This is a genomic window from Kitasatospora sp. NPDC001132 (assembly GCF_053598415.1).
This window is the reverse complement of record NZ_JBSFKF010000034.1, coordinates 1-54981: the sequence shown is the minus strand read 5'-3', so window position 1 is coordinate 54981 and position 54981 is coordinate 1. Positions and strand designations below refer to the sequence as shown.

General features: G+C 69.8%; 63 protein-coding genes (1 of these 63 only partly in view). 56 read left to right on the top strand and 7 right to left on the bottom strand.

The window, feature by feature from the left end; translation table 11 throughout:
• Both ACWDBE_RS32235 and ACWDBE_RS32230 read right to left on the bottom strand, forming a co-directional pair.
• Positions 1-63: the beginning of a transporter gene (locus ACWDBE_RS32235; RefSeq protein ID WP_449809700.1), read on the bottom strand. The gene continues 1560 nt to the left of window position 1, outside the view; only the first 63 of its 1623 coding nucleotides appear in the window; its start codon is at positions 61-63; its stop codon lies beyond the left edge, outside the window.
• Positions 64-83: 20 nt separating this feature from the next.
• Positions 84-905, bottom strand: coding sequence for an ABC transporter ATP-binding protein (locus ACWDBE_RS32230; protein WP_449788165.1), 822 nt, complete (start codon positions 903-905; stop codon positions 84-86).
• Between the two features lie 245 nt (positions 906-1150).
• Here ACWDBE_RS32230 and ACWDBE_RS32225 point away from each other — a divergent pair, with 245 nt between their 5' ends.
• The 9 genes from ACWDBE_RS32225 (at position 1151) to ACWDBE_RS32185 (ending at position 12596) form a co-directional block, all read left to right on the top strand.
• Positions 1151-1696, top strand: a complete 546-nt coding sequence (locus ACWDBE_RS32225; protein WP_449809699.1) for a DUF1707 and DUF4190 domain-containing protein — start codon at positions 1151-1153, stop codon at positions 1694-1696.
• 223 nt (positions 1697-1919) lie between these two features.
• Positions 1920-3536: a DUF2142 domain-containing protein gene (locus ACWDBE_RS32220; RefSeq protein WP_449809698.1), complete on the top strand. Its 1617-nt coding sequence runs from the start codon at positions 1920-1922 to the stop codon at positions 3534-3536.
• A 376-nt stretch (positions 3537-3912) separates the two neighbouring features.
• Positions 3913-4284, top strand: a complete 372-nt coding sequence (gene rpsL, locus ACWDBE_RS32215) for a 30S ribosomal protein S12 (protein WP_014144289.1) — start codon at positions 3913-3915, stop codon at positions 4282-4284.
• Positions 4285-4286: 2 nt separating this feature from the next.
• The gene (gene rpsG / locus ACWDBE_RS32210; RefSeq protein WP_030055803.1) at positions 4287-4757 is read left to right on the top strand and encodes a 30S ribosomal protein S7; all 471 of its coding nucleotides are present in this window, start codon (positions 4287-4289) and stop codon (positions 4755-4757) included.
• 39 nt (positions 4758-4796) lie between these two features.
• Positions 4797-6902: an elongation factor G gene (gene fusA / locus ACWDBE_RS32205; protein ID WP_449788168.1), complete on the top strand. Its 2106-nt coding sequence runs from the start codon at positions 4797-4799 to the stop codon at positions 6900-6902.
• Between the two features lie 198 nt (positions 6903-7100).
• A complete protein-coding gene (gene tuf / locus ACWDBE_RS32200; protein ID WP_355253441.1) occupies positions 7101-8294 on the top strand; it encodes an elongation factor Tu in 1194 nt (397 codons plus the stop codon).
• Positions 8295-8649: 355 nt separating this feature from the next.
• On the top strand, positions 8650-9600 hold the full coding sequence (locus ACWDBE_RS32195; protein ID WP_392867389.1) for a glycosyltransferase family 2 protein: 951 nt from the start codon (positions 8650-8652) through the stop codon (positions 9598-9600).
• A 95-nt stretch (positions 9601-9695) separates the two neighbouring features.
• Positions 9696-12116: a hypothetical protein gene (locus ACWDBE_RS32190; protein WP_449809697.1), complete on the top strand. Its 2421-nt coding sequence runs from the start codon at positions 9696-9698 to the stop codon at positions 12114-12116.
• A 27-nt stretch (positions 12117-12143) separates the two neighbouring features.
• Positions 12144-12596: a GtrA family protein gene (locus tag ACWDBE_RS32185; protein ID WP_449788170.1), complete on the top strand. Its 453-nt coding sequence runs from the start codon at positions 12144-12146 to the stop codon at positions 12594-12596.
• A gap of 43 nt (positions 12597-12639) precedes the next feature.
• On the opposite strand, the gene ACWDBE_RS32180 is transcribed toward ACWDBE_RS32185, so the two are convergent.
• From ACWDBE_RS32180 to rfbA, 3 genes are all read right to left on the bottom strand, one after another.
• A complete protein-coding gene (locus ACWDBE_RS32180) occupies positions 12640-13818 on the bottom strand; it encodes an acyltransferase family protein (RefSeq protein ID WP_449788171.1) in 1179 nt (392 codons plus the stop codon).
• A 212-nt stretch (positions 13819-14030) separates the two neighbouring features.
• Positions 14031-14630 (bottom strand): dTDP-4-dehydrorhamnose 3,5-epimerase, encoded by a 600-nt coding sequence (rfbC, locus tag ACWDBE_RS32175; protein WP_402406044.1) that lies wholly within the window; start codon positions 14628-14630, stop codon positions 14031-14033.
• Entirely contained in the window at positions 14627-15502 is an 876-nt protein-coding gene (gene rfbA, locus ACWDBE_RS32170) for a glucose-1-phosphate thymidylyltransferase RfbA (RefSeq protein ID WP_392867373.1), read from the bottom strand. Before rfbA ends, rfbC begins: the two co-directional genes overlap by 4 nt.
• A gap of 81 nt (positions 15503-15583) precedes the next feature.
• Here rfbA and rfbB point away from each other — a divergent pair, with 81 nt between their 5' ends.
• The 6 genes from rfbB (at position 15584) to ACWDBE_RS32140 (ending at position 20890) form a co-directional block, all read left to right on the top strand.
• Positions 15584-16561, top strand: coding sequence for a dTDP-glucose 4,6-dehydratase (gene rfbB, locus ACWDBE_RS32165; protein ID WP_392867370.1), 978 nt, complete (start codon positions 15584-15586; stop codon positions 16559-16561).
• Positions 16558-17493: a dTDP-4-dehydrorhamnose reductase gene (gene rfbD, locus ACWDBE_RS32160; protein WP_449788172.1), complete on the top strand. Its 936-nt coding sequence runs from the start codon at positions 16558-16560 to the stop codon at positions 17491-17493. Before rfbB ends, rfbD begins: the two co-directional genes overlap by 4 nt.
• Entirely contained in the window at positions 17490-18827 is a 1338-nt protein-coding gene (locus ACWDBE_RS32155; RefSeq protein ID WP_449788173.1) for a lipopolysaccharide biosynthesis protein, read from the top strand. The genes rfbD and ACWDBE_RS32155 overlap by 4 nt, the downstream gene beginning before the upstream one ends.
• Before the next feature lie 68 nt (positions 18828-18895).
• A complete protein-coding gene (locus ACWDBE_RS32150) occupies positions 18896-19585 on the top strand; it encodes a glycosyltransferase family 2 protein (protein WP_402406050.1) in 690 nt (229 codons plus the stop codon).
• Positions 19582-19980, top strand: coding sequence for a DUF2304 domain-containing protein (locus tag ACWDBE_RS32145; RefSeq protein WP_402406052.1), 399 nt, complete (start codon positions 19582-19584; stop codon positions 19978-19980). The genes ACWDBE_RS32150 and ACWDBE_RS32145 overlap by 4 nt, the downstream gene beginning before the upstream one ends.
• Positions 19981-19984: 4 nt before the next feature.
• Complete coding sequence (locus ACWDBE_RS32140; RefSeq protein ID WP_449788174.1) at positions 19985-20890, top strand: glycosyltransferase family 2 protein; 906 nt, start codon at positions 19985-19987, stop codon at positions 20888-20890.
• A gap of 83 nt (positions 20891-20973) precedes the next feature.
• Here ACWDBE_RS32140 and ACWDBE_RS32135 read toward each other — a convergent pair whose 3' ends face one another.
• Positions 20974-22725, bottom strand: a complete 1752-nt coding sequence (locus tag ACWDBE_RS32135) for a hypothetical protein (protein WP_449809696.1) — start codon at positions 22723-22725, stop codon at positions 20974-20976.
• A 325-nt stretch (positions 22726-23050) separates the two neighbouring features.
• Between ACWDBE_RS32135 and ACWDBE_RS32130 the strand changes: the two genes are divergently transcribed.
• From ACWDBE_RS32130 to glmM, 37 genes are all read left to right on the top strand, one after another.
• A complete protein-coding gene (locus ACWDBE_RS32130) occupies positions 23051-24856 on the top strand; it encodes a hypothetical protein (protein WP_449788176.1) in 1806 nt (601 codons plus the stop codon).
• 391 nt (positions 24857-25247) lie between these two features.
• Complete coding sequence (gene rpsJ / locus ACWDBE_RS32125; protein WP_012785157.1) at positions 25248-25556, top strand: 30S ribosomal protein S10; 309 nt, start codon at positions 25248-25250, stop codon at positions 25554-25556.
• A 14-nt stretch (positions 25557-25570) separates the two neighbouring features.
• Entirely contained in the window at positions 25571-26218 is a 648-nt protein-coding gene (gene rplC / locus ACWDBE_RS32120; RefSeq protein ID WP_153460994.1) for a 50S ribosomal protein L3, read from the top strand.
• Positions 26219-26223: 5 nt separating this feature from the next.
• Positions 26224-26901, top strand: a complete 678-nt coding sequence (gene rplD / locus ACWDBE_RS32115; RefSeq protein ID WP_031063053.1) for a 50S ribosomal protein L4 — start codon at positions 26224-26226, stop codon at positions 26899-26901.
• Positions 26901-27218: a 50S ribosomal protein L23 gene (gene rplW / locus ACWDBE_RS32110; protein WP_030280768.1), complete on the top strand. Its 318-nt coding sequence runs from the start codon at positions 26901-26903 to the stop codon at positions 27216-27218. The genes rplD and rplW overlap by 1 nt, the downstream gene beginning before the upstream one ends.
• 46 nt (positions 27219-27264) lie before the next feature.
• The gene (rplB, locus tag ACWDBE_RS32105) at positions 27265-28101 is read left to right on the top strand and encodes a 50S ribosomal protein L2 (RefSeq protein WP_030232466.1); all 837 of its coding nucleotides are present in this window, start codon (positions 27265-27267) and stop codon (positions 28099-28101) included.
• Positions 28102-28112: 11 nt separating this feature from the next.
• The gene (gene rpsS, locus ACWDBE_RS32100; protein WP_035848164.1) at positions 28113-28394 is read left to right on the top strand and encodes a 30S ribosomal protein S19; all 282 of its coding nucleotides are present in this window, start codon (positions 28113-28115) and stop codon (positions 28392-28394) included.
• 82 nt (positions 28395-28476) lie between these two features.
• A complete protein-coding gene (rplV, locus tag ACWDBE_RS32095; RefSeq protein ID WP_030280773.1) occupies positions 28477-28824 on the top strand; it encodes a 50S ribosomal protein L22 in 348 nt (115 codons plus the stop codon).
• Positions 28824-29648, top strand: a complete 825-nt coding sequence (gene rpsC, locus ACWDBE_RS32090; RefSeq protein ID WP_355253411.1) for a 30S ribosomal protein S3 — start codon at positions 28824-28826, stop codon at positions 29646-29648. Before rplV ends, rpsC begins: the two co-directional genes overlap by 1 nt.
• A 5-nt stretch (positions 29649-29653) precedes the next feature.
• Positions 29654-30073 (top strand): 50S ribosomal protein L16, encoded by a 420-nt coding sequence (rplP, locus tag ACWDBE_RS32085; RefSeq protein WP_030232476.1) that lies wholly within the window; start codon positions 29654-29656, stop codon positions 30071-30073.
• A complete protein-coding gene (gene rpmC, locus ACWDBE_RS32080) occupies positions 30073-30297 on the top strand; it encodes a 50S ribosomal protein L29 (RefSeq protein WP_030232478.1) in 225 nt (74 codons plus the stop codon). Before rplP ends, rpmC begins: the two co-directional genes overlap by 1 nt.
• On the top strand, positions 30297-30569 hold the full coding sequence (gene rpsQ, locus ACWDBE_RS32075; protein ID WP_030055826.1) for a 30S ribosomal protein S17: 273 nt from the start codon (positions 30297-30299) through the stop codon (positions 30567-30569). The genes rpmC and rpsQ overlap by 1 nt, the downstream gene beginning before the upstream one ends.
• A 102-nt stretch (positions 30570-30671) precedes the next feature.
• Complete coding sequence (rplN, locus tag ACWDBE_RS32070; protein WP_030232481.1) at positions 30672-31043, top strand: 50S ribosomal protein L14; 372 nt, start codon at positions 30672-30674, stop codon at positions 31041-31043.
• Positions 31044-31058: 15 nt separating this feature from the next.
• Positions 31059-31370, top strand: a complete 312-nt coding sequence (rplX, locus tag ACWDBE_RS32065) for a 50S ribosomal protein L24 (protein ID WP_030263484.1) — start codon at positions 31059-31061, stop codon at positions 31368-31370.
• Positions 31370-31939: a 50S ribosomal protein L5 gene (gene rplE / locus ACWDBE_RS32060; RefSeq protein WP_359820418.1), complete on the top strand. Its 570-nt coding sequence runs from the start codon at positions 31370-31372 to the stop codon at positions 31937-31939. The genes rplX and rplE overlap by 1 nt, the downstream gene beginning before the upstream one ends.
• A 4-nt stretch (positions 31940-31943) precedes the next feature.
• Positions 31944-32129, top strand: a complete 186-nt coding sequence (locus ACWDBE_RS32055) for a type Z 30S ribosomal protein S14 (RefSeq protein WP_030393303.1) — start codon at positions 31944-31946, stop codon at positions 32127-32129.
• Positions 32130-32397: 268 nt separating this feature from the next.
• On the top strand, positions 32398-32805 hold the full coding sequence (gene rpsH / locus ACWDBE_RS32050; RefSeq protein ID WP_350503566.1) for a 30S ribosomal protein S8: 408 nt from the start codon (positions 32398-32400) through the stop codon (positions 32803-32805).
• 22 nt (positions 32806-32827) lie between these two features.
• A complete protein-coding gene (gene rplF, locus ACWDBE_RS32045) occupies positions 32828-33367 on the top strand; it encodes a 50S ribosomal protein L6 (protein WP_392867340.1) in 540 nt (179 codons plus the stop codon).
• 3 nt (positions 33368-33370) lie between these two features.
• Positions 33371-33754: a 50S ribosomal protein L18 gene (rplR, locus tag ACWDBE_RS32040; RefSeq protein WP_030280785.1), complete on the top strand. Its 384-nt coding sequence runs from the start codon at positions 33371-33373 to the stop codon at positions 33752-33754.
• Between the two features lie 49 nt (positions 33755-33803).
• Positions 33804-34424 (top strand): 30S ribosomal protein S5, encoded by a 621-nt coding sequence (gene rpsE / locus ACWDBE_RS32035; protein WP_350573992.1) that lies wholly within the window; start codon positions 33804-33806, stop codon positions 34422-34424.
• Entirely contained in the window at positions 34424-34606 is a 183-nt protein-coding gene (gene rpmD / locus ACWDBE_RS32030; RefSeq protein ID WP_030055835.1) for a 50S ribosomal protein L30, read from the top strand. The genes rpsE and rpmD overlap by 1 nt, the downstream gene beginning before the upstream one ends.
• Positions 34607-34608: 2 nt before the next feature.
• On the top strand, positions 34609-35061 hold the full coding sequence (rplO, locus tag ACWDBE_RS32025) for a 50S ribosomal protein L15 (protein WP_392867334.1): 453 nt from the start codon (positions 34609-34611) through the stop codon (positions 35059-35061).
• Between the two features lie 310 nt (positions 35062-35371).
• Complete coding sequence (gene secY, locus ACWDBE_RS32020; RefSeq protein WP_392867331.1) at positions 35372-36682, top strand: preprotein translocase subunit SecY; 1311 nt, start codon at positions 35372-35374, stop codon at positions 36680-36682.
• A complete protein-coding gene (locus ACWDBE_RS32015) occupies positions 36682-37335 on the top strand; it encodes an adenylate kinase (protein WP_402406061.1) in 654 nt (217 codons plus the stop codon). The genes secY and ACWDBE_RS32015 overlap by 1 nt, the downstream gene beginning before the upstream one ends.
• Before the next feature lie 115 nt (positions 37336-37450).
• Entirely contained in the window at positions 37451-38290 is an 840-nt protein-coding gene (gene map / locus ACWDBE_RS32010; protein ID WP_355261350.1) for a type I methionyl aminopeptidase, read from the top strand.
• Positions 38291-38432: 142 nt separating this feature from the next.
• Entirely contained in the window at positions 38433-38858 is a 426-nt protein-coding gene (mscL, locus tag ACWDBE_RS32005) for a large conductance mechanosensitive channel protein MscL (protein ID WP_449788177.1), read from the top strand.
• Positions 38859-39052: 194 nt separating this feature from the next.
• Positions 39053-39274 carry a translation initiation factor IF-1 gene (infA, locus tag ACWDBE_RS32000; RefSeq protein ID WP_003956442.1) on the top strand — a complete coding sequence of 74 codons (222 nt, stop codon included), beginning with the start codon at positions 39053-39055 and terminating at the stop codon, positions 39272-39274.
• Between the two features lie 33 nt (positions 39275-39307).
• Positions 39308-39421, top strand: coding sequence for a 50S ribosomal protein L36 (gene rpmJ / locus ACWDBE_RS31995; RefSeq protein ID WP_003956441.1), 114 nt, complete (start codon positions 39308-39310; stop codon positions 39419-39421).
• Between the two features lie 176 nt (positions 39422-39597).
• Positions 39598-39978: a 30S ribosomal protein S13 gene (rpsM, locus tag ACWDBE_RS31990; RefSeq protein WP_188306769.1), complete on the top strand. Its 381-nt coding sequence runs from the start codon at positions 39598-39600 to the stop codon at positions 39976-39978.
• A gap of 72 nt (positions 39979-40050) precedes the next feature.
• Positions 40051-40458, top strand: coding sequence for a 30S ribosomal protein S11 (gene rpsK, locus ACWDBE_RS31985; protein ID WP_030232513.1), 408 nt, complete (start codon positions 40051-40053; stop codon positions 40456-40458).
• 130 nt (positions 40459-40588) lie between these two features.
• On the top strand, positions 40589-41611 hold the full coding sequence (locus tag ACWDBE_RS31980) for a DNA-directed RNA polymerase subunit alpha (protein ID WP_049649049.1): 1023 nt from the start codon (positions 40589-40591) through the stop codon (positions 41609-41611).
• A gap of 127 nt (positions 41612-41738) precedes the next feature.
• On the top strand, positions 41739-42206 hold the full coding sequence (rplQ, locus tag ACWDBE_RS31975) for a 50S ribosomal protein L17 (protein WP_396300203.1): 468 nt from the start codon (positions 41739-41741) through the stop codon (positions 42204-42206).
• 81 nt (positions 42207-42287) lie between these two features.
• Positions 42288-43193: a tRNA pseudouridine(38-40) synthase TruA gene (gene truA, locus ACWDBE_RS31970; RefSeq protein ID WP_449809695.1), complete on the top strand. Its 906-nt coding sequence runs from the start codon at positions 42288-42290 to the stop codon at positions 43191-43193.
• Positions 43194-43242: 49 nt separating this feature from the next.
• On the top strand, positions 43243-44901 hold the full coding sequence (locus ACWDBE_RS31965) for an ABC-F family ATP-binding cassette domain-containing protein (protein WP_449788179.1): 1659 nt from the start codon (positions 43243-43245) through the stop codon (positions 44899-44901).
• A 232-nt stretch (positions 44902-45133) separates the two neighbouring features.
• Positions 45134-45577, top strand: coding sequence for a 50S ribosomal protein L13 (rplM, locus tag ACWDBE_RS31960; protein WP_030055846.1), 444 nt, complete (start codon positions 45134-45136; stop codon positions 45575-45577).
• A gap of 45 nt (positions 45578-45622) precedes the next feature.
• On the top strand, positions 45623-46126 hold the full coding sequence (rpsI, locus tag ACWDBE_RS31955; RefSeq protein WP_224273932.1) for a 30S ribosomal protein S9: 504 nt from the start codon (positions 45623-45625) through the stop codon (positions 46124-46126).
• Positions 46127-46291: 165 nt separating this feature from the next.
• On the top strand, positions 46292-47656 hold the full coding sequence (glmM, locus tag ACWDBE_RS31950; protein WP_449788180.1) for a phosphoglucosamine mutase: 1365 nt from the start codon (positions 46292-46294) through the stop codon (positions 47654-47656).
• A gap of 66 nt (positions 47657-47722) precedes the next feature.
• On the opposite strand, the gene coaA is transcribed toward glmM, so the two are convergent.
• Positions 47723-48718, bottom strand: a complete 996-nt coding sequence (gene coaA / locus ACWDBE_RS31945; protein WP_392867308.1) for a type I pantothenate kinase — start codon at positions 48716-48718, stop codon at positions 47723-47725.
• Positions 48719-48817: 99 nt separating this feature from the next.
• Between coaA and glmS the strand changes: the two genes are divergently transcribed.
• The 4 genes from glmS to ACWDBE_RS31925 all read left to right on the top strand — a co-directional run.
• The gene (glmS, locus tag ACWDBE_RS31940) at positions 48818-50674 is read left to right on the top strand and encodes a glutamine--fructose-6-phosphate transaminase (isomerizing) (protein ID WP_449788181.1); all 1857 of its coding nucleotides are present in this window, start codon (positions 48818-48820) and stop codon (positions 50672-50674) included.
• Positions 50675-50924: 250 nt separating this feature from the next.
• The gene (locus ACWDBE_RS31935) at positions 50925-52436 is read left to right on the top strand and encodes an NAD(P)H-hydrate dehydratase (protein ID WP_449788182.1); all 1512 of its coding nucleotides are present in this window, start codon (positions 50925-50927) and stop codon (positions 52434-52436) included.
• Between the two features lie 105 nt (positions 52437-52541).
• Positions 52542-53741 carry an alanine racemase gene (gene alr / locus ACWDBE_RS31930; RefSeq protein ID WP_449809694.1) on the top strand — a complete coding sequence of 400 codons (1200 nt, stop codon included), beginning with the start codon at positions 52542-52544 and terminating at the stop codon, positions 53739-53741.
• A partial coding sequence (locus ACWDBE_RS31925) for an alpha/beta fold hydrolase (protein WP_449809693.1) occupies positions 53738-54981 on the top strand: 1244 nt, incomplete at its 3' end. The genes alr and ACWDBE_RS31925, both read left to right, overlap by 4 nt.

The window sequence follows — 54981 nt, the reverse complement described above, 5'->3', positions numbered from 1 at the left end:
CGCCACCAGGGCACGGACCACCGTCCGCCCGTCCGGCACCGGAGCCGTGACTCCGCCCGTCACCGGAGCCGTGACCCCGCCCCTCACCGGTCGACTCCGGCCTGGCCGCCGCCGAGCCAGCCGAGCACCTGCCCGTCGTCCTCGCGCACGCCGATCAGCTCCAGGAAGGCCTCGTGCAGGCTGCGCCCGCCCCGGACGGAGTCCAGCGGGCCCTGGGCGATCACCCGGCCGGCGTTGACCACCGCGACCCAGTCGCAGAGCTGTTCGACCAGCTCCATCACGTGGCTGGAGAACACCACCGTGGAACCGGCCGCCGCGTACCGCTTGAGCACGCCGCGGATGGTCTGGGCGGAAACCGGGTCGACGCCCTCGAAGGGTTCGTCCAGGAACAGCACGTCCGGGTTGTGCAGCAGGGCGGCGGCGAGGCCGATCTTCTTGCGCATGCCGGTGGAGTAGTCGGCGACCAGCTTGTCGGCGTCCCGGCCGAGGTCCAGGACGGCCAGCAGCTCCTCGGCCCGCCGGTCCACCTCGGCGCCGGGCAGGCCGCGCAGCCGCCCGGTGTACTGGAGCAGCTCGCGCCCGCTGAGCCGCTCGAACATCCGCAGGCCCTCGGGCAGGATGCCTATTCGGGCCTTGACCGTGACCGGGTCCGCCCACACGTCGGTGCCGTGGACCAGGACGGTGCCCTGGTCGGGCCGGAGCAGCCCGGTGACCATCGACAGCGTGGTGGTCTTGCCGGCGCCGTTCGGCCCGACCAGGCCGACGAACGCCCCGGCCGGAAGCTCCAGGCTCAGCCCGGCCACGGCTGCCTGGGTGCCGAAGTGCTTCCAGAGCCCCTGGATGCTGACGGCGGACTGGGTTCCCGGTCCGGGGAGGTCGGAGGACGGCGGCGCTGACGCCTGCATGGCGGCCTTCTCTGCTCGTGGTGGGACATCGTCGTGGCTGGGGACCAGCCTGGCATTGCTCGAACGGGCTGTCGCCCGAGTTGAGCATCCCTTGAGACCGTCCGCCGAACGGCCCAGGCGCGCCGCCCCGACGTCCTCTTCCCTGTCACTGGTCCGATTCGGCAACTACCCGGTCCCGTCGTTCGTCCTGCACTATGAGTGAGCAGTGACGTGCGCGGGGGTGCCGCGCTACCGGGAGGTGGCGGATGTCCGTACAACGATGGGGCGAGCCCGGTTCCGGCTATCCGCCCGGCAGGCAGCCGGCGGCGGGCTGGCAGCCGGCGCCCCCGGTGTCCCCGCAGGCCGTGATGCGGGCGGGCCACGCCGACCGGGACCGCACGCTGGACGTCCTCAAGGCCGCGTTCGCCGAGGGACGGCTCACCATCCAGGAGTACGAGCAGCGCCACGAGGCGGCGGCCGGGGCGCAGACCTACGGCCAGCTGGCCGCCCTGGTGGCCGACCTGCCTTCCGGGCCGATGACGGCGCCGCCGATGACCGCGCCGCAGCCGGTCCCGGCGACCTTCCTCCCGCCGCCCCCGCCGCCGCCCCGCCCCACCAATGTGCTCGCGGTCACGTCGTTGGTGCTCAGCCTGGTCTGCGTCTCGCTGCCCGCCGTGGTCACCGGCCACATCGCCCGGTCGCAGATCCGCCAGCGCAACATGGACGGCGACTGGGCGGCCGTCCTCGGCCTGGTCATCGGTTACATGGGCACCGCTTTCTGGACCTTGTTGATCCTGCTGGGTACCGTCTGACCCGCTGGTACCGCCTCCGTCGTCGGTGGACCGCACCGGGCCGGACCGACTCGGCGGGCCTCCACCGGGAGGGTGCCATTAGTCCCTCAGGGCTCGGTTCGGTACGGTCTTCTCGTCCATGGCTGACCGTTGCCTGTTACATCTCGTCGATGCGAGCACCCACCGCGCCCGGCCGTGGGCGCCGCACGCCGAGTTCGGACCGACCCCGAAGGCCCATTTCCAGATGATGATCACTGCCGTCAAGAGCATCGCCGAGCGGCTCGCGTCCTCACCCCGGCGGCTGTGGGCGGTCGCGTTCGCGATCCTCTTCGCGCTGAGCGCCTCCTGGTCGCTGACGACTCCGATCGGCGGCGCGCCCGACGAACCCGCGCACATCATCCGGGCGGGCGCGGTCGCCCGGGGCCAGGTCAACGGCGAGGAGGTCATGACCCCGCACACGGTCGGCGGGATCCAGGGCTACTGGGCCGAGAGCGGGGTGGTGCTCCCGCGGATCTACGAGGACCTCGCGGAGACCCACTGGTGCTACGCCTTCAAGTCCTGGCAGTCGGCCGACTGCGCGCCCCCGCTCAAGCAGCGCTCCGGGACGGCCGAGGTGACCACCTCGGCGGGTCGCTACCACCCGGCGTACTACTTCGCCGTCGGCTGGCCCAGCCTGCTGCTCCCCGGCAAGACGGCCTTCTACCTGATGCGCCTGATCTCGGCCGCGATCTGCTCCGCCCTGGTGGCGAGCGCGGTGGTCTCGGCGGCCGAGTGGCGCCGGCGGTCCCTCAGCATCCTCGGCGTGGTGGCGGCCACCACCCCGATGTCGCTGTTCATGTTCGGCGTGGTCAACCCGAGCGGCCCGGAGATCGCCGCGGGCATCCTGGTCTGGAGCTCCGCCGTGGCGCTGCTGATGAACCCGGACCCGCAGCTCCTGAGCCGCCGCGTCGCCCGGCTCGGCATCGGCGCGGTGGTGCTGATCAGCATCCGGCCGTTGGGCCTGATCTGGCTCAGCGGGGCGGTCTTCTTCGCCCTGCTGCTCGGGCGCAGGGGCGTGCTGGGCGACATCCTGCGCCATCGGGCGACCTGGGCCTGGGGCGCCGTGGCCGCGGTCTCGGCCGGCGTGGCCCTCGTCTGGTCCTCGACCCATCCGGACAACTCGACCATCAACGCCCCGAGCAACTTCACCCCGCTGTCCGCGGCCCGTCAGACCTTCGACAACGGTCTGCTGTACATGAAGCAGATGATCGGCTACTTCGGCTGGCTGGACGCCGAGCCCCCGGCCGCGACGCTGCTGCTGTGGTGCGCCGTGGCGATCGCCCTGGTGCTGCTGGCGCTCTGCTACGCGCGGCTCAGGGACACCCTGGCCGTCCTGGGGATCCTGGTCGGGATCGTGGCCATACCCCTGGTGGCCCAGGCCATGCAGGCGCAGAAGGTCGGCATGATCTGGCAGGGCCGCTACCTGCTCCCGTTCGCCGTCGGGTTGCCGATCGTGTGCGCCGCGATCTGCCACGAGCGGCTGCCGCGGGGCGGTTTCGCCTGGCGCCGGCTGATGGTGCTCTGCTCCTTCGCGCTGGCCCTGGCCGACTTCGCGGGGTTCATCTGGGCGCTGCGCCGCAACACGGTCGGTACCGGCGGTTCGTTCTTCATCAGCCCGGCCCACTGGTCGCCGCCGTTCGTGGGCTGGCAGCCCTGGGTGCTGGTGTACGGGGCGGGCGTGCTGGCGCTGGGGCTGCTCGTCGCCCTGTCGGACCGGAAGGGGACGGACCGGCCGCAGGACGAGTCGGCGTCGGCCGGGACGTCCGGGGACGGTGCCGACGACGGGAGCACCCCGCTCGCCGCCGCCCGCGCGGAGGCGTAGGGTTTCGCCCTGCGGGGGGCTCTCGGCCGTGATATGGGCGGCACCGGCGCCGGTTCCCGTCCCGTTTCGAGGCCAGGCCCCGCGACCTGCGGCGTTGCATTTGTTTTGACCGCGCCCGATGCGCTAGGTACGCTCTGACCTTGTGCCTGGGGTGTCCCCGGGTCCTTGTGCGTGCATGCACACCGGTCGCCGCGCCGAGCCGGAGCGCCTCCCAGCGCGCCGCGCGTAGAGCGCCGTCGCTGTACATCAGCCATGGGATTCCGTGTCGTAACAAGCCCAACACACCCGACCGCGTGGGTCGACCACGGGGCCGGGTGCGAGGGAGACACCGCAGGTTAGTTTCACCAAGCCTTGGCACACAGAAAACGGAGAAACGGTGCCTACGATCCAGCAGCTGGTCCGAAAGGGCCGGCAGGACAAGGTCGAGAAGAACAAGACTCCCGCGCTGAAGGGCTCCCCGCAGCGCCGTGGGGTCTGCACGCGTGTGTACACGACCACCCCGAAGAAGCCGAACTCGGCTCTCCGCAAGGTCGCCCGTGTGCGCCTCACCAGCGGGATCGAGGTCACCGCTTACATCCCGGGCGAGGGCCACAACCTGCAGGAGCACTCCATCGTGCTGGTGCGCGGTGGTCGTGTGAAGGACCTTCCTGGTGTCCGCTACAAGATCATCCGCGGTTCGCTCGACACCCAGGGTGTCAAGAACCGCAAGCAGGCTCGCAGCCGCTACGGCGCCAAGAAGGAGAAGTAAGAATGCCTCGTAAGGGCCCCGCCCCGAAGCGCCCGGTCATCATCGACCCGGTTTACGGCTCCCCGGTCGTCACCCAGCTGGTCAACAAGATCCTGCTGCACGGCAAGCGCTCCACCGCCGAGCGGATCGTCTACGGCGCCCTCGAGGGCGTCCGTGAGAAGACCGGCTCGGACCCGGTCGTGACGCTGAAGCGCGCGCTGGAGAACGTCAAGCCGGCCCTCGAGGTCAAGTCCCGCCGTGTCGGTGGCGCGACCTACCAGGTTCCGGTCGAGGTCCGTCCGGGCCGCGCCAGCACCCTGGCGCTGCGCTGGATGGTCGGTTACTCCCGCGCCCGTCGCGAGAAGACCATGACCGAGCGCCTGATGAACGAGATCCTCGACGCCAGCAACGGCCTGGGCGCTTCCGTGAAGCGTCGCGAGGACACCCACAAGATGGCCGAGTCCAACAAGGCCTTCGCGCACTACCGCTGGTAGTCCGTACCCCGTCACTAGACAGAGAGAGAACGAGCCACCATGGCTGCAACCTCCCTTGACCTCGCCAGGGTCCGCAACATCGGGATCATGGCGCACATCGACGCGGGCAAGACCACCACCACCGAGCGGATCCTGTTCTACACCGGTGTCTCGTACAAGATCGGTGAGGTCCACGATGGCGCTGCCACCATGGACTGGATGGAGCAGGAGCAGGAGCGCGGCATCACGATCACGTCGGCCGCGACGACCTGTCACTGGACGGTCGACGACGTCGACAACACGATCAACATCATCGACACCCCGGGTCACGTCGACTTCACCGTCGAGGTGGAGCGTTCGCTGCGCGTCCTCGACGGTGCCGTGACGGTGTTCGACGGTGTCGCCGGTGTCGAGCCCCAGTCCGAGACCGTGTGGCGGCAGGCTGACCGCTACGGCGTCCCGCGCATCTGCTTCATCAACAAGCTGGACCGCACGGGCGCGAACTTCTTCTTCTGCGTCCAGACCATCGTGGACCGCCTCGGCGCCACCCCGCTGGTCATGCAGCTCCCGATCGGTGCCGAGTCGGACTTCCAGGGCGTTGTCGACCTGGTCCGCATGAAGGCGCTGGTCTGGTCCGCCGAGGCCGCCAAGGGCGAGATGTACGACATCGTCGACATCCCGGCCGACCTGCAGGAGCAGGCCGACGAGTACCGCGAGGCGCTCATCGACACGGTCTCGAACGTCAGCGACGAGATCATGGAGCTCGCCCTCGAGGGCGAGGAGATCCCGGTCGAGCTGCTGCAGGCCGCGATCCGCAAGGGCACCCTGAACTCGGACTTCACCCCGATCTTCTGCGGTACCGCCTTCAAGAACAAGGGCGTCCAGCCCCTGCTCGACGCGGTCGTCAAGTACCTGCCGTCCCCGCTGGACATCGAGTCCATCGAGGGCACCAAGCCGGGCGACGACACCGTCAAGATCTCCCGCAAGGCCTCGGACGACGAGCCGCTCGCCGCGCTCGCGTTCAAGATCATGTCGGACCCGCACCTCGGCAAGCTCACCTTCGTCCGGGTCTACTCGGGCCGCCTGGAGTCCGGCACCTCGGTGCTGAACGCCGTCAAGGGCAAGAAGGAGCGCATCGGCAAGATCTACCGCATGCACGCGAACAAGCGTGAGGAGATCGAGTCGGTGGGCGCCGGCGACATCATCGCCGTCATGGGCCTGAAGCAGACCACCACCGGTGAGACGCTGTCCGACGAGAAGAACCCGGTCATCCTGGAGTCCATGGACTTCCCGGCCCCGGTCATCCGCGTCGCGATCGAGCCCAAGTCCAAGGGTGACCAGGAGAAGCTGGGTGTCGCCATCCAGCGTCTCGCCGAGGAGGACCCGTCCTTCCAGGTCAACACGGACGAGGAGACCGGCCAGACCATCATCGCGGGTATGGGCGAGCTGCACCTCGAGGTGCTGGTCGACCGTATGCGCCGTGAGTTCAAGGTCGAGGCCAACGTCGGCAAGCCGCAGGTCGCGTACCGCGAGACCATCCGCCAGGCGGTCGAGCGCATCGACTACACCCACAAGAAGCAGACCGGTGGTTCCGGTCAGTTCGCCAAGGTGCAGATCGCGATCGAGCCGCTCGAGCAGGCCGAGGGCTACGAGTTCGTCAACAAGGTCACCGGTGGCCGCGTCCCCCGGGAGTACATCCCGTCGGTCGACGCCGGTTGCCAGGAGGCCATGGAGTTCGGCATCCTCGCCGGCTACCCGCTGCAGGGTGTCCGCGTGAGCCTGCTCGACGGCCAGGCCCACGACGTCGACTCCTCCGAGCTCGCGTTCAAGATCGCCGGTTCGATGGCCTTCAAGGAAGGCGCGAAGAAGGCCAAGCCGGTCCTTCTCGAGCCGATGATGGCCGTCGAGGTCACCACGCCCGAGGACTACATGGGCGACGTGATCGGCGACATCAACTCTCGTCGTGGCCAGATCCGGTCCATGGACGAGCGTCACGGTGCCCGCGTCGTCTCGGCGCTGGTGCCCCTCTCCGAGATGTTCGGCTACGTCGGTGACCTGCGCAGCAAGACCTCTGGTCGCGCGAGCTACTCGATGCAGTTCGACTCGTACGCCGAGGTTCCGAAGAACGTGGCGGACGACATCATCGCCAAGGCCAAGGGCGAGTGACGTCCCGATAATCGGGACGATTGCGAAGCCTTAGGCTATTAGGAGGAATCCGGGAGGATCCGGTCGGATCCTCCCGGGGCCTCCGGCCCCCCCAGCAGCGGGACGGCACGGGATGTCCTCCGGACAACCCGCACCAAAACCGATTTCAGACCAACTGGCGTCAGCACGGCGTACAGGAACTGTCCTCAGGAGGACTCAGTGGCGAAGGCGAAGTTCGAGCGGACGAAGCCCCACGTCAACATCGGCACCATCGGTCACATCGACCACGGCAAGACCACGCTGACCGCGGCCATCACCAAGGTGCTGCACGACGCGTACCCGGAGATCAACCCCTTCACGCCGTTCGACCAGATCGACAAGGCCCCGGAGGAGCGTCAGCGCGGTATCACCATCTCGATCGCGCACGTCGAGTACCAGACCGAGGCGCGCCACTACGCCCACGTCGACTGCCCGGGTCACGCCGACTACATCAAGAACATGATCACCGGTGCCGCCCAGATGGACGGCGCCATCCTCGTGGTCGCCGCCACCGACGGCCCGATGCCGCAGACCAAGGAGCACGTCCTCCTGGCCCGCCAGGTCGGCGTTCCGTACATCGTCGTCGCCCTGAACAAGGCCGACATGGTGGACGACGAGGAGATCCTGGAGCTCGTCGAGCTCGAGGTCCGCGAGCTGCTCTCCGAGTACGAGTTCCCGGGCGACGACCTGCCGGTCGTCCGCGTCTCCGCGCTGAAGGCGCTGGAGGGCGACAAGGAGTGGGGCGAGAAGCTCCTCGGCCTGATGCACGCCGTCGACGAGGCCATCCCGACCCCGGCCCGCGCCGTGGACCAGCCGTTCCTGATGCCGATCGAGGACGTCTTCACGATCACCGGTCGTGGCACCGTCGTCACCGGTCGTATCGAGCGCGGCATCCTCAAGGTCAACGAGACTGTCGACATCATCGGCATCAAGGAGACCAAGACCACCACCACGGTCACCGGCATCGAGATGTTCCGCAAGCTGCTCGACGAGGGCCAGGCCGGTGAGAACGTCGGTCTGCTGCTCCGTGGCATCAAGCGCGAGGACGTCGAGCGCGGCCAGGTCATCATCAAGCCGGGTTCGGTTACCCCGCACACCGACTTCGAGGCCCAGGCCTACATCCTGTCGAAGGACGAGGGTGGCCGCCACACCCCGTTCTTCAACAACTACCGCCCGCAGTTCTACTTCCGTACCACGGACGTGACCGGCGTCGTGACCCTCCCCGAGGGCACCGAGATGGTCATGCCGGGCGACAACACCGCCATGACCGTCGCGCTGATCCAGCCCGTCGCCATGGAGGAGGGCCTGAAGTTCGCCATCCGTGAGGGTGGCCGCACCGTCGGCGCCGGCCAGGTCACCAAGATCGTCAAGTAATCTGACGCTCTGACCTGCCTGCCTCGTACAGGCTCGGTCCGAAGGGCCCCGCGCACTCCGAGTGAGCGGGGCCCTTCGGCGTGTCGGGATATCGAATCGACGGCGATCAGGTAACAGGTCCGTTGAGAGTGGGCTCAGAGCAGACTGCTATCCTGCCGCTCATTGGCTCTCCCTCGCCGCCGTCCGCGATGCTCCGGGTGCGGAGGGAGAAGGTTCCGGCCGGTGGGGTCGACTCGGCGGTCCATGCCTCCCAACCGCTTTCGGATCACATGGGGACAGGCGAAGAAGGATGCTCAACGCAGGAGATCAGGGAGCCGGGTCGGCCGGCGAGCCGGCGCCGCTCTTGTCGGTCGTCATGCCGATCTACAACGAGCAGGAGGCGCTGCCGCTGACCGTGCACCGCCTGCGCCCGATCCTCGACGGGTTGGGGATCACGTACGAGGTGGTCGGCATCGACGACGGCAGCACCGACGCCACCCCGGTGCTGATGCAGAAGATCCGCCAGGACTGGCCGGAGTTCCGCATCGTCCGCTTCGCCCGCAACTCCGGGCACCAGGCCGCGCTGACGGCCGGCATCCACCGCGCCTTCGGCGACTACGTCGTCTCCATCGACGCCGACCTCCAGGACCCGCCGGAGAAGATCCCCGAGATGCTCTCGCTCGCGCGGGAGCAGGGCCTCGACGTGGTCTACGGCGTTCGCGGCGACCGCGGCACCGACACGGTCTTCAAGCGCCGCACCGCCGGTGGCTACTACTGGCTGATGCGCAAGCTCGTCGGCAAGAAGATGCCGAACCAGGCCGGCGACTTCCGCCTGCTCAGCCGCGCCGCGGTGGACGCGCTCAAGGCGATGCCCGAGCACCAGCCGGTCTACCGGCTGCTGGTGCCGTGGCTCGGATTCCCGAGCGGCGAGGTCGTCTACGTGCGCGAGGAGCGGGTCGCCGGTTCGACCCACTACCCGCTGTCCAAGATGGTCCGCCTGGCCGTCGACAGCGTCACCAACTTCTCGGCGAGCCCGCTGCGGCTCGCCACCTGGCTCGGTCTGCTGAGCTTCCTGGTCTGCTTCGCCCTCGGTGTCTACACCGTGGTCGCGTACGCGCTCGACAAGACCGTCCCCGGCTGGTCCTCGCTGTTCATGGGCATGCTGTTCCTCGGCGCCGTCCAGCTCGTCTGCATGGGTCTGCTGGGTGAGTACGTCGGGCGCATCTACTCGGCGGCCCAGGCCAGACCGGCCTACTTCGTCGGCTACGACTCGGCGGACGGGCCCGACCCCGCGACGGCTCGTCGCAGCGCCTCCTACACGGGCTGACCCGGAGTCGTTCCGCCGCCGGTCGACGGACCGCGGCCGGCCTCCGCCAGGCTGCCGTGCTGCGAGCTGTGAGCTCGGACGAGAGAACGGACACCATGCATACGAACAGCACCGCGACCGGAGCCGCCCCGGCCACCGGAGGACGTCCGGGGGTCCCGGCGCCGTCCGGCGGGCTGTCCGGCGGCACGACGGACGGGGGCTCCGGGGCGCACGTCCTCTGGCGCTTCCTGCCCGCCGTCTCGGCCTACCTGCTCCTGGTGGGGCTGCTGCTGGCCGCGGACACCAGGGTCGGCGACATCGCCCGGTACACCTTCTACGCGGGCTGGGGCGTGGTGCTCCCGGGCACCCTGGTCTTCCGGGCCCTGCGCAGGCGTCCGCACACCCTGCTGGAGGACCTGGTCTTCGGCGCGGTGACCGGGCTGGTGCTGGAACTGGCGGCGTGGGCGGTCCTCGTCCGCGCCGGCCTGCAGTCGGTGGCCGTCGGCTGGCCGCTCGCGGTGGTCGTCCCGTTCGCGCTCGTCCCGGGCCTGCGCCGGCACTGGCGACCCAGTGGCTACCGGCGGCTGTCCCTCGGCTGTTCCTGGTCGACGGCCGCGGTGGTGGGCCTGACCAGCTTGTACTACTACCAGGTCTTCCTGTCGAAGTTCCCGGTCCTGGCGACGGACGAGCGGTCCCGGCTGTTCGGCGACATGCCGTACATGCTGTCGCTGGCGGCGGACGCCAAGCAGCACGTGCCGCTGACCGTGCCGCAGGTGGCGGGGGAGCCGCTCCACTACCACTGGTTCACGTTCGCGCACATGGCGATGACCGACATGGTCGGCCACATCGACCTGCCGGTGGTCGAGACCAGGCTGCTCGTCCCCGCGTTCGCCGCGCTCGGTGTGTTGATCATGACCGTGGTTGCCCAGCGGATCACCGGTCGGGCGTGGGCGGGACCGCTGGCCGCGCTGCTGCTCTTCGCGGTGGGGGAGTTCACCGCGGTCTACCCGAACACCGTGATGAGCTGGACCTTCGGCGCGCCGGCCGTCCGGCTGATGTCCTGGTCGAGCATGTCGCTGACGTACAGCCAGCCGCTGCTGATCGCGCTGGTCGGCGTGGTCGCCGACGGGCTCCGCCGGGTCGCCCGTCCGGGCGGCGAGGACGGGCCGTTCCAGGCACCGCAGTTCGGGCGGGGCGTCTTCGTCCTGACGGCGATGTTCGCGACCGCCTCCAGCGCGGCCAAGGCGAGCACCCTCCCGGTGGCCCTCGCGGGTCTGGCCGTCGCCGGTCTGGCGGTCGTGATCAGGAGCAGGCGCATCCCCTGGACGGTCGTCGGGCTGGGCGGGGCCATCGCGGGAGCGCAGCTCTTCGCGACGGCGGTGATCTTCGACTTCGAGAGCTACGGCCTGGAGGTCATCCCCTTCGGCAACATCCAGAAGTACTGGGCCGAACCCCTGGAGGGCCGGCCGGTGCTGGCCCAGAGCGGCCTGGTCGTGGCCGTCCTGATCGCCTTCTTCCTGAACCACCAGATCAAGCTCCTGGGCGCGGTGCCGCTGCTGTGGCGCCGCCGGCTCCGGCTGGAGCCGGCGCAGTGGTTCCTGCTCGGCGCGGCGGTGGCCGGACCGGCGGCCTACCTGGTGGTCAACGGCTACAACGCCAGCTACTTCACCATCTCCGCGATGCCCTTCGGGGCGGTGCTGTCCGCCTGGGGGTACTGCGAGGCCTTCGAGCGGGCCAGGCTGCCCAGGGCCGGCAAGGCCGCCCTGGCCGTCGGCGCGGTGGCCCTGACCGGGCTGCTCACCTGGCTCTCGTACCGGTACTCGGCGACCTGGGAGACCTTCCTGCACGAGCACACCGGCGACGGCACCGGCACCGAGCCGTACACGCCGCTGCTGCCGGCGCTGAGCGTGGCGGCCGCGTTCGCGGTGCTGGCGCTCCTCCTGGGGCTGCTCTGGCGGCTGCTCTCCCGGGGGGCGCGCGGCCTGCGGCGCCGGGGCGGGGTCGTCCTGCTGACCGCCGGACTGACGCTCGGCACCCCGGGCCTGGCCCTCGACGCCGTCCAGGCTCAGGAGATGATGTGGGACGGCAGCTGGGTGATGCCGGCGAGCCAGGTGAACGCCGCCCGCTGGATCCGCTCGCACAGCGAGCCCTCGGACATCCTGGCGACGAACAGCCACTGCTGGCAGTACGAGGACTACGCGGACGGCCTGCCGTGCGCCAACTACCGTTCGCACTGGCTCAGCGGCTACTCGGAGCGCTCGGTCCTGATCGAGGGCTGGGCCTACGCACCGAGGCTGATGGCCACCGCGAACGGGGCGTCGGCCTCCGGCTCGCCGTTCTGGGACACCGAGCTGTTCCAGCTCAACGAGGCCGCGTTCTACGCGCCGACGCCGGACATCCTGAAGCGGCTGCACCGTGATCACAAGGTCCGCTACCTGGTGGTCCAGCGGAAGGCGGGCGAGGAGTCGCCGCAGCTCAGGAACCTCGCCAAGCAGGTGTTCGACAACGGCCGGGTGGCCGTGTACGAGCTCTCCTGACCCGACGAACGAAGCAGTGGGCAACCCATGGTCTCCACCGACAACGCGCCGGCGCCGGCCCCCGACGGCCGGGCCGCCGCACCGGCCGGCACCGCCAAGCGGCAGTTGCCGTCGTTCCTGGTCATCGGCGTGCTCAGCACGCTCTTCTACCTCGGCCTGTACGTGGTGGCCCGGCAGGTCGTCGACCGGCAGGCGGCCAACCTGATCGCCCTGGCGGTGAGCGCGGTCGCCAACACCGCCGCCAATCGGCGCTTCACCTTCGGCATCACCGGCTCGGAGGGCGCGGTGCGCCACCAGCTCCAGGGCGCCGTCGCCTTCCTGATCGGCCTGGGCCTGAGCAGCGGCGCGCTCGCCCTGCTGGCCCTGCTCGCGCCGCACGCCTCGCGGGTGGTCGAGGTGGCCGGCCTGGTCGTGGCCAACGGCCTCGCGACGGTGGCCCGGTTCGTCCTCCTCAAGGTGTGGGTCTTCAGGACCCGTTGAGGGGGACGAACCGGGCCACCGGGGGCCTGACGTCGTACGGTCGTCAGGGCGCGGGGACCGGCTCCCCGGCCGGCTCGGCCGGTACCGGGACGGCGGCCTTGCGGGCCCGGCGTTCGGCCAGCGCGCGCACCGGCCGCGGCGTCCAGTCCTTCGCCTTCAGCGCGGGCTTCTCGACCAGGTACCAGGAGAGCGCGGCGAGGAGGACCGTCCCGCCGAGGGACAGCAGGAGGTAGACCTTCATGCCGTGCGTGTTGCCCCCGAGCGCGGCGACGGCCTGTTCGACGGTGAAGCCGTACACGTAGATGCCGTACGAGAAGTCCCGCTTGACGCCGATCCGTTGGAACGGCCGGGGCAGCCGGACCGCCAGCCAGAAGAGCAGGTACGCGAAGGCCGGGTAGCCGAACGCGAACAGCCCGCCGTAGCGCAGGCTGGCGACGAGCACGACGACGGACAGCAGCGCGAGCCCGGCGTGGATCGGGATCCGCTCCTTGTACAGCTGCACCGTGGCGCCGAGCAGGAAGACGAACGCCAGGTAGACGAAGTACTGGGTGTAGACCTGGCCGAAGACCGGCACATGGATGTAGAAGCCCATGTGGTGCGGGTAGTTGACGAAGCCGGGGGTCGTCCGCCAGTCCTCGAAGACCAGGATCCAGCCGACCAGGGTCAGCAGCGGCACCGTCTTCTTCGCGCGCAGCAGCACGCCGCCGGCGGCCAGCAGGCCCATCATGACGTAGCAGAGCATCTCGTAGTCGAGCGACCAGAGGGAGCCGTTGATGCCGGGGTCGTGGTTGGTGCCGGCCTTCACGCCGTCGTCGATCACGTTCGAGATGTCGAACCCGGTGGAGAGCGAGGCGTTCCAGGCGCCCGCCAGGTATCTCAGCGGCCCGTGCGAGTGCGACCAGTAGCCGTCGAGCGAGTGGTGGGTCCGGTAGTACAGGGCGGGTGCCACCAGCAGGACGCAGACCAGGAGCGACGCCCAGAGCCCGGGCAGGATGCGCAGGGCGCGGTGCCAGGAGTAGCGGCCGATCGTGCTGCGCATGGCACTTCCGGTGATCATGAACCCGGAGAGCGCGAAGAAGCCGACCACCGCGAGCCGGCCGAGGTCGATCTGGCCGCCGCTGAACTGGGAGAGCGGAGCGGGCCGGCCGAACCCGAGCGGGTAGGCGTGGGAGTAGACGACGGCTACCGCGAGGGTCGTCCGGATCGCGCCGAAGCTGTTCACGCGGCCGGACAGACTGCCTCCCCTCAGCCACGCAGGGCGTCGGGTGTCGACGCCCCCACGTATGCCGTGTGAGGGTCCCGCAGGGTGGGTCATGGTCCGTCCGATCCGGCCGGCTGGGGAGCGGCCTGGGAATGGGCCTGTGATGGGGGGCAGGGGGAACGGCTGAGGGGACGGGTGCACCTGCGCTCGTCCCCTCGGCCGGTCGGGCTCCGCTACTGCTGCTTCAGCGAGTCCGTGTAGGCCTTGCAGGCCTGGTAGTCCGGCAGCAGACCGGTGGCGAGGGCCTCCGAGAGGGAGGGCGCCACCGCGTCGCGGGCGGAGAGCTGCGGGGCGTCGGTCGGCCACTCGATGCCGAGCTCCGGGTCCAGCGGGTGCACGCCGTGCTCACCGGTCGGGTTGTACGTCGCCGAGCAGAGGTAGGTCAGCGTGGCGTCGTCGGTGAGGGCGCAGAAGCCGTGGCCGAGGCCCTCCGGGATGTAGACGGCCTTGCGCTCGGTGTCGTCCAGCCGGACGAACTCCCACTTGCCGAAGTTCGGCGAGCCGACCCGCAGGTCGACGATGACGTCCAGCACCGCGCCGCGGGTGCAGGCCACGTACTTGGCCTGGCCGGGCGGGACGTCGGCGAAGTGGATGCCGCGGACGACGTCCTTGGCGGAGAGCGACAGGTTGGCCTGGGCCAGGTTCAGCGGGTGGCCGACGACCTCGGCGAGCCGGTCGAAGCGGTACCACTCGGTGAAGTGGCCGCGGGCGTCGCCGTGCACCTGCGGGGTGATCTCGAAGGCGCCCTCGATGGAGAGCTCGCGGAACTTCACTTGGCGGCCGCCTCTTCGAGCAGGCCCAGCAGGTACTGGCCGTAGCCGCTCTTCAGCAGCGGCTCGGCGAGCTCGCGCAGCTGGGCGTCGTCGATCAGGCCGGCCCGCCAGACGGCCTCCTCGATGCAGCCGATCTTGAAGCCCTGGCGCTCCTCGATGACCCGGACGAACTCCGAGGCCTGGACCATCGACACGAACGTGCCGGTGTCCAGCCAGGCGGTGCCGCGGTCGAGGATCGTCACGTGCAGGTCGCCGGTCTGCAGGTAGGCGTCGTTGACGGCGGTGATCTCCAGCTCGCCGCGGGCGCTCGGCTGCAGGTTGCGGGCGATCTCGACCACCCGGTTGTCGTAGAAGTACAGGCCCGGGACGGCGTAACGGGACTTGGGCTCGGTCGGCTTCTCCTCGATGGAGAGGACCTGGCCGCTCTCGTCGAACTCGACCACGCCGTACGCGGTCGGGTCGGCCACCGGGTAGGCGAAGACCCGGCCGCCCTTGATGTCCGAGTGCTCGGTGAGCCGGGTGCCCAGGCCGCTGCCGTGGAAGATGTTGTCGCCGAGGATCAGGGCCACCGGCTCGTCACCGATGAAGTCCGCGCCGAGCACGAAGGCCTGGGCGATGCCCTCGGGCTTCTCCTGGACGGCGTACTGGAGCTTCAGGCCGAACTGGGAACCGTCGCCCAGCAGCCGTTCGAACTGGTCCCGGTCGTTCGGGGTGGTGATGATCAGGATTTCGCTTATCCCGGCCATCACGAGGGTCGAGAGGGGGTAGTAGATCATCGGCTTGTCGAAGACCGGGAGGAGCTGCTTCGACACCGCACGGGTCAGCGGCCACAGCCGCGAGCCGGTGCCGCCGGCCAGGAGGATTCCACGCATGGGTGCACCCTATTCGAGATCGGTGAACGCGGGAGGGGCCGGGTCGGGAGGGTGTTCGGGCGGCGGTAGACTACGCGCATTATGCGCATCCTCGTGACCGGCGGCGCCGGATTCATCGGTTCGGAGTTCGTCCGTCAGCTCCTCGGGGCTGACGAGAATGCCCGGATCACGGTCTTTGACAAGCTCACCTACTCGGGTGTCCTGGAGAACCTGGCCCCGGTGGCCGGGCACCAGGGCTACACCTTCGTCCAGGGCGACATCTGCGATGTGGACGCCGTCGACCAGGTCATGCCGGGTCACGACGTGGTGGTGCACTTCGCCGCCGAGTCCCACGTGGACCGCTCGATCGCCGGTGCGGGCCCGTTCGTGCTGACCAACGTCGTGGGCACCCAGGTGCTGCTTGACGCGGCCCGCAAGCACGGCGTCGGCCGCTTCGTGCACATCTCCACCGACGAGGTGTACGGCTCGATCAACGAGGGCTCCTGGACCGAGACCTGGCCGCTGGAGCCGAACTCCCCGTACTCCGCCTCCAAGGCCTCCTCCGACCTGCTGGCGCTGGCCTACCACCGCACCCACGGCATGGACGTCGTGGTGACCCGCTGCTCCAACAACTACGGGCACTACCAGTTCCCGGAGAAGGTCATCCCGCTGTTCACCACCAACCTGATCGACGGCAAGAAGGTGCCGCTGTACGGCGACGGTGGCAACGTCCGCGACTGGCTGCACGTCTCGGACCACTGCCGGGGCATCGAGCTGGTCATGCGCGGCGGCCGGGCCGGTGAGGTCTACAACATCGGCGGCGGCACCGAGGCCACCAACAAGGAGCTGACCGGCCTGCTGCTCGAGGCCGCGGGCGCCGGCTGGGACATGGTCGAGCACGTCGAGGACCGCAAGGGCCACGACCTCCGCTACTCCATCGACATCAGCAAGATCCGCGAGGAGCTCGGCTACGAGCCGCAGGTCCGCTTCGAGGACGGCCTCGCCGCGACCATCGCCTGGTACCGCGAGAACCGCGCCTGGTGGGAGCCGCTGAAGCAGAAGGCGGCCCTGGCCAAGTGACCGCGAACGCCGCCGCGCCCGTGCGCTGGCTGGTCACCGGCGCGGCCGGGATGCTCGGGCAGGACCTGCTGTCGGTGCTGGGCGCCGACGAGGCCGCCGAGGTCACCGCGCTGCGCCGGGCGGACCTCGACATCACCGACGCGGCGGCCGTCCAGGCCGCCGTCGAGGGCCACGACATCGTGGTCAACTGCGCCGCCTGGACGAACGTCGACGCCGCGGAGACGGAGGAGGACGCCGCCACCGCCGTCAACGGCACCGGCGTGCGCCTCCTCGCCGAGGCGTGCGCCAAGGCCGGCGCGCGGCTGCTGCACGTCTCCACCGACTACGTCCTTCCGGGTGACGCCACCGAGCCCTGCCCGGAGGACGCCCCGACCGCGCCGGTGAACGCGTACGGCCGCAGCAAGCTGGTGGGGGAGCGGGCAGTCGCCGAACTGCTCCCCGAGCACGGCTACGTGGTGCGCACCGCCTGGCTGTACGGCGAGCACGGCCCGAACTTCGTGGCCACCATGCTCAAGCTCGCCGCCCAGCGGGACACCCTGGACGTGGTGGACGACCAGCACGGCCAGCCGACCTGGTCGTACGCGCTGGCCGGCCGCCTGGTCGAGCTCGGCCGGGCCGCGCTCGCCGGGCAGGCCCCGGCCGGGATCTACCACGGCACCGCGAGCGGCCGCACCACCTGGTGCGGGCTGGCCCGCGAGAGCTACGCGCTGAGCGGGCTGGACCCGGAGCGGATCCGCCCGACCACGTCGGAGGCCTTCGTCCGTCCGGCCGCCCGTCCGGCCTTCAGCGTCCTGGCGCACGACCGCTGGGCCGCCGCCGGGCTGGCCCCGCTGCCCGAGTGGCGGGCCATGCTGGCCGAGGCCCTGGCCCGGCCCGTCTTCGCCGAACTGGCCGCCACGGCCCGGACCACGGAGAGCGACAGACCTCAGTGAAGAACGCACTGACGAAGGTGGCTGCCGCGCTACCGCCGGGAACCCTGGCGGTGGCCGGCGGCACCGTCGTATTGGGCGCCGCCTCCTACATCCACCTCGGGGTGGCGGGTCACAGCCTGTCCGTCGACGACATGGCGAACGTCTCGCTGCTGTGGACGATCGTGATGTCGGTGGGCATCGGCGTCTTCTTCCCGATCGAGCAGGAGCTCACCCGGATCGTCGCGGCGCGGGCGGCGCTCGGCCACGGTGCCGCGCCGGTCCTGCGCCGGGCGACCCTGCTCACCGGCGGGATCCTCGCGGTGACCCTGGCCGTCCTCGGCGCCGCCTCCGGCCCGATCGCCCGGGCGATGTTCCACGGGGACCGCTCGCTGGTGCTGGCCCTCGGCGGCGCCTTCACCGGCATGGCCGTCTGCTACCTCACCCGCGGCGTGCTGGCCGGCCTCGGCCGCTTCGGCGCGTACGGCACCCAGCTCGGCCTGGACGGCGGCCTGCGGATCGGCCTGGCCTTCGCCTGCGGCATGGCCGGGGTGCACTCGGCGCTCGCGTTCAGCCTGATCCTGGCCGTCGCGCCGATCCTGGCCACGATCCTCACGCTGCCGCCGCTGCTGCGCGCGGTGAAGCCCGGCGAGCAGATCGGCTGGTCCGAACTCTGCTCCGGCCTCGGCCTGTTGATCTGTTCGACGCTGCTCTCGCAGGTCGTGGTGAACGCGGCCGTGGTGAGCACCAAGCTGCTCGCGCCGTCCGACTCCGCGCTGATCGCCGCCCTGCTCAACGCGCTGGTGCTGGCCCGGGTGCCGCTGTTCGTCTTCGGTTCGCTCCAGGCCTCGCTGCTGAACGGCCTCTCCGCCGCGATCGCGGTCGGGGACCGGGCCGCGTTCACCGGGATGCTCAAGAAGATCGGCGCCGTGGTGGGCGCGCTCGGCCTGCTCGGCGGGATCCCGGCGGTCGCCCTCGGCCCGTGGCTGATCCAGGTGCTGTTCGGCGCCAAGCCGGTGCTCGGCTGCCTCGACTTCTTCTGGTTGTCCGCCGGAACCGTGGCGTACATGTTCGCGATGGTGCTCGGCCAGGCGCTGATGGTATTCAAGCGTCACAACCTTCAGCTGCTCTGCTGGGCGGTCGGCACCGCGGTCCTCGCCGGGGTGACCTTCCTGCCCGGCGACGTGTCCACCCGCGTGATCCTCGCGTACACCGCGGGCTCCGTGGCCACGGTCCTCGGTATGCTGGCGGTCCTGAGGCAGAGTTTCGCCCGTTCGGCGACGAATTCCGCAGGCCTCGTCCAGCAGCCGGGGGACTCGAACGCCGCGGTGTTGAGCAGCCGGACGGCCGGTGAGTGACCGTGTCCGCCCCTCATCTTCAGATCGCCGCGCAGCAGCGCGGGCCAGACCCCATTGATGGAGCCTCCGTGTCCCAGTACGACGATGTTTGGCTGGTGATCCCGGCCTACAACGAGGGCCAGGTGATCGCCGACGTTGTGGAGGGGGCGCGAAAGACGTTCCCGAACATCGTGGTGGTCGATGACGGCAGCGGCGACGACTCGGCCAAGCACATCATGGAGACGGGCGCGCACCTGGTGCGCCACCCGGTCAACCTCGGCCAGGGTGCCGCCCTCCAGACCGGCCTCGCCTACGCCCTGGCCCAGCCCGGTTCCAAGTACTTCGCCACCTTCGACGCCGACGGCCAGCACCAGACCGCCGACGTGGAGAAGATGGTCGCCCTGCTGCGGGAGGGCGACGTGGACGTCGTCCTCGGCTCGCGCTTCATCGAGCAGAACGGGCAGGTGCCGTGGATCAAGCGGGTCGTCCTGCGGACCGCGGCGACCGTCAGCCCGACCGCTCGCAAGCTCAAGCTGACCGACGCCCACAACGGCCTGCGCGTGCTCAACCGCGAGGCCGCCGGTCGGCTGCGGATCACCATGAACGGCATGGCGCACGCGTCGGAGATCGTCAGCTACCTCGCCGGCTCGGACCTCCGGGTCGCCGAACTCCCGGTGGACATCCTGTACACCGACTACTCACGCGCCAAGGGTCAGTCCCTGATCAACGGCGTCAACATCATCTTCGACATCTCGCTGCGGGAGCGTAGCCGCCGATGAAATTCTTCTGGATCCAGCTGGTTCTCATTCTCGGCTCGGTCTCTCTCGCCTTCATGTTCATCCGGCGTTGGGACCGTGCCAACACCCGCGCCTGGAAGCGCATCGCGTTCTCGGTCTTCGTGCTGGTGAACATCTACGCGGTGCTGCGTCCCACCGACGTGACCTGGCTGGCCCACCAGCTCGGCGTCGGCCGCGGCACCGACCTGGTGCTGTACGTGATGGTGCTGGCGATGGGCTTCCTGACCCTGAACACCTTCCTGCGCTTCCGCTCGCTGGAGAAGAAGCTCACCGACCTGGCGCGCACCGTGGCGATCAACGAGGGCGCCCGCCTGAACGAGGAGCGCTTCGACCTGGACCTGCCGGTCTCGGCGCCGGTCGACCGCAGCAAGGCCTGATCCCGTGGCGACCTTCGAGTTCATGCTGCCGTACTACGGCGACGTGGCGCTGATGCAGGCCGCGGTGCGGAGCATCCTCGCGCAGACCGACCGGGACTTCCGGCTGACCGTCATCGACGACGGCAAGGAGCCGGACGTCCCGGGCTGGTTCGCCTCGCTCGGCGACGACCGGGTGACGTACCTGCGCAACGAGCAGAACCTGGGCATCACCAAGAACTTCCAGAAGTGCGTGGAGCTGTCCACGGCCGACCACGTGGTCATCATGGGCTGCGACGACCTGCTGCACCCGCACTACCTGGAGACCGTCCGCTCGATCCTCAAGGCCAATCCGGACCTGGGCATGGTCCAGCCGGGCGTCGAGGTCATCGACGGCAACGGCGAGGTCAGCCGTTCCGGCCTGGCGGACAACGTCAAGGAGAAGATCTACGCGCCGACCGTCAAGGGCCGGCGGCTGATGGGCGGCGAGGAGCTGGCCGCGAGCGTGCTGCGCGGCAACTGGCTCTACTTCCCGTCGATCTGCTGGCGGGGCGAGGCGCTGCGCGCGGTCAACTTCCGTGACGAGTACTCGGTGATCCAGGACCTGGCCCTGGTCGTCGACCTGCTGGAGCGGGGCGAGCAGATGATGGTGGACAACACCACCGTCGTCTTCCAGTACCGCCGGCACGCCGTCAGCGAGTCCTCGGTGCAGGCCTTCTCCGGCACCCGGTTCACCGAGGCGGAGCGGTACTTCAACGCGGTGGCCGAGCGGATGGACGCCCGCGGCTGGCCGAAGGCCGCCCGTGCGGCCCGGTTCCGCAGCGCCTCCCGGCTGCACGCGCTGACCATGCTGCCGGGCGCGCTGAAGCGCGGCCAGCGGGCCGGCGCCAAGGTGCTGGTCCGCCACGCGCTGACCGGCGGGGAGCGGCACTGACGCCGCGCGAGTCCTGATACGGCACTGGGCCGGTAGTCCGAATCGGACTACCGGCCCAGTGCCGTATCAGGGTCGGGTGAGGGTCACTCGGGCAGGTCCGCGGAGAACCCGGGGAGCAGTTCACCCTTGCGCGGGTACGGGTTGACCTTGGGGCAGATCAGCTTTCCGAGGTCGACCTTCGGGTCCGACGGGTTCAGGAGCCCCGGGGCCTCGTTGCACTTGGGCGCGTAGCGGGAGCAGTGCCCCTTGGTGTCGGCGGTGGTCTGCGAGATCCAGGCCAGCATGCCGGTGCCCTCGTGCGGGTCGGGCATGTACTTGCTGGCGGTGGCGGAGCCCGCCATGCCGAAGAGCAGGCCCAGCGCGCAGATGGCGCCGATGGCCACGGCGCGCGGGTTGAGGCCCAGCGGGAGCCGGCGGACGGTCTCCTCGGCCGTCTCGGCGGCGGCCGAGGAGGCGCTCCGACGGCGGCGGGCGATCAGGTAGCACGCCAGGCCGACCAGGACCAGCAGGCAGTAGAGCAGCTGCGCGCTGGTGCGCGGGTAGAGCATGACGGCCTGGTCGCGCTCCATGTGGGAGGCGTACCAGTAGCGCATCAGCAGGGCGCTCGCCGAGCAGGCGGCGGCGGTCAGGACGGCGGCCCGGCCTATCCCGAGGGCCAGCGCCACACCCAGGCCGACCAGCAGCAGGATCGTGAAGAGGCCGACCCCGCCGAGCTCGCCGGGCAGCGGCCAGGTGCTCTGGCCGTCGGTGCCGGGAAGGTCGTCGCGCCACATCGCGAAGTAGGTCGGCTCGGTGTAGGTGTCGAAGTAGCAGTAGCGGTCGACCGTGCTTCCGGCGGACCCGAGCAGCCGGACCAGGTAGAGGGACGAGGCGACCAGGAAGATCCCGGACGCGGCACCGATCGCGGTCAGGGCGTTGAGCAGGCCGGGGGTCCCGCCGGTGCGGCGGGCACGCAGCAGCAGCGCCGCGGTGAGCACCACCACTCCGACGGCGGACCACACGAACCAGCCGGAGTAGAGGTTGAACAGCAGTGCGATGCCGAGGCCGAGCACGGCGCCGCGGACGGCGACGGTGCGGCGCGGGAGCTCCGGGGCGCGCTGCAGGAGCTGCATCAGCTTGGCCAGCAGGGGGACGAAGGCGACGAGCACGAAGGTGGTGTACGGCTTGTACGGCTGCGCCATCGGCAGCGCGGCGGTGACGCCGATCCCGAGCGCCCAGAGCGGGGGCAGCAGCAGCCGCCAGGACAGGTACGCGAGCGGGCCGAGCAGCGCGACGAACACCAGGTCGGCGAGCTTGAGCGCGTAGCCGATGTCTCCGTGGGTGAGGTGCTCGGCGACGAAGGCGACGATGTGCGGGAACATCGGCGGGTAGGCGCCGTCCAGCGGCTTGCCGTCCATCAGGGCGCTGACCCAGGCCTGGAGGTTGCCGGAGTCACCCGACTGGGCGTACAGCGGCCAGTCGGTGCCGCGCAGCGCGAGCGAGACACCGGCCGCCAGCACGCCGGAGGACAGGCCCGCGACCGCGGCGGCGGCGAACCGGACCGGGACGTCCGCCCAGCGGCGCATCGCCGGCACCAGGACCAGCACGATGACGCCGAGCAGCAGCAGGAGGCGGAGCTGCAGCGCGGCGAGGCCGCTGACCTGGCCGATCCGCGACATGGGGTTGAGCTGGACGGACGTCGCCAGACCCGTCATGAGCAGGGCCGCCGTGACCGCGGTCAGGATCTCCGCGGCCCAGAGGACGGCGGGTCGGCGCAGGGCTGCCCGTCTTGCTCGGCTGGACGGTATGCCCTGTTGCATGCCCGGGGTGGAGGCGGGCTGCACGCTCGTCGTCACTGTTCGGTCCTTCTGCCTTCCGCAGCGATTCGGTGCGGAGGCGGTGTGTGGTTTCGGTGCCGGACACCGCGATTCTGCCAGCACCCCGGGCACGGGATCATCAGGGGCCGAACCACCCTGCCCTAGTAGGCCGTTGTCGTCCACGAGGCAGGAGCGCGTTGGCTCCGCCAGATGGCCGCGTGGCACACTGCCGATGCGCTTCGACTCGTGGTGGCGGGAACCGAGGCGCGCCGCCCGGAGCCGACCGGTGGCGGGAACCGAGGCGCGCCGCCCGGAGCCGACCACGACGAGATCGTCAAACTCATACAAGTAGGGAAGTGTCCCGGTGCAGCCGCTGATCGACTCTGCCCACACGTCCGACGGTCCGGACCGGGGTGAGGACGGCGGCACGAACGCGCCCGACACCCCGGTCGTGCCGGCCCGGCTGCGGGCGCTCGCCGCCCACCGCTGGTTCTGGCCGGTGGCCCTGCTGCTCGGGTACGGCGGGCAGGTGGTGTTCCGCCTGGTGCTGTCGATCCACAACTACTTCCCGTCGGTGCACGCCGACGAGGACTCCTACCTGGTGATCGCGCGGGTGCTGGCCGGCCGGTCGGCCACCGAGCTGCCGGTCGGCGTGGTGATCCCCGGCGGGTACCCGCTGCTGATATCGCCGGCGCTGCGGATCGCCGACAGCCCGGCCATGGCGTACCACCTGGTCATGGGCATCAACGCGGTGCTCAACGCGCTGGTGTTCCCGCTGGCCGTGGCGGCGGCGCGCCGGCTGGGCCTGTCCCGGCCGCACTCCTACCTGGTGGGCACCGCCGTGGCGCTGGTGCCGCCGGTGGTCTTCTACTCCCAGTTCGCCATGTCGGACACCGTGCTCCCGGTGCTCCTGCTGGCCTGGCTGCTCGCGATGCACGGCTGGCTCTCGCCCGGTACGACGGGCCGCCGCGCGCTGTACGCGGTGGGGATGGGCCTGACGGCCGGCTACTCGCTGGCCACCCACGACCGCGGCGGCGTGGTCGTGGCGCTGACCGCGCTGGTCCTGGTCGTGGTGCTGGCCTTCGGCTGGGCGCCGAGACTCGCCTCGTTGGCCGGCGTCGGCGCGCTCGGGGTGTCGTACCTGGGCGCGCAACTGCTGGCCGGCTTCGTCAGGAGCCGGTTCAAGGACGTGCCGCCGAGCGACGTCGGCAACAAGGTCTTCGAGAACCTCGGGGACAGCAAGTACATCGGCACGATCATCGCCCGCACGTTCGGACAGCTGTGGTACTTCATGACCTCCACGTACGGCTTCGGGGCGATCGCCCTGGTGCTGTGCGTGGTGGTGGTGTTCCGACGCCGGTACACGGTGGCCGAGCGGGTGGTGGCCTTCACCATGGTGGCGCTGCTGTTCGGCACCGCGCTGGCGTCCGCGGCCGGCCTGGCGGACAACGACCGGACCGACAACTGGGTGTACGCCCGGTACTGCGCGGTGCTGGTGCCGCTGTTCCTGGTGGTCGGCCTGGCCGCGCTGTGGCGGGCCGGGGTCCGGGCGCTGCTGTGGTCGGCGCTGGCCGGCACCGTGCTGATCGGGGTCATCCAGCTGTCGGTCGGGGCGTACGCGGGCTCCGCGCTCAAGCTCTGGGTCAGTCCGTGGACGGTGCCGGACGCGATGTTCCTGGCCTCCACCTGGGAGGGCCTGCACATGATCCGGACGACCTTCGGGGCGCTGGCGGTGCTGGCCGCGTGCCTGCTGCTGCGGGTGGCCGGCGGGCGTCGGGTGGTCGCCGCCGTGGTGGGGTGCGTGACCCTGTTCGCCGCCTACGCGACGGTCGCCGTCACCGGCAACGTCGCCGAACCGCACGCCAAGGAGCGCAAGTACCAGGCGGTCGGAATGGCCAAGGAGGCGGGCCTGCGCAAGGGCGACAACGTGGTCCTGGACATGGACCTCGACTGGGACGCCCGGATGTCGATGGCCTACGAGGTCTACTGGGGCCGGGTCTGGTCGGACGACCTGAAGGACGGCTCCAACCCGCCGCAGGAGGCCACCGCGTACCTGGCCGGCTGGGCCAAGGGCGCCCTGCCCCAGGCCAGCTGGCCGGACGCGCGGCCCGGCTGGCACATCGCGAAGTTCAACAAGGACAAGGGCTGGGTGCTCTGGCGCAGGGACTGACCTGGGCCGTCACCCCTCGGGGCCGGTGAGGAGCGCCTCACCGGCTCCGATTGGCATCCGGGCTGCTCCATGTGGCAGTATGTCCAAGTTGCTCGGTTGAGTGCCGATGCTGCGCGCCTCCCGCCGGGAGGACCGGAAGCGAGTCCCATGTACTCGTCGTTCCCGTGATGGCCGTCAAGCGTGAGTTCTACGCCACGGCAGCTGCGGGGCGAAAGTACGGGAATCTTCCGGGAAGCGTGAGCGGGGCCTCGACCCGGCACCCCACCACCCCGAAAGTTCGAAACCGACGAAGTACTTCGCCGGTTTTTTGCAAGCGCGAGTGCGACACGCCCGAGCGCGGGGGTCGGAGGGGGTCGTGCAGTGACTAAGGACAAAGGACTACTGAGTAGCCATGGCGGGACAGAAGATCCGCATCCGGCTCAAGGCCTACGACCACGAGGTCATCGACTCCTCGGCGAAGAAGATCGTCGAGACGGTGATTCGTACTGGTGCGCAGGTCGCGGGCCCGGTGCCGCTGCCCACTGAGAAGAACGTGTACTGCGTCATCCGCTCGCCGCACAAGTACAAGGACTCGCGCGAGCACTTCGAGATGCGTACTCACAAGCGTCTGATCGACATCCTCGACCCCACGCCGAAGACGGTTGACTCGCTGATGCGTCTCGACCTGCCGGCGGGCGTCGACATCGAGATCAAGCTCTGAGAGGCGCACCGAAGATGGCTAAGCAGATTAAGGGCATCCTGGGCGAGAAGCTCGGCATGACCCAGGTCTGGGACGAGAACAACCGGGTCGTCCCGGTGACCGTCGTCAAGGCCGGGCCGAATGTCGTGACCCAGGTCCACACCGCCGACAGCCCGGCCGGCTACGACGCCGTCCAGATCGGCTTCGGCGAGATCGACCCCCGCAAGGTGAACAAGCCCCTCGCGGGCCACTTCGCCAAGGCCGGTGTCACCCCGCGCCGTCACCTGGTCGAGCTGCGTACCTCGGACGCGTCCGAGTACACCCTGGGCCAGGAGATCACCGCCGAGCTGTTCGAGGCGGGTGTCAAGGTCGACGTGACCGGCACCTCCAAGGGCAAGGGCTTCGCCGGTGTCATGAAGCGCCACAACTTCCGTGGTCTCGGCGCCGGTCACGGCACCCAGCGCAAGCACCGCTCGCCCGGTTCCATCGGTGGCTGCGCCACCCCGGGCCGTGTGTTCAAGGGCCTGCGCATGGCCGGTCGGATGGGCCACGAGCGTGTGACCACCCAGAACCTGACCGTGCACGCGGTCGACGCGGAGAAGGGTCTGCTGCTCATCAAGGGCGCCGTCCCGGGCCCGAACGGCGGCCTCGTCCTCGTCCGCACCGCGGCGAAGGGGCTGTGAAGGATATGAGCACCATTGACATCCTGTCGCCGGCTGGCGACAAGACCGGCAGCCTCGAGCTGCCGGCTGAGATCTTCGACGCGAAGGTCAGCGTTCCGCTGATGCACCAGGTCGTCGTGGCGCAGCTCGCTGCGGCCCGTCAGGGCACCCACAAGACCAAGACTCGCGGCGAGGTCCGTGGCGGCGGCAAGAAGCCGTACCGCCAGAAGGGCACCGGCCGCGCCCGTCAGGGCTCGACCCGTGCGCCGCAGTTCGCCGGCGGTGGCGTCGTGCACGGTCCCGTGCCGCGCGACTACTCGCAGCGGACCCCGAAGAAGATGATCGCCGCCGCCCTGCGCGGTGCGCTCACCGACCGGGCCCGCCACAACCGCATCCACGTCGTCACCGGCGTGACCGCGACCGAGGCGCCGTCGACCAAGGCCGCCAAGAGCCTGTTCGGCAAGATCACCGAGCGCAAGAACGTCCTCCTGGTCGTCGAGCGCGAGGACGAGCTGGGCCTGAAGTCCGCTCGCAACCTGCCGCACGTGCACATCCTGGACGCCGGTCAGCTGAACACCTACGACGTGCTCGTCTCCGACGATGTGGTCTTCACCCAGGCCGCCTTCGAGCGTTTCGTGGCCGGTCCGGCCGCGTCCGCCAAGGCCGTTGCCGCTGAGGGCGAGCTCGAAGGGAGCGCCGCCTGATGAGCGACGTTACGAGCAAGACGTTCACGGACCCCCGTGACGTCCTGGTGAAGCCGGTCATCTCGGAGAAGAGCTACTCGCTCCTCGACGAGAACAAGTACACGTTCATCGTGTCGCCGGGCGCCAACAAGACCCAGATCAAGCAGGCCGTCGAGGCGGTCTTCTCGGTCAAGGTCGAGGCTGTCAACACGATCAACCGTCAGGGCAAGCGCAAGCGCTCCAAGACGGGCTTTGGCAAGCGCAAGGACACCAAGCGCGCCATCGTGACGCTGGCCGAGGGCAACCGCATCGACATCTTCGGTGGTCCGGTCTCCTGAATCAGGAGATCGTGATCGTCGATTAGGACGAGGACGAGAGAGCCAAATGGGCATCCGCAAGTACAAGCCGACTACGCCGGGCCGTCGCGGCTCCAGCGTGGCCGACTTCGTAGAAATCACGCGGTCCACCCCGGAGAAGTCGCTGGTTCGCCCCCTGCACAGCAAGGGCGGCCGCAACAACGCCGGTCGTGTCACCGCTCGCCACCAGGGTGGCGGTCACAAGCGCGCCTACCGCGTGATCGACTTCCGTCGTCACGACAAGGACGGCGTGCCGGCCAAGGTCGCTCACATCGAGTACGACCCGAACCGCACCGCGCGCATCGCGCTCCTGCACTACGCGGACGGCGAGAAGCGCTACATCATCGCGCCGCGCGGCATCGCGCAGGGTGACCGGATCGAGAACGGCGCTGGCGCCGACATCAAGCCGGGCAACAACCTGCCGCTGCGCAACATCCCGGTCGGTACCACCATCCACGCGGTGGAGCTGCGTCCCGGCGGCGGTGCCAAGCTGGCCCGCTCGGCCGGCTCCGGCATCCAGCTGCTGGCGCGTGAGGGCAAGATGGCGCACCTGCGCATGCCCTCCGGTGAGATCCGCCTCGTCGACGCGCGCTGCCGCGCCACCGTCGGCGAGGTCGGCAACGCCGAGCAGTCGAACATCAACTGGGGCAAGGCCGGCCGTATGCGCTGGAAGGGCGTCCGCCCGACCGTGCGTGGTGTGGCCATGAACCCGATCGACCACCCGCACGGTGGTGGTGAGGGTAAGACCTCCGGTGGTCGCCACCCGGTCTCGCCGTGGGGTAAGCCCGAGGGCCGTACCCGTCGCCCGAACAAGGCGTCGGACAAGCTCATCGTGCGCCGCCGCAAGACCAACAAGAAGCGCTAGGAGCAGGTCAGATGCCGCGCAGTCTCAAGAAGGGCCCCTTCATCGACGGCCACCTCATCAAGAAGGTGGACGCTCAGAACGAGGCGGGTACTCAGAACGTCATCAAGACCTGGTCCCGTCGTTCCGTGATCTCCCCGAGCATGCTCGGTCACACGATCGCGGTTCACGATGGCCGTAAGCACGTCCCGGTGTTCGTCACCGAGTCGATGGTCGGCCACAAGCTCGGCGAGTTCGCTCCGACCCGCACCTTCCGTGGCCACGTGAAGGATGACCGGAAGTCGAAGCGCCGCTAGAGAGCCCATCAGTGGCCCCTGGCCACGGGCTGAGCTTGCGCGCCAATAAGACTCAATGACTTACTCCATTAAGGGGACAACCATGGAAGCCAGGGCACAGGCGCGGTACATCCGCGTGACGCCCATGAAGGCCCGCCGCGTGGTGGACCTCATCCGTGGCATGAATGCCACGGAGGCCCAGGCCGTCCTGCGTTTCGCTCCGCAGGCCGCCACCGTGCCGGTCGGCAAGGTGCTCGACAGCGCCATCGCCAACGCCGCGCACAACTACAACCACTCCAACGTGGACGACCTCTACATCTCCGAGGCGTACGTTGACGAGGGCCCGACCCTGAAGCGGTTCCGTCCGCGTGCCCAGGGCCGCGCCTACCGGATCCGCAAGCGGACCAGCCACATCACCGTGGTCGTCAGCAGCAAGGAAGGGACCCGGTAATGGGCCAGAAGGTTAACCCGCACGGGTTCCGCCTCGGCATCAGCACGGACTTCAAGTCCCGCTGGTACGCCGACAAGCTGTACAAGGACTACGTCAAGGAAGACGTTGCCATTCGTCGCATGATGACGAAGGGCATGGAGCGCGCCGGCATCTCCAAGGTCGAGATCGAGCGCACCCGCGACCGCGTCCGCGTCGACATCCACACCGCCCGCCCCGGCATCGTCATCGGTCGCCGTGGCACCGAGGCCGACCGCATCCGCGGCGACCTGGAGAAGCTGACCGGCAAGCAGGTCCAGCTGAACATCCTCGAGGTCAAGAACCCCGAGCTGGACGCCCAGCTCGTGGCTCAGGGCGTCGCGGAGCAGCTGTCCTCCCGCGTCTCCTTCCGCCGTGCCATGCGCAAGTCGATGCAGGGCACCATGAAGTCCGGCGCCAAGGGCATCAAGGTCCAGTGCTCCGGTCGTCTCGGCGGCGCCGAGATGAGCCGTTCGGAGTTCTACCGCGAGGGTCGCGTGCCGCTGCACACCCTGCGGGCGAACGTCGACTACGGCTTCTTCGAGGCCAAGACCACCTTCGGCCGCATCGGCGTGAAGGTCTGGATCTACAAGGGCGACGTCAAGAACATCGCCGAGGTCCGCGCTGAGAACGCCGCTGCCCGCTCGGGCAACCGCCCGGCCCGTCCCGAGGGTGGTCGTCCCGCCCGCGGTGGCGACCGCCGTGGTGGCGAGCGCGGTGGCCGTGGCCGTCGTCCCGCCGCTGCCGAGGCCCCCGCGGCCCCGGCGGTCGAGGCTCCGGCTGCCGAGAACACCGGAACGGAGGCCTGACCCCAATGCTGATCCCCCGTCGGGTCAAGCACCGCAAGCAGCACCACCCGAAGCGCCGTGGCGCTGCCAAGGGTGGCACCGAGCTGGCGTTCGGCCAGTTCGGCATCCAGGCCGTGACCCCGGCCTACGTGACGAACCGTCAGATCGAGTCCGCTCGTATCGCGATCACCCGTCACATCCGCCGTGGCGGCAAGGTCTGGATCAACATCTACCCGGACCGTCCGCTCACCAAGAAGCCGGCCGAGACCCGCATGGGTTCCGGTAAGGGTTCGCCGGAGTGGTGGATCGCGAACGTGCACCCGGGTCGGGTCATGTTCGAGCTGTCGTACCCGAACGAGAAGGTTGCTCGCGAGGCGCTCACCCGTGCCGCGCACAAGCTGCCGATGAAGTGCCGGATCGTCCGGCGCGAGGACGGTGAGAGCTGATGTCGGCCGCTACCAAGGCTGCTGAGCTTCGTTCGCTGGACAACGAGGGTCTCGTTGCCAAGCTGCGCGAGGCCAAGGAGGAGCTGTTCAACCTCCGCTTCCAGGCGGCGACCGGGCAGCTCGACAACCACGGACGGCTCAAGCTCGTCCGTAAGGACATCGCGCGGATCTACACCCTGATGCGCGAGCGCGAGCTGGGCATCGAGACGGTGGAGAACGCCTGATGACTGAGAACACCAACGAGACGCGCGGTTTCCGCAAGACCCGTGAGGGTCTCGTCGTCAGCGACAAGATGGACAAGACCGTCGTCGTCGCCGTCGAGGACCGCGTCAAGCACGCTCTGTACGGCAAGGTCATCCGCCGTACGAACAAGCTGAAGGCGCACGACGAGGCCAACGCCTGCGGCATCGGCGACCGGGTCCTCCTCGCGGAGACCCGCCCGCTGTCCGCGACGAAGCGCTGGCGCGTCGTCGAGATCCTCGAGAAGGCCAAGTAACGAAGCCGATGAGGTACGGCCGTATGTGCACCGGGTCCCGCAGGGGCGCCGATGTGAGCAGCGGCCGGCCCGTCGACTCTCGTTGACGATCAGGAGAAAGCTGTGATCCAGCAGGAGTCGCGACTGCGCGTCGCCGACAACACTGGTGCCAAGGAGATCCTTTGCATCCGTGTTCTCGGTGGCTCCGGTCGCCGCTACGCCGGTATCGGGGACGTCATCGTCGCCACCGTCAAGGACGCGATCCCCGGTGGTTCGGTGAAGAAGGGTGACGTCGTCAAGTGCGTCGTCGTCCGCACCGTCAAGGAGCGTCGTCGTCCGGATGGCTCGTACATCCGTTTCGACGAGAACGCCGCGGTCGTTCTGAAGAACACCGAAGGTGACCCCCGTGGCACCCGCATCTTCGGCCCGGTGGGCCGCGAGCTGCGTGACAAGAAGTTCATGAAGATCATCTCGCTTGCGCCGGAGGTGCTCTAACTCATGGCGAACAGCATGAAGATCAAGAAGGGTGACCTGGTCCAGGTCATCACCGGCAAGGACAAGGGCAAGCAGGGCAAGGTCATCCAGGCCATGCCGGCTGAGAACAAGGTCCTCGTCGAGGGTGTCAACCGGGTCAAGAAGCACACCAAGCCGGGTCCGGGTACCCAGGGTGGCATCGTGACCGTCGAGGCCCCGGTGCACGTCTCCAACGTCCAGCTGGTCGTGGAGAAGGACGGCAAGAAGGTCGTCACCCGCGTCGGCTACCGCTTCGACGACCAGGGCAACAAGATCCGCGTTGCCAAGCGAACCGGTGAGGACATCTGATGTCTGAGACGTCTGTTGAGAAGGTGACCCCCCGCCTCAAGGAGCGTTACAACTCCGAGATCAAGGGTCAGCTGCAGGAGCAGTTCAAGTACGAGAACGTCATGCTGACGCCCGGCCTGGTCAAGGTCGTCGTCAACATGGGTGTCGGCGAGGCTGCCCGTGACAGCAAGCTGATCGAGGGCGCGATCCGCGACCTGACCGCCATCACCGGTCAGAAGCCGGCCGTGACCAAGGCTCGCAAGTCCATCGCGCAGTTCAAGCTGCGCGAGGGCCAGCCGATCGGCACCCACGTCACCCTCCGTGGTGACCGCATGTGGGAGTTCCTGGACCGTCTGGTTTCGCTGGCTCTGCCGCGTATCCGTGACTTCCGCGGTCTCTCCCCGAAGCAGTTCGACGGCCGTGGCAACTACACCTTCGGTCTGACCGAGCAGGTTATGTTCCACGAGATCGACCAGGACAAGGTCGACCGTCAGCGCGGTATGGACATCACCGTCGTGACCACCGCTCAGACCGACGACGAGGGCCGGGCGCTCCTGCGCGCTCTGGGCTTCCCGTTCAAGGAGGCGTGAGCCAATGGCGAAGAAGTCCCTCATCGCGAAGGCCGAGCGTAAGCCGAAGTTCGGCGTCCGGGCCTACACCCGGTGCCAGCGCTGCGGCCGTCCGCACTCGGTGTACCGCAAGTTCGGCCTGTGCCGTGTCTGCCTCCGTGAGATGGCGCACCGCGGCGAGCTGCCGGGCGTGACCAAGAGCTCCTGGTAATCCAGGCGCTTTAGGCACACAGCGACGCAGAGGTGCCCGATCCCACACCGGTCCGTTTTGGGCCTGCCGTACGGAGTCCCGTAAGGTAGTGGGGTCGGGCCCCCTGCCGCGGCTTCCCCATGGACGTCCGTGGCCCTTCAGAGGAAGGGCTCGCACCCAGTCTTACTACGTCGTAGGTCCCCTGCGCTTGTGCCCCTGACGAACTCGGAAGAGTGCGGAAGGGGGACCTGGCGCGGAGAAACCACGGCGAGAGAGGCCTGAGGCCATCATGACCATGACCGACCCCATCGCAGACATGCTCACGCGTCTGCGTAACGCGAACTCGGCGTACCACGACACCGTGGCGATGCCGGCCAGCAAGATCAAGGCGCACGTCGCCCAGATCCTGCAGCAGGAGGGGTACATCTCCTCCTACAAGGTTGAGGAGCCGGCTGAGGGCGAGGTCGGCAAGAAGCTGACCATCGAGCTCAAGTTCGGCCCCAACCGTGAGCGCTCCATCGCCGGCATCAAGCGCATCAGCAAGCCGGGTCTGCGCGTTTACGCAAAGTCCACCAACCTGCCGAAGGTTCTCGGCGGCCTGGGCGTGGCGATCATCTCCACGTCGTCCGGCCTCCTGACCGACAAGCAGGCCGCCAAGAAGGGCGTAGGCGGAGAAGTTCTCGCCTACGTCTGGTAATTCGGGAAACGGAGGTACAGCAATGTCGCGCATTGGACGGCTGCCCATCCAGGTCCCCGCTGGCGTGGACGTCACCATCGATGGCCAGGCGGTCTCGGTGAAGGGCCCGAAGGGCTCGCTCACCCACGTCGTCGCCGAGCCGATCGGGATCGGCAAGGCCGAGGACGGCACTGTGCTCGTCTCTCGTCCGAACGACGAGCGTCGCTCGAAGGCCCTGCACGGCCTGACCCGCACGCTGGTGGCGAACATGATCACCGGCGTGACCGCGGGCTACCGCAAGTCGCTGGAGATCAGCGGTGTTGGTTACCGTGTGACCGCGAAGGGCTCCGACATGGAGTTCGCGCTCGGTTACAGCCACCCGATCCTGATCACCGCGCCGGAGGGCATCTCCTTCGTCGTCGAGTCGCCCACCAAGTTCCACGTGGACGGCATCGACAAGCAGAAGGTCGGCGAGGTCGCCGCGAACATCCGCAAGCTGCGCAAGCCCGACCCGTACAAGGCCAAGGGTGTCAAGTACGCGGGCGAGGTCATCCGCCGCAAGGTCGGAAAGAGTGGTAAGTAAGCGATGAGTGTCTCTGTCAAGATCGGCAAGGGCAACGCCTACAAGAGCGCCGCTCGCAAGCGCCGCGCGATCCGCGTTCGCAAGCGCGTCGTCGGCACCGAGGTGCGTCCGCGTCTCGTTGTGACGCGCTCGAACCGTCACATGGTCGCCCAGGTCATCGACGACGCCAAGGGTCACACCCTGGCGTCGGCGTCCACCCTCGACGTGTCCATCAAGGGCGCCGAGGGCGACAAGACCGAGCTGGCCAAGAAGGTCGGGAGCCTGGTCGCCGAGCGCGCCAAGGCCGCCGGCATCGAGTCGGTCGTCTTCGACCGCGCGGGCAACCGGTACGCCGGCCGCATCGCCGCCCTGGCGGACGCGGCCCGTGAGGCCGGGCTCGACTTCTAAGCCGCTCGTCGACTCTGTCGACGGACGTATTACGAGAGAGGTAAATCCAATGGCTGGACCCCAGCGCCGCGGCAGCGGCGCCGGTGGCGGCACCGGTGGCGAGCGGCGCGACCGTAAGCGTGACGACCGGGGCAACGCCCCCGCCGTCGAGAAGACCGCTTACGTCGAGCGCGTCGTCGCGATCAACCGTGTCGCCAAGGTTGTCAAGGGTGGCCGTCGCTTCAGCTTCACCGCGCTCGTCGTGGTGGGCGATGGCGAGGGCACCGTGGGTGTCGGTTACGGCAAGGCGAAGGAGGTTCCGGCCGCCATCGCCAAGGGCGTTGAGGAGGCCAAGAAGAACTTCTTCAAGGTCCCCCGTATCCAGGGCACCATCCCCCACCCCATCCAGGGTGAGAAGGCCGCCGGCGTCGTGCTGCTGAAGCCCGCCGCCCCCGGTACCGGTGTTATCGCCGGTGGTCCGGTGCGCGCCGTCCTGGAGTGCGCCGGCATCCACGACATCCTGTCGAAGTCGCTCGGCTCGGACAACGCGATCAACATCGTGCACGCCACCGTGGCCGCTCTGAAGGGCCTCGTGCGCCCCGAGGAGATCGCCGCCCGTCGTGGCCTGCCGCTGGAGGACGTGGCCCCCGCCGCTCTGCTGCGGGCGCGTGCTGCTGGGGTGAGCGCCTGATGGCTCGCCTGAAGATCACGCAGACCAAGTCGTACATCGGCAGCAAGCAGAATCACCGTGACACCCTGCGTTCGCTTGGTCTCAAGCGCATGCACGACGTCGTGGTGAAGGAGGACCGTCCCGAGATCCGCGGGATGGCCCACACGGTCCGTCACCTGGTGACGGTTGAGGAGGTGGACTGATCATGGGCGACAACCCGATCAAGATCCACAACCTGCGTCCCGCCCCGGGTGCCAAGACCGACAAGATCCGTGTGGGTCGTGGTGAGGGCTCCAAGGGTAAGACCGCCGGTCGTGGCACCAAGGGCACGAAGGCCCGCTACCAGGTTCCGCAGCGCTTCGAGGGTGGCCAGATGCCGCTCCACATGCGCCTGCCGAAGCTGAAGGGCTTCAAGAACCCGTTCAAGATCACGTTCCAGGTTGTCAACCTCGACAAGCTGGCCGAGCTCTACCCGCAGGGTGGCGAGGTCACCGTCGAGGACCTGGTCGCCAAGGGCGCGGTTCGCAAGAACTCCCTCGTCAAGGTGCTCGGCACCGGCGAGATCTCGGTCGCCCTCCAGGTTGCGGTGGACGCCGTCTCCGGTTCGGCCGCCGAGAAGATCAAGGCCGCCGGCGGTACGGTCACCGAGCTCATCTGAGCCCGCTGAATTCCGCCCACGAGCCCCGCACCTCCTTCGGGAGGTGCGGGGCTCGTGCCGTTCCCGGGGATTTCCGGCCCGACGGCGCTCGTTCTTTTGTGTGGCAAAACCGGGCATCCCGTACCCCATGAGTGGGGGACCGGCGGTACGCGCTTCTTCCGAGTGGCCGCGCACTGTTAGAGTCCGTGGAGTTCCCTTGTAGGCTGCGCGTAGGCTCGCCTGTGCCGTCTGTACGGGAGCCCGTACCGCAAAACTCCCCATTCAGGACCGACCCTCCCGCCGACGACGCGCGGGAGGCGCAGGAGGCACCGTGCTCAGTGCGTTCGCGCGGGCGTTCCAGACGCCCGACCTGCGCAAGAAGCTGCTGTTCACGCTGGGCATCATGGTGCTGTTCCGGCTGGGCTCGCACATCCCGATTCCGGGCGTGAGTTTCACGGCCGTGAACGAGTGCGTGAAGGAGACCAAGAACAGTGGCCTCTTCGGACTCGTCAACCTGTTCAGCGGTGGCGCGCTCCTCCAGCTGACGATCTTCGCCCTCGGCATCATGCCGTACATCACGGCGAGCATCATCCTCCAGCTCCTCACCGTCGTGATCCCGCGACTGGAGATGCTGAAGAAGGAGGGGCAGGCCGGCCAGGCGAAGATCACCCAGTACACCCGGTACCTGACCATCGCCCTCGCCGTGCTCCAGGGCACCGGCATCGTGGCGACGGCCTCCAGCGGCGCGCTGTTCTCCGGCTGCCCGCTGGCCAACCAGATCGTCCCGGACACCAGCGTGTTCCGGATCGCGGTCATGGTCCTCACCATGACCGCGGGCACCACGGTCATCATGTGGCTGGGCGAGCTGATCACCGACCGCGGCATCGGCAACGGCATGTCGCTGCTGATCTTCACCTCGATCGCGGCCCAGTTCCCGTCCTCGATGTGGGCGATCAAGCAGTCCGGCACCATCGGCGACGGCTGGGTCGAGTTCCTCTCCGTGGTCGCGGTCGGCATCATCGTCGTGATGCTGGTCATCTTCGTCGAGCAGGCCCAGCGCCGGATCCCGGTCCAGTACGCGAAGCGGATGATCGGCCGCCGGGCGTTCGGTGGGACCTCGACCTACATCCCGCTCAAGGTGAACCAGGCCGGTGTCATCCCGGTCATCTTCGCCTCGTCGCTGCTGTACATCCCCGCCCTCGTGGTCCAGCTGACCAACAGCCAGGCGGGCTGGGCCACGTGGATCCGGACGAACTTCGTCAAGGGTGACCACCCGATCTACATGGCCACCTACTTCCTGCTGATCGTCTTCTTCGCCTTCTTCTACGTCGCCATCTCCTTCAACCCCGAAGAAGTTGCCGACAACATGAAGAAGTATGGTGGGTTCATCCCGGGTATCCGGGCCGGCCGACCGACGGCCGAGTACCTGAACTACGTGCTGACCCGAATCACGTGGCCGGGTTCGCTCTACCTGGGCCTGATCGCGTTGATCCCGATGATCGCCCTGGTCGCCTTCGGACAGCAGACCAACTTCCCGTTCGGCGGCACCAGCGTGCTCATCGTCGTCGGCGTCGGACTCGAAACTGTGAAGCAGATCGAGAGCCAGCTCCAGCAGCGCAATTACGAAGGGTTCCTCCGCTGATGCGTATCGTCCTCGTTGGTCCTCCCGGGGCCGGGAAGGGTACTCAGGCGCACCTGCTCGCCAAGACCCTGTCCATCCCCCACATCTCCACCGGCGACCTGTTCCGTGCGAACATCAGCCAGGGCACCCCGCTCGGCCTCGAGGCCAAGAGCTACATGGACGCGGGACACCTGGTGCCGGACGAGGTCACCATCGGGATGGCCAAGGACCGAATGCTCCAGGAGGACGCCGCCAACGGCTTCCTGCTCGACGGCTTCCCCCGCAACCTGGGGCAGGCCAAGGCGCTGGACGAGTTCCTCGCCGAGCAGGGCATAAAGCTGGACGGTGTGCTGGACCTGGAGGTCCCCGAGGACGAGGTCGTCCGCCGGATCGCCGGCCGTCGCCTGTGCCGCAACGACGGCGGCCACGTCTTCCACGTGGACTACAACCCGCCGAAGGTCGAGGGCGTCTGCGACGAGTGCGGCGGCGAGCTGTACCAGCGCTCGGACGACACCGAGGAGAAGGTGCGCACGCGCCTGGAGGTCTACCACACGGAGACCGAGCCGATCATCGACTACTACGTCCAGCAGGGCCTGGTGGCGACGATCTCGGCCCTCGGCAAGGTGGACGAGGTCACTGCCCGCTCGATCGAGGCGTTGAAGCAGGACAGCTGAGTCTCTCGGCGAACGTACGACGGTACGGCCGGGTCGCCCGTGAAGCGGGTGGCCCGGCCGTTTCGGCGTCGTACGGTGGTAGCAGTGGTAATCCGGACTTGGAAGGCGTGACCAGATGGTGGAGATCAAGACCCCCGAGCAGATCGCGAAGATGCGAGCGGCCGGGCTGGTCGTCGCCGAGGCCCTGAAGGCCTGCCGCGAGGCTGTCGTCCCGGGGGTGACCACCCAGGAGCTCAACGACATCGCGGACAAGGTCATCACCGACCACGGCGCCACCTCGAACTTCCGCGCCCACCACGGCGGGCTCTGGTTCCCGGGCGTCATCTGCGCCTCGGTGAACAACGAGGTCGTGCACGGCATCCCCGGCGAGCGGGTGCTCCAGGAGGGTGACGTCATCTCGATCGACTGCGGCGCCATCCTGGACGGCTGGCACGGCGACTCGGCCATCACGGTGGCGGTCGGCGAGGTCCGCCCGGAGGTCGAGATGCTGAGCCGGGTCACCGAGGGCTCGATGTGGGCCGGCATCGCCCAGATGAAGAAGAACAACCGTCTGGTCGACGTCTCCAAGGCGATCGAGGGCTACATCCGCCGCCAGCCGCTGCCGCCTAAGGGCAAGTGGGGCATCACCGAGGGCTACGGCGGCCACGGCATCGGCACCGCGATGCACATGGAGCCGCACGTGCTGAACTACGTCGAGCGCGGCCGCGGCAAGGGCCCGAAGCTGGTGCCGGGCACCGTGCTGGCGATCGAGCCGATGGTCTCGCTCGGCACCCCGCACACCACCGTGCTGGAGGACGACTGGACGGTCGTCACCAACGACGGCACCTGGGCCTCGCACTGGGAGCACTCGGTGGCCGTCACCGAGCAGGGTCCGCTGGTGCTGACCGCCTTCGACGGCGGCAAGGCGGAACTGGCCAAGCTGGGCATCACCGCAGCTCCGGACCCCCTCGCGTAGTCACGGCGGCGCCCAACCGCCGCCGCTGACAAGGGATCAGAGCCCTGGAGGTTTGGACCTCCAGGGCTTTTGTCCTATTTTTATCCGCTGGCAGTGGTCAGTAGTGGTCAGCAGTGGCTTACGAGCGAGCAGGAGACAGCACGTGCTCAAGGGATTCCGCGACTTCATGATGCGCGGCAACGTCGTCGACATGGCGGTCGGTGTGGTCATCGGTGCCGCGTTCACCGCGGTGGTGACCGGCTTCGTGTCCGCCTTCCTCACCCCGCTGGTGGGTGTGGTGGTCGGCGCGGCCGGCGACTTCAGCTCGTACAAGGCGCACATCGCCGGAGTGACCTTCCCGTACGGGCAGTTCCTCAACGTGCTGATCGCGTTCTTCATGACCGCCGCGGTGCTGTACTTCTGCGTGGTGCTGCCGATCACCAAGGCGACCGCGCGCTACATGCCGAAGAAGCCGAAGGCGCCGAAGCGCCCGTGCCCCGAGTGTCTGACCGAGATCCCCGAGGCCGCCCGCCGCTGCTCGGCCTGCACCGCCCACGTCGAGCCGCTGACCGTCACCACCCGGGCCTGACGGAACGGGTGTGACGGCTACCGCTTTCCGGGGCCCCCGTTTTGGTCCACCGCACGCGCTGGCGTAGGATGGACCGTCGGCTCACTCGTAGCGTGCTTCAGCGCGCCCTCTTCCCTCCGGGGTAGGGGTGAACCCAGGTTCGCACGAGCGTTCCGCATACGGTAGCCGGTCCCGGAAGGTGGATCTCGCAGTTCATGGCTAAGAAGCAAGGCGCCATTGAGATCGAGGGCACCGTGATCGAGTCTCTTCCGAACGCGATGTTCAAGGTCGAGCTGCAGAACGGTCACAAGGTCCTCGCGCACATCAGTGGCAAGATGCGCATGCACTACATCCGCATCCTGCCGGACGACCGGGTCGTCGTGGAGCTCAGCCCCTACGACCTCACGCGCGGGCGGATCGTCTACCGCTACAAGTAAGAACGTCAGATCTAGACCCGGAGAACCTGAAACATGAAGGTCAAGCCGAGCGTCAAGAAGATCTGCGACAAGTGCAAGGTGATCCGCCGCCACGGCCGGGTCATGGTGATCTGCGACAACCTGCGCCACAAGCAGCGCCAGGGCTGATCGCTCTCCAGCATTTCTCGTAGTACTTCGCGCGACGCGAAAACGTCATAAGCGGGCTACCCGATCCGTCCCCTCGTGGACGGACTGCCACCCCCGGTCAGAGGCCGGGGCTCCATCGTCGAGAGGCGAAGGAGTAGGTAGCACGCAAGACCTCTGAAGAACCACAGGAGCCTTGAATGGCACGCCTCGCCGGCGTTGATCTCCCCCGTGAGAAGCGGATCGAGATCGCCCTCACCTACGTGTACGGCATCGGCCGTACCCGCGCCCAGCAGACCCTGGCCGAGACCGGTGTCAACCCGGATGTCCGCGTTCGCGACATCTCCGAGGACGACCTCGTCAAGCTGAGCCAGTACATCGACGCCAACTACACGGTCGAGGGTGACCTCCGCCGTGAGGTGGCCGCCGACATCCGCCGCAAGGTCGAGATCGGCTGCTACGAGGGTCTGCGTCACCGCCGTGGCCTGCCGGTCCGCGGTCAGCGCACCCACACCAACGCGCGTACCCGCAAGGGCCCGCGTCGCGCGATCGCCGGCAAGAAGAAGCCGGGCAAGAAGTAGTCCGTCCCGTAACCGGACATCCCTCCGGCCCGCGGGTCAGCGGACCGACCACCTCAGTAGGAGAACAGACTTATGCCCCCCAAGGGTCGTCAGGCTGCCGGCGCGAAGAAGATCCGCCGCAAGGAAAAGAAGAACGTCGCTCACGGCCACGCGCACATCAAGAGCACGTTCAACAACACCATCGTTTCGATCACCGACCCCGCGGGCAACGTGATCTCCTGGGCCTCCGCCGGCCACGTCGGCTTCAAGGGCTCGCGCAAGTCCACCCCGTTCGCCGCGCAGATGGCCGCCGAGGCCGCTGCCCGTCGCGCGCAGGAGCACGGCATGCGCAAGGTTGACGTCTTCGTGAAGGGTCCGGGCTCCGGCCGCGAGACCGCGATCCGTTCGCTCCAGGCCACCGGCCTGGAGGTCGGCTCGATCCAGGACGTCACCCCCACCCCGCACAACGGCTGCCGCCCGCCGAAGCGCCGCCGCGTCTGACGCAGCGCCTTCGGGCTCGCAGTACCTGCTGTAAACCTCGTACGGGGTCCTGCTTCTCGGCGGGACCCCGTACGCTTGGTCCTGTCGGCATCAAATAGTGGGTGCCGAAGACAACCGGAGGATTTCCCCCATGCTTATCGCTCAGCGTCCTTCGCTGACCGAAGAGGTCGTCGACGAGTTCCGCTCGCGGTTCGTGATCGAGCCGCTGGAGCCGGGCTTCGGCTACACCCTCGGCAACTCCCTGCGCCGCACGCTCCTGTCGTCGATCCCGGGTGCCGCTGTCACCAGCATCCGCATCGACGGCGTCCTGCACGAGTTCACCACCGTGCCGGGCGTCAAGGAGGACGTGACCGACCTCATCCTCAACATCAAGCAGCTGGTCGTCTCCTCGGAGCACGACGAGCCGGTCGTGATGTACCTGCGCAAGCAGGGCCCGGGTGTCGTCACCGCCGCCGACATCGCCCCGCCGGCGGGTGTCGAGGTGCACAACCCCGAGCTGGTCCTCGCCACGCTGAACGGCAAGGGCAAGCTGGAGATGGAGCTGACCGTCGAGCGCGGTCGCGGCTACGTCTCCGCCGTCCAGAACAAGGCCTCCGGCCAGGAGATCGGCCGCATCCCGGTCGACTCGATCTACAGCCCGGTGCTGAAGGTCACCTACAAGGTCGAGGCCACCCGTGTCGAGCAGCGGACCGACTTCGACAAGCTGATCGTCGACGTCGAGACCAAGCCCGCCATGCGTCCGCGCGACGCCATGGCCTCGGCCGGCAAGACCCTGGTGGAGCTGTTCGGCCTCGCCCGCGAGCTGAACATCGACGCCGAGGGCATCGACATGGGCCCGTCCCCGACGGACGCCGCCCTGGCCGCCGACCTGGCGCTGCCGATCGAGGAGCTGGAGCTCACCGTCCGCTCCTACAACTGCCTCAAGCGCGAGGGCATCCACACCGTGGGTGAGCTCGTCGCCCGCTCCGAGGCCGACCTGCTCGACATCCGCAACTTCGGTGCGAAGTCGATCGACGAGGTCAAGGCGAAGCTGGCCGGCATGGGCCTGGCCCTCAAGGACAGCCCGCCCGGGTTCGACCCGACCGCTGCCGCCGACGCCTTCGGCGCCGACGACCTCGACGACTCGCACTTCGCCGAGACCGAGCAGTACTAAGAGAATTGGCCGCGGGGGCGGTTCCACGGAACCGCCCCCGTCGTCCTGAAAGCCGTACGGGCACAGTGCCCGTACGCCCGCTGCGGTACCTGGTACGGCCGCAGTCGGAGATTCGAGGAGTAATTCCATGCCGCGTCCCACCAAGGGTGCCCGCCTGGGCGGTGGCCCGCACCACGAGCCGCTGCTGCTCGCCGGTCTGGCCCGTGAGCTGTTCCAGTACGGCCGCATCACCACCACCGAGGCCAAGGCCCGCCGCCTGCGCCCGCTGGCGGAGAAGCTGATCACCAAGGCGAAGAAGGGCGACATCCACAACCGTCGCCTGGTGCGCAAGACCATCACCGACGTGTCGGTGCTGCACACCCTCTTCACCGAGATCGCGCCGCGCTACGAGAACCGCCCGGGTGGCTACACCCGCATCACCAAGATCGGTCCCCGTCGTGGCGACAACGCCCCGATGGCCGTGATCGAGCTGGTCGAGGCGCTGACCGTCGCGCAGACCGCCGTCGGCGAGGCCGAGGCCGCCACCAAGCGTGCCGTCAAGGAGGCCGACGCCAAGGTCGAGGCCACCGAGACCGAGGCCGCCGAGCAGGCCTGACACCACTAGGTGTTGTTGCGGGCCCGCTTCCCCAGCGATGGGGGAGCGGGCCCGTTCCTCATGTCCAGGGAGTGAAGAGCAGTGGTCAACGATTGCGCCGAGCGGCCGCCGGCGAAGGACGGCCCGGCCGACGGGTACGTCCGGGTCCGGCTGGACCTTGCCTACCAGGGCGCCGAGTTCTCCGGCTGGGCCCGACAGAAGGGCGGCCGCCGGACGGTCCAGGAGGAGATCGAGACCGCGCTCCAGATCGTCACCCGCAGCTCGGAGCTGTTCCCGCTGACCGTGGCCGGGCGCACCGACGCCGGGGTGCACGCCCGCGGCCAGGTCGCCCACGTCGACCTGCCGGCCGAACTGTGGGAGGCGCACCGGGAGAAGCTGCTGCGCCGACTGGCCGGCCGGCTGCCCGGGGACGTCCGGATCTACCGGGTCGGCGAGGCGCCGGCCGGGTTCGACGCCCGCTTCTCGGCGATCTGGCGCCGGTACGCGTACCGGGTCGCCGACCACCCCGGCGGGGTCGACCCGCTGCTGCGCGGCCACGTGCTCTGGCACGACCGCCCGCTGGACGTGGACCGGATGAACCGGGCGGCCGAGCTGCTGCTCGGCGAGCACGACTTCGCCGCGTACTGCAAGAAGCGCGAGGGCGCCACCACCATCCGCACCCTGCTGGAGCTGCACTGGGACCGCGTCCCGGTGGACTCCTACGCCGCCCAGGAGGGCTCCCTCGCGGTCGCCACCGTCCGGGCCGACGCCTTCTGCCACAACATGGTCCGGGCGCTGGTCGGCGCGATGCTGCTGGTCGGCGACGGGCACCGGCCGGTGGAGTTCCCCGGCGAGGTGCTGGCCGGCGGGGTGCGCAACTCCGCCGTCAACGTGATCCGGCCGTACGGGCTCACGCTGGAGGAGGTCGGCTACCCGCCGGACGACCAGCTGGCCGAGCGCAACCGCGCGGCCCGGCGGATGCGCACCCTGCCGGGGCAGAGCGCGTAGTGAGGTAATCCGTTTTGGCCCGGCGCGTCCGCTTGGGAGAATCGCTCCCATGGGACACGTCGAGATTTCGCACCTGGAGTACTACCTGCCGGACGGGCGCGTCCTGTTCGACGACGCGTCCTTCCGGGTGGGCGAGGGAGCCGCGGTCGCCCTGGTCGGCGCCAACGGCGCCGGCAAGACCACCCTGCTGCGCATGATCGCGGGGGACATCCAGCCGCACGGCGGCTCGGTGACGATCAGCGGCGGGCTCGGCGTGATGCGCCAGTTCGTCGGCACCACCGGCCGCGAGGACCAGCAGGCCACGCCCGGCGCGCTGCCGGCCGACGCCTCGGTGCGCGACCTGCTGGTGTCGGTCGCCCCGGAGCGGATCGCCAAGGCGGCCCGCGCGGTGGACGCCGCCGAGCTGGCGATGATCGCCCAGGACGACGAGAAGACGCAGATGGCCTACGCCCAGGCGCTCTCCGACTGGGCCGACGTCGGCGGCTACGACTACGAGACCGACTGGGACGTCTGCACCATGGCGGCCCTGGGGATGCCCTTCGACAAGGCCCAGTGGCGCGGCCTGAACACCCTCTCCGGCGGCGAGCAGAAGCGGCTCGTCCTGGAGGCGCTGCTGCGCGGTCCCGACGAGGTGCTGCTGCTCGACGAGCCCGACAACTACCTGGACGTCCCGGCCAAGCGCTGGCTGGAGGAGGCCATCAAGGCCACCTCGAAGACCGTCCTGTTCATCTCGCACGACCGCGAGCTGCTCTCCAAGACCGCGGACAAGATCATCGCCGTCGAGACCGGTGCCACCGGCAGCAGCGTCTGGGTGCACGGCGGCGGCTTCGACACCTTCCACGAGGCCCGCAAGGCCCGCTTCGCGCGCTTCGAGGAGCTGCGCCGCCGCTGGGACGAGGAGCACGCCAAGCTCAAGAAGCTGGTCGTCACCCTGCGCCAGGCCGCCGCGGTCAGCCACGAGATGGCCTCCCGCTACGCCGCCGCCCAGACCAGGCTGAAGAAGTTCGAGGACGCCGGCCCGCCCGAGACGCCGCCGCGCGAGCAGACCATCACCATGCGGCTCAAGGGCGGGCGCACCGGCGTGCGCGCCTTCACCATGGAGCAGCTGGAGCTCACCGGCCTGATGCAGCCCTTCGACCTGGAGGTCTTCTACGGCGAGCGGGTCGCGGTGCTGGGCGCCAACGGCGCCGGCAAGTCGCACCTCCTGCGGCTGCTGGCCGGTGACGGGTCGGTCGCGCACACCGGCGAGTGGAAGCTCGGCGCCCGGGTCGTGCCCGGCCACTTCCGGCAGACCCACGCCCACCCGGAGCTGTTCGGCCGCACCGTGCGGTCGATCGTCGAGGAGGAGCACGCGCTCAGCCGCGGCGCCGCGATGGGTGCGCTGCGCCGGTACGAGCTGGACCGCCAGGAGGAGCAGAAGTTCGAGTCGCTGTCCGGCGGGCAGCAGGCCCGGCTGATGATCCTCAAGCTCGAACTCTCCGGCGTGACGGCCCTGTTGCTCGACGAGCCGACCGACAACCTGGACCTGGAGAGCGCCGAGGCCCTGCAGGCCGGCCTGGAGGCCTTCGACGGCACCGTGCTGTGCGTGACCCACGACCGCTGGTTCGCCAAGACCTTCGACCGCTTCCTGGTGTTCGGCGCGGACGGCCGGGTGTACGAGTCGCCGGAGCCGGTCTGGGACGTGACCCGGGTGGAGCGCGAACGCTGAGTGACGGCGGGGGTCGGTCCCGGGTGCTTTTGACCCGCCCCCGCCCTGCCGGTAACCTGGACGCTTGATGTGCGTATTGGCTCGCTCTATCTCACGTGAGAGGTCGGTACGCCGGAGACATCAGGTCGTCGACCAGCGGTCCCCCTTGAATTGCGTCCAAGGATGGCCAGGCTGCTCTTCCGTCCGGGTGCTCCTGTCAGGACTCACTCACTGAAAAGCGAAGGCTACGACCGTGCGTACGTACAGCCCCAAGCCCGGCGACGTCCAGCGTCAGTGGCACGTCATCGACGCGACCGACGTCGTGCTGGGCCGCCTGGCCTCCCAGGCCGCCAACCTCCTCCGGGGCAAGCACAAGGCGATCTACGCGCCGCACGTTGACACTGGTGACTTCGTCATCATCATCAACGCCGACAAGGTGCACCTGTCCGGTAACAAGAAGACCCAGAAGCTGGCCTACCGCCACTCGGGCTTCCCGGGCGGTCTGCGCTCGGTGCGCTACGACGACCTGCTGGCGAACAACCCGGAGAAGGCCGTCGAGAAGGCCATCAAGGGCATGATCCCCAAGAACAGCCTGGGCCGCCAGATGCTCTCGAAGCTGAAGGTCTACTCGGGCGACCAGCACCCGCACGCTGCCCAGCAGCCGGTGCCGTTCGAGATCACCCAGGTCGCGCAGTAATTCGGCCACCAAGCCCCCCAACACTGAAAAGAGCTGAGGAACACCGTGGCCGAGACCACTGAAACCCTTGAGGTCGACTTCGACGAGACCGTCGTCGAGGGCGAGTACACCTCCGAGGAGAGCTACACCTCCGAGTCGCTGGCCGGCCGCTTCGGCGAGGCCGTCCCCGGCGCCGGCCTGGGCCGTCGCAAGGAGGCGATCGCCCGCGTGCGCATCGTCCCCGGCACCGGCCAGTGGAAGATCAACGGTCGCACCCTCGAGGGCTACTTCCCGAACAAGGTGCACCAGCAGACCGTGAACGAGCCCTTCAAGCTCCTGGAGCTGGACGGCCGTTACGACGTCGTCGCCCGCATCAGCGGTGGCGGCGTCTCCGGCCAGGCCTACGCGCTGCGCCTCGGCGTCGCCCGTGCCCTGAACGAGGCCGACGTGGACAACAACCGCGGCGCGCTGAAGAAGGCCGGCTTCCTGACCCGTGACGCCCGCGCCGTCGAGCGCAAGAAGGCCGGTCTGAAGAAGGCCCGCAAGGCGCCGCAGTACAGCAAGCGCTAATCGCCTCCCCGGGGGTGCGGTCCGCCCTGGCGGCGCACCCCCTGGTTGCGCGAAACCGTCGCCCCGGAGTACCTCGCGTACTCCGGGGCGACGTGTTCCCCGGCTACTGTGCGGCGGCCGGGATCATCGGTTGGGTTCCGAGCAGTGGTGATGGAGGACGGGACAGTGGGACGACTCTTCGGTACGGACGGCGTGCGCGGGGTGGCCAACGAGGGCCTGACGGCGGAGCTGGCCCTCGGCCTGTCGGTCGCGGCGGCCCATGTGCTCGGTGAGGCCGGCGCCTTCGACGGCCACCGGCCGGTCGCGGTGGTCGGCCGTGACCCGCGCGCCTCGGGCGAGTTCCTCGAGGCCGCCGTCATCGCCGGTCTGGCGAGCGCGGGCGTCGACGTCCTGCGGGTCGGCGTCCTGCCCACCCCGGCCGTGGCGTACCTCACCGGCGCGCTCGGCGCCGACTTCGGCGTGATGCTGTCCGCCAGCCACAACGCCATGCCGGACAACGGCATCAAGTTCCTCGCCCGCGGCGGCCACAAGCTGGACGACCGGATCGAGGACGCGATCGAGACCCACTACCGCAAGCACTCGCTCGGCGACGAGGACTGGAACCGTCCGACCGGCGCGGCCGTCGGCCGGGTGCGCGAGTACACCGAGGGCTTCGACAAGTACGTCGCCCACCTGATCGGCGTGCTGCCCAACCGCCTGGACGGCGTCAAGGTCGTCATCGACGGCGCCCACGGCGCGGCCGCCTACGTCGCCCCCGAGGCCTTCGCCCGGGCCGGCGCCGAGGTGGTCCACACCCTGGGGGCCGAGCCCACCGGCCTCAACATCAACGACGGCGTCGGCTCCACCCACCTGGACCGGCTGCGCGTCGCGATGAAGGAGCACCAGGCCGACCTGGGCATCGCCCTGGACGGCGACGCCGACCGCTGCCTGGCCGCCGACGCCGAGGGCAACGAGGTGGACGGCGACCAGATCATCGCCATCCTCGCCGTCGCCATGAAGGAGGCCGGCACCCTGCGCCGCAACACCGCGGTGGCCACCGTGATGTCCAACCTCGGCTTCAAGCTGGCGATGGAGCGCGAGGGCATCGAGCTGGTGGAGACCGCCGTCGGCGACCGCTACGTGCTGGAGGCGATGAAGGAGCACGGCTTCGCGCTGGGCGGCGAGCAGTCCGGCCACGTGATCCTGCTGGACCACGCCACCACCGGCGACGGCACCCTGACCGGACTGATGCTGGGCGCCCGGCTGGCCGCCACCAAGCAGCCGCTGGCCGACCTGGCCGCCGTGATGACCCGGCTGCCGCAGGTGCTGATCAACGTCAAGGGCGTCGACAAGTCCCGGGTGCGGACCAGCACCGAGCTGGCCGCCGCGGTCGCCGGCGCCGAGGCCGAGCTGGGCTCCACCGGCCGGGTGCTGCTGCGCCCGTCGGGCACCGAGCCGCTGGTCCGGGTGATGGTCGAGGCCGCCGACCCGGCGCAGGCCGAGGCGGTCGCGCAGCGGCTGGCCGAGGCGGTGCGCACCCACCTGGGCTGAGCCCCGTACGGCACGAGGCCCCCACCGGGTTCCGGTGGGGGCCGTCGGTGTTGCTCCGAGGACGCCTCAGAGCTTGCGCAGCAGCGCCCGGCGGACCTTGTGGTCCTGGCCCTTCTGGAGGATCAGGGTGGCCCGGCCGCGGGTCGGCAGGACGTTCTCCAGCAGGTTGGGCTTGTTGATGGTGCGCCAGACCTGCCGGCCGTACTCCATCGCCTCCTCCTCCGGCACCTCGGTGAAGCGGCGGAAGTAGGAGTTCGGGTCCTGGAAGGCGGTCTGCCGCAGCTTGCGGAAGCGGTCCAGGTACCAGTGCTCGATGTCGTCGGTCCGGGCGTCGACGTAGATCGAGAAGTCGAAGTAGTCGGCCACCGCGAGGCGGGTGCGGCCGTCGGTGCCGGGCAGGGCCGGCTGGAGCACGTTCAGGCCCTCGACGATCAGGATGTCCGGGCGCTCCACGGTGAGCCGCTCGCCCTGCACGATGTCGTACACCAGGTGCGAGTAGACCGGCGCGCTGACCCGCTCCTTGCCCGCCTTCACGTCCGCGACGAAGCGCATCAGCGCCCGGCGGTCGTACGACTCCGGGAAGCCCTTGCGGGCCATCAGGCCGCGGCGGCGCAGCTCGGCGTTGGGCAGCAGGAAGCCGTCGGTGGTGACCAGTTCGACCCGGGGGTGCTCGGGCCAGCGGGCGAGCAGCGCCTGGAGCAGACGGGCGGTGGTCGACTTGCCGACCGCGACGGAGCCGGCCACGCCGATGATGAACGGGGTGCGGGTGCGCTCGGTGTCCGGGGTGTCCAGGAAGGTGCCCAGCGCGCCGCGCAGCTCGTGCGTGGCGTGGATGTACAGGTTCAGCAGTCGCGACAGCGGCAGGTAGACGTCGCGGACCTCGTCCAGGTCGAGGGCGGTACCGAGGCCGCGCAGCCGCTCCACCTCCTCGGCGCTCAGCGGCAGCGGCGTACGCTCGCGCAGCGCGCTCCACTCGGCCCGGCTGAGGTCCACGTAGGGAGACGGGGACGGGCCGGGCGTGGCGGCGCCCCGCGTACAGAGTTCGGTCAGCACATGCTCCATTGTGAGCCGTCGCGACGTTCACGGTTGCTGTGGTGTCGGTCACGCAGCGTTCGCGCGCGGCGGGAAAACGGCCACAGAACCGCCCTTATGCTGGCACGCATGTGCGGAATTGTTGGATACGTGGGCGCTCAGTCCGCCCTCGACGTAGTAATCGCAGGCTTGCAGCGCCTGGAGTACCGGGGTTACGACTCGGCCGGTGTCGCGGTGCAGGTCCAGGACTCCGAGGGGCAGTGGAGTCTGGCCACGGACAAGCGGGCGGGCAAGCTCGCCAACCTGGAGAAGTCGCTCGCCGAGTCCCCTCTGCCCGGCGGCACCACCGGCATCGGCCACACCCGCTGGGCCACCCACGGCGGCCCGACGGACGCCAACGCCCACCCCCACCTGGACGACCGGCAGCGGGTGGCCGTGGTGCACAACGGCATCATCGAGAACTTCGCCCAGCTGCGCGCCGAGATCGCCGAGCGCGGCCACACCCTCCGGTCCGAGACCGACACCGAGGTCGTCGCCCACCTGCTGGGCGAGGCCTACGCGGGTGACCTCGCCGAGGCCATGCGGGTGGTCTGCCGTCAGCTGGAGGGCGCCTTCACCCTGGTGGCCGTGCACGCGGACGCGCCGGACGTGGTCGTCGGCGCCCGCCGCAACTCGCCGCTGGTGGTCGGCCGCGGCGAGGGCGAGAACTTCCTCGCCTCGGACGTCGCCGCCTTCATCGCCCACACCCGCGAGGCGATCGAGCTGGGCCAGGACCAGGTGGTCGAGCTGCGCCGCGAGGGCGTGACCGTCACCAACTTCGACGGCACCCCGGCCGACGTGCGCGAGTACCACGTCGACTGGGACGCCTCCGCCGCCGAGAAGGGCGGCTACGACTACTTCATGCTCAAGGAGATCGCCGAGCAGCCGAAGGCGGTCGCCGACACCCTGCTCGGCCGGATCGGTACCGACGGCCGGCTCACCCTCGACGAGCTGCGGATCTCCGACGCCGACCTGCGCTCGGTCGACAAGGTCGTCATCGTGGCCTGCGGCACGGCCTTCCACGCCGGCATGATCGCCAAGTACGCGATCGAGCACTGGACCCGCATCCCCTGCGAGGTCGAGGTCGCCTCCGAGTTCCGCTACCGCGACCCGATCATGGGCCCGGGCACGCTGGTCATCGCCATCTCGCAGTCCGGCGAGACCATGGACACCCTGATGGCCCTGCGGCACGCCCGCGAGCAGGGCGCCAAGGTGCTGGCGATCTGCAACACCAACGGCTCCACCATCCCGCGCGAGTCGGACGCGGTGCTGTACACCCACGCCGGCCCGGAGGTCGCGGTCGCCTCCACCAAGGCGTTCCTGACCCAGCTGGTCGCCTGCTACCTGGTCGCCCTGTACCTGGGCCAGGTGCGCGGCACCAAGTGGGGCGACGAGATCTTCGCCGTCATCAAGGAGCTCGGCGACGCGCCGAAGCAGGTCGAGCAGGTCCTGGAGACCATGGAGCCGGTGCGCGAGCTGGCCCGCTCGCTCGCCGACGCCCGCTCGGTGCTGTTCCTCGGCCGCCACGTCGGCTTCCCGGTGGCCCTGGAGGGCGCGCTCAAGCTCAAGGAGCTGGCGTACATGCACGCCGAGGGCTTTGCGGCGGGCGAGCTCAAGCACGGCCCGATCGCGCTGATCGAGGAGGGGCTGCCGGTCGTGGTGGTCGTGCCCTCGCCGCGCGGCCGGTCGATCCTGCACGACAAGATCGTCTCCAACATCCAGGAGATCCGGGCCCGCGGCGCCCGCACGATCGTGATCGCCGAGGAGGGCGATGAGGCCGTCGTCCCGTACGCGGACCACCTGATCCGCATCCCGGCCACCCCGACCCTGCTCCAGCCGCTGGTCGCCGCCGTCCCGCTCCAGGTCTTCGCCTGCGAGCTGGCCACGGCCAAGGGCCACGAGGTCGACCAGCCGCGCAACCTGGCGAAGTCGGTCACCGTCGAGTAGTGACGACCACGACGCCCCTGCGGTGGCTGTGCCCTACCGCAGGGGTGCCGTGTCGAGCGTGAAGGAGAACGGGGCGGGTGGCCCTTCTCCCTCCGGTGGGTCCGTGCCGAGCCACAAGGTAGGCGTACGGGCGGACACCGGCGGGGCATCGAAGTGGGTGTCACTCGAAAGTGTGCCGCAGTCCGGCCTGCCGTGGGGCCGCGGCGCGGGCTAGCGTCGGTGGTACGCCGATCGCCGAGGGAGACCCGCCATGCGTCATGCACACCCTGTGGAAACCGTCCGGGCCGCGGAGGCGGAGCTGATGGCGCGGCTGCCGGAGGGCACGTTGATGCAGCGGGCGGCGGCGGGGTTGGCGGCGACCTGTGCGCGGCTGCTGACGCGGCGTCGGGGGCGGGTGTACGGCGGTCGGGTGACGGTGCTGGCGGGCAGCGGGGACAACGGGGGTGACGCCCTGTACGCCGGGGCCGCGCTGGCCCGGCGCGGGGCGCGGGTGACGGCGGTGCTGCTGACGCCGGAGAAGGCGCACCCGGGCGGGCTGGCCGCGCTGCGGGCCGCCGGCGGACGGGTGACGGTGGAGGAGGAAGTCGGCCTGGCCGACTTCTCGCGCGCGGACCTGGTGCTGGACGGCATCGTCGGCATCGGAGGCCGGGGCGGGCTGCGCCCCGAGGCGGAGCCGTACGCGCGGGCCCGGCGGTCCGGGACCGTGGTGGCGGTGGACCTGCCGAGCGGGGTGGACGCCGACACCGGCGAGGTGCCGGGCGCGGCGCTGCGGGCGGACGTCACGGTCTGCTTCGGCACGTACAAGCCCGGGCTGCTGGTCGACCCTGGGGCCTCGTACGCGGGCGTGGTGCAGCTGGTCGGCATCGGGCTGGAGCCGCCCGCCGGGGAGGTGACGGCGCTCCAGCACGCGGACGTGGCGGCGCTGCTGCCGGTGCCGGGCGCGGAGAGCGACAAGTACCGGCGCGGCGTCGTCGGGGTGGCGGCCGGCTCGGCGACGTACCCGGGGGCGGCGCTGCTGGCCGTTGCGGGGGCGCTGCACGGCGGCGCGGGCGCCGTCCGGTACGTGGGCACGGCGGCCGAGGAGGTGGTGCGGCGCTTCCCGGAGACGCTGGTCACCGAGGGCGGCCCGGCCGGTGCCGGGCGGGTGCAGGCCTGGGTGGTCGGGCCGGGCGGCGGTGAGGGGGCGCGGCAGGCGCTGACCGAGGCGCTGGCGAGCGACGTCCCGGTGCTGGTGGACGCGGACGCGTTGACCGAGCTGGGCCGGCTCGGCCCGGGCGCGCTGGCCGGCCGCACCGCGCCCACCCTGCTCACCCCGCACACCGGCGAGGCGGCCCGGCTGCTCGCGGGCGCCGAGGGCGGCGCGCCGCCGGCCGCCGACGACCTGGCCGCGGCCCGGCTGGCCACCGCCCGCCGGCTGGCGGCGCACTACCGCGCGACGGTGCTGCTGAAGGGCTCCACCACGGTGGTCGCCGACCCGGGCGGGGCCGTCCGGGTGAACCCGACCGGCACCTCCTGGCTGGCCACCGCCGGCAGCGGCGACGTCCTGGCCGGGCTGGCCGGCTCCCTGCTGGCGGCGGGCCTAGCGCCGCTGGACGCCGCGTCGGTGGCCGCCTACCTGCACGGCCTGGCCGGCCGCGAGGCGGCGGGCGCGCCGGGCGCCCCGACGACGGCGCTCGCGGTGGCCGGGGCGCTGCCGGCGGTGTGGCGAGCGGTCCGCGAGGGGTGGGCGCCGGAACCGGAACGTCCGGTCGCGGCGTCCTGAACGGGGTGAACGGGCGGTCCGCCGCACGTCGGCGCGTCGTAGGGGGCCGTCGTGTCCGACGGGCCGTTCGGCGAGGACTCCGGGACGTCTGGGAGACTGACCCTGATGACAACTGCGAACACGACCGGCACGGCCACCCTCACCGACGGCGTACGGGCCGAGGCGACCATCGATCTCGCCGCCCTGCGCGGCAACCTCGCGGCGCTGCGCGAGCGCGTCGGCGACGCGGCGGTGATGCTCGCGGTCAAGGCGAACGCCTACGGCCACGGCGCGGTCGAGTGTGCCCGGGAGGCGGTCGCGAACGGCGTCGGCTGGCTCGGCTGCGCGACCCCGGACGAGGCGCTGGCACTGCGGGCCGCGGGCATCCGCCCCGAGCGGGCCCGCATCCTGTGCTGGCTGTGGACGCCGGGCGGCCCGTGGCGCGAGGCGCTGCGCGCGGACCTGGACATCTCGGTCAGTGGCCAGTGGGCGCTGGACGAGCTGCTGCCCGCCGTGCGCGAGACCGGCATCCCGGCCCGGGTGCACCTGAAGGCCGACACCGGCCTCGGCCGCAACGGCTGCCAGCCGCGCGACTGGCCGCAGTTGGTGGCCGCCGCCCGCCGGGCCGAGGCGGAGGGACTGCTGACGGTCGTCGGCGTCTGGTCGCACTTCGCCGCGGCGGACGAGCCCGGCCACCCGTCGATCCAGGCCCAGCTGGACTCCTACCGCACCGCGCTGGCCACGGCCGAGTCCGCCGGGCTGCGCCCCGAGGTCCGGCACCTGGCGAACTCCCCGGCCGCCCTGCTCCTGCCCGAGGCGCACTTCGACCTGGTCCGCACCGGCCTGGCCGCGTACGGGCTGTCGCCGGTGCCCGAGGTGGGCTCCCCAGCGGACTTCGGGCTGCGCCCGGTGATGGCGCTGACCGCGCGGCTGGCGCTGGTCAAGCACGTTCCCGGCGGACACGGGGTCAGCTACGGCCACCACTACACGACGCCGGGCGAGACCACCCTGGGCCTGGTGCCGCTCGGCTACGGCGACGGCATCCCCCGGCACGCCAGCGGCGCCGGCCCGGTGCAGATCGACGGCAAGTGGCGCACGGTGGCCGGCCGGGTCGCGATGGACCAGTTCGTGGTGGACCTCGGCGGCGACACCCCGGAGATCGGCGACGAGGTGCTGGTGTTCGGCAACGGCGAGCGCGGCGAGCCCACCGCCGAGGACTGGGCCCGCGCCTGCGGCACCATCTCGTACGAGATCATCACCCGGATCGGCGCCCGGGTGCCCCGCCGCTACCTGGGCGGCAGCCACACCGAGGGCCCGTCGGCATGACCGACGCACCGGCCGAGCGAGGTCCGGTCGCCAAGGCGGCCGGCGCCGCCGGGGTGAGCCGGGCGGGAGTGATCGGGATCTCGGTCGGCGTGCTGGCGGCCGGGGCGGCCGCGGGCGTCGCGATAGAGCGGCTGACCGTCGGCCGGGCGACGCGCCGCCGGGCCCGGGCCGAGCTGGACGCGAACGCCCCGTACGGCTCGCTGCGCGGCCGTCCGCGGACGGTGGCCGCGCCGGACGGCACCGAGCTGTACGTCGAGCTGGACGGCACCGGCTGGAGCGAGCCGGACGGCGACGGCCGCGCGGCGAGCCACCACCCGGAACCGCTGACCGTGGTGTTCTGCCACGGCTACTGCCTCAACCAGGACAGCTGGCACTTCCAGCGGGCCGCGCTGCGCGACGGCATGCGGCTGGTCTTCTGGGACCAGCGCAGCCACGGCCGCTCCGAGCGCTCCCGCTCCTACCTGGCGGGGGAGCCGGCCGGCATCGACCAGCTGGGCGGCGACCTCAAGGCGGTGATCGACGCCGTCGCCCCGACCGGGCCGCTGGTGCTGGTGGGCCACTCGATGGGCGGCATGACGGTGATGGCGCTGGCCGACCAGCACCCGGAGCTGTTCCGCGAGCGCGTCACCGGCGTGGCGCTGGTCGGGACCCTCGCCGGGGACTGGAACGACGTCAGCCTGGGCCTGCCGAAGGCCGGCGCGAAGCTGTTCAAGAAGGTCGCGCCCGGGATGGTGAAGCTGCTGGGCCGCCAGGTCGACCTGGTCGAGGCGACCAGGCGGCTGGGTTCGGACGTGGCCGCGTTGTTCTACCGGAGGTTCTCCTTCGGCGGCCGGGACGTCGACCCCGGCGTGGTGCGCTTCGCCGAGCAGCTGCTGGACGCCACCCCGATCGACGTGGTCGCCGAGTTCTACCCGGTGTTCGGGGCGCACGAGAAGTACGAGGCGCTGGTCGCCCTGCGCGGCCTGCCCGCGCTGGTGCTGGCCGGGACGAAGGACCTGCTGACGCCCTCGACGCACAGCGAGGCGATCGCCGAGCGGCTGCCCGGCGCCGAGCTGGTGCTGGCCGAGGGCGCCGGGCACCTGGTGATGCTGGAGCGCCCCGAGCTGGTCGACCACGAGCTGGCGCGGCTGCTGCGCCGGGCCGGCGGCTTCGCCGGGGCGGCGGCGCCGGGCGGGCCCGGCCCGCCCCGCGCCCCGCGGCGGGGCGCCGGGCCCGGCGCCCCCCCCGGGGGTAGTCCAGG

Bases quoted from the DNA above. Each gene is read 5' to 3' on its own strand.
- rpsE (WP_350573992.1), top strand. From the start codon at position 33,804: ATGGCTGGACCCCAGCGCCGCGGCAGCGGCGCCGGTGGCGGCACCGGT.
- rplO (WP_392867334.1), top strand. From the start codon at position 34,609: ATGGGCGACAACCCGATCAAGATCCACAACCTGCGTCCCGCCCCGGGT.
- rpsC (WP_355253411.1), top strand. From the start codon at position 28,824: ATGGGCCAGAAGGTTAACCCGCACGGGTTCCGCCTCGGCATCAGCACG.
- rpsK (WP_030232513.1), top strand. From the start codon at position 40,051: ATGCCCCCCAAGGGTCGTCAGGCTGCCGGCGCGAAGAAGATCCGCCGC.
- rpmC (WP_030232478.1), top strand. From the start codon at position 30,073: ATGTCGGCCGCTACCAAGGCTGCTGAGCTTCGTTCGCTGGACAACGAG.
- rplW (WP_030280768.1), top strand. From the start codon at position 26,901: ATGAGCGACGTTACGAGCAAGACGTTCACGGACCCCCGTGACGTCCTG.
- rfbB (WP_392867370.1), top strand. From the start codon at position 15,584: ATGCGCATCCTCGTGACCGGCGGCGCCGGATTCATCGGTTCGGAGTTC.
- rpsS (WP_035848164.1), top strand. From the start codon at position 28,113: ATGCCGCGCAGTCTCAAGAAGGGCCCCTTCATCGACGGCCACCTCATC.
- infA (WP_003956442.1), top strand. From the start codon at position 39,053: ATGGCTAAGAAGCAAGGCGCCATTGAGATCGAGGGCACCGTGATCGAG.
- ACWDBE_RS32230 (WP_449788165.1), bottom strand. From the start codon at position 905: ATGCAGGCGTCAGCGCCGCCGTCCTCCGACCTCCCCGGACCGGGAACC.
- rpsH (WP_350503566.1), top strand. From the start codon at position 32,398: ATGACCATGACCGACCCCATCGCAGACATGCTCACGCGTCTGCGTAAC.
- ACWDBE_RS31935 (WP_449788182.1), top strand. From the start codon at position 50,925: ATGCGTCATGCACACCCTGTGGAAACCGTCCGGGCCGCGGAGGCGGAG.
- rplR (WP_030280785.1), top strand. From the start codon at position 33,371: ATGAGTGTCTCTGTCAAGATCGGCAAGGGCAACGCCTACAAGAGCGCC.
- rplQ (WP_396300203.1), top strand. From the start codon at position 41,739: ATGCCGCGTCCCACCAAGGGTGCCCGCCTGGGCGGTGGCCCGCACCAC.
- ACWDBE_RS32220 (WP_449809698.1), top strand. From the start codon at position 1,920: ATGATGATCACTGCCGTCAAGAGCATCGCCGAGCGGCTCGCGTCCTCA.
- ACWDBE_RS31980 (WP_049649049.1), top strand. From the start codon at position 40,589: ATGCTTATCGCTCAGCGTCCTTCGCTGACCGAAGAGGTCGTCGACGAG.
- alr (WP_449809694.1), top strand. From the start codon at position 52,542: ATGACAACTGCGAACACGACCGGCACGGCCACCCTCACCGACGGCGTA.
- rplB (WP_030232466.1), top strand. From the start codon at position 27,265: ATGGGCATCCGCAAGTACAAGCCGACTACGCCGGGCCGTCGCGGCTCC.
- map (WP_355261350.1), top strand. From the start codon at position 37,451: ATGGTGGAGATCAAGACCCCCGAGCAGATCGCGAAGATGCGAGCGGCC.
- rplX (WP_030263484.1), top strand. From the start codon at position 31,059: ATGAAGATCAAGAAGGGTGACCTGGTCCAGGTCATCACCGGCAAGGAC.
- rfbA (WP_392867373.1), bottom strand. From the start codon at position 15,502: ATGCGTGGAATCCTCCTGGCCGGCGGCACCGGCTCGCGGCTGTGGCCG.
- rpmD (WP_030055835.1), top strand. From the start codon at position 34,424: ATGGCTCGCCTGAAGATCACGCAGACCAAGTCGTACATCGGCAGCAAG.
- glmS (WP_449788181.1), top strand. From the start codon at position 48,818: ATGTGCGGAATTGTTGGATACGTGGGCGCTCAGTCCGCCCTCGACGTA.
- rplD (WP_031063053.1), top strand. From the start codon at position 26,224: ATGAGCACCATTGACATCCTGTCGCCGGCTGGCGACAAGACCGGCAGC.
- rplC (WP_153460994.1), top strand. From the start codon at position 25,571: ATGGCTAAGCAGATTAAGGGCATCCTGGGCGAGAAGCTCGGCATGACC.
- rpsQ (WP_030055826.1), top strand. From the start codon at position 30,297: ATGACTGAGAACACCAACGAGACGCGCGGTTTCCGCAAGACCCGTGAG.
- ACWDBE_RS31965 (WP_449788179.1), top strand. From the start codon at position 43,243: ATGGGACACGTCGAGATTTCGCACCTGGAGTACTACCTGCCGGACGGG.
- fusA (WP_449788168.1), top strand. From the start codon at position 4,797: ATGGCTGCAACCTCCCTTGACCTCGCCAGGGTCCGCAACATCGGGATC.
- rpsG (WP_030055803.1), top strand. From the start codon at position 4,287: ATGCCTCGTAAGGGCCCCGCCCCGAAGCGCCCGGTCATCATCGACCCG.
- rplE (WP_359820418.1), top strand. From the start codon at position 31,370: ATGTCTGAGACGTCTGTTGAGAAGGTGACCCCCCGCCTCAAGGAGCGT.
- ACWDBE_RS32055 (WP_030393303.1), top strand. From the start codon at position 31,944: ATGGCGAAGAAGTCCCTCATCGCGAAGGCCGAGCGTAAGCCGAAGTTC.
- rpsM (WP_188306769.1), top strand. From the start codon at position 39,598: ATGGCACGCCTCGCCGGCGTTGATCTCCCCCGTGAGAAGCGGATCGAG.
- ACWDBE_RS32195 (WP_392867389.1), top strand. From the start codon at position 8,650: ATGCCGATCTACAACGAGCAGGAGGCGCTGCCGCTGACCGTGCACCGC.
- ACWDBE_RS32185 (WP_449788170.1), top strand. From the start codon at position 12,144: ATGGTCTCCACCGACAACGCGCCGGCGCCGGCCCCCGACGGCCGGGCC.
- rpsJ (WP_012785157.1), top strand. From the start codon at position 25,248: ATGGCGGGACAGAAGATCCGCATCCGGCTCAAGGCCTACGACCACGAG.
- coaA (WP_392867308.1), bottom strand. From the start codon at position 48,718: ATGGAGCATGTGCTGACCGAACTCTGTACGCGGGGCGCCGCCACGCCC.
- rplF (WP_392867340.1), top strand. From the start codon at position 32,828: ATGTCGCGCATTGGACGGCTGCCCATCCAGGTCCCCGCTGGCGTGGAC.
- rplP (WP_030232476.1), top strand. From the start codon at position 29,654: ATGCTGATCCCCCGTCGGGTCAAGCACCGCAAGCAGCACCACCCGAAG.
- ACWDBE_RS32225 (WP_449809699.1), top strand. From the start codon at position 1,151: ATGTCCGTACAACGATGGGGCGAGCCCGGTTCCGGCTATCCGCCCGGC.
- rpmJ (WP_003956441.1), top strand. From the start codon at position 39,308: ATGAAGGTCAAGCCGAGCGTCAAGAAGATCTGCGACAAGTGCAAGGTG.
- ACWDBE_RS32190 (WP_449809697.1), top strand. From the start codon at position 9,696: ATGCATACGAACAGCACCGCGACCGGAGCCGCCCCGGCCACCGGAGGA.
- ACWDBE_RS32015 (WP_402406061.1), top strand. From the start codon at position 36,682: ATGCGTATCGTCCTCGTTGGTCCTCCCGGGGCCGGGAAGGGTACTCAG.
- rplV (WP_030280773.1), top strand. From the start codon at position 28,477: ATGGAAGCCAGGGCACAGGCGCGGTACATCCGCGTGACGCCCATGAAG.
- ACWDBE_RS32145 (WP_402406052.1), top strand. From the start codon at position 19,582: ATGAAATTCTTCTGGATCCAGCTGGTTCTCATTCTCGGCTCGGTCTCT.